A 57,013-nucleotide genomic window follows, 5' to 3' on the forward strand; every position below is an offset into this window, starting at 1 on the left:
CTCGACGCGCTGGACGAGGAGGTCGCGTGAGCTATTCCGACCGGGAACTGATGGCCGTGCTGCTGGCGCGCCAGCTACGGAACGGCGAGATCGGGATGATGGGCGCCAGCAGCGAGATCCCGGTGGCGGCGGCCCTGCTCGCGCAGTGCCTCCACGCGCCGGACCTGACGGTGATCATGCCCTCCGGTGCCGTGAACCCGCGGCCGGGCAGGCTGTACCGATCCTCGTCGGACGGCCGGTGGTTCACCGGGTGCGAGGCCATCGGCACCGCGTACGACCTGTTCGAACTGTCGGAGAACGGACGGCTCGACTTCATGTGCTACGGCGGCGTCCAGCTCGACCGCTTCGGCAACATCAACCTGACCCGGACCGGCCCGTTCGGCGAGCCACCCCGGTTCCGTGGCCCGGGGCTCGCCAACATCTCGATGGCCGTGACGGCGAAACGCACGCTGTTGTTCAGCACGGCACACTCACCGCGCACGTTCGTCGAACGGGTCGACTACGTGACGGCGCCGGGTCATCTGTCCGGCGGCACACAGCGGCGTCGTGCGGGGATCGCCACAGCGGGCCCGCAGGTGTGCATCACGCCGCTCGCGGTGTTCGGTTTCCCCGAGCCCGAGCACGCCATGACGGTGTCGTCGCTGAATCCGGGTATCGAGCCCGGTCGCGTGCTCGACGCGACCGGCTTCGCCCTGCCCCCGCCGCCGTGGCCGGCGACGGAACCGCCGACCGGGGAGGAGCTCGGCGCGTTACGGGCCGTTGTCGACCGGACCGGGGTACTTCGAAGCTGAAAGAGAGGACCAGCCATGCGATTCCAAGATCGTGTCGCGATCGTCACCGGAGGCGCCGGCGGCATCGGCCGGGCGACGTGCCTGCGACTGGCCGAGGAGGGTGCGACCGTGGTGGTGGCCGACATCGACGCCGACGCCGCACGCACCACCGCCGCCGAGCTCGCCACGCCCGGACTCGCCGTGCAGGTCGACGTCGGATCACCCGATTCGGCGCGGGAGCTCGCCGCCACGGTCACCGACGTCCTTGGCCGCGTCGACGTGCTGGTCAACAACGCCGGCTGCGACACCATCGGCCCGTTCGCCGACAGTGATCCCGCGACCTGGCAGCGGCTGCTCACGGTGAACCTCATGGGCACGATCGCCTGCACGCACGCCGTGCTGCCGAGCCTGATCGAGCAGGGTGAGGGCGCGATCGTGTGCGTGGCCTCGGACGCGGGCCGGGTCGGTAGTTCCGGCGAGGTGGTCTACTCGGCGACGAAGGGTGGTGTCATCGCGTTCGGCAAGGCGCTCGCCCGTGAGGTCGCCCGCCACCGCATCCGCGTCAACTCGGTGGCGCCCGGCCCCACGGACACGCCGTTCCTCAACGGGTTCGGCGGCGACCTGGAGAAGATCCTCAACGGCATGATCAGGGCCACCCCGTTGCGCAGCCTGGCCCAGCCGGAACAGATCGCGGCCGCGATCGCGTTCCTCGCCTCCGCTGACGCCGACTTCATCACCGGTCAGACGGTGAGCGTGTCCGGCGGGCTCACGATGGTGTAGCGCCACTCACCCTCCGCCACGCCGCCGTGAAGTCTCCGGCGCGCCCGGTCAGGTCCGCGAGTTCGCGTGCGGCGCGTTCCTGGCTCTCCCGGGTGACCGCGGAAGCCAGGCCGAGCCGATGTGCGCGTGGCAATTGCACGAGGCGGCAACCGGGCTGATCACGGCGAAGAACAGCACATCGCTGGGCGCTCGACGCGATCGCAGTGCCGTTCGCCGGCTACGCCGCGTATCACGGCGGGGCGCTGGAATCCTGGTACGGAGCGCAAAGGCTTGACCGGATGTTCGCCCACCGGTCCTTCTGGACGCCGGGATCACCGTGGCCGGTTCGTCGGACTACCCGTGTGGGCCCTACGAGCCGTTGCTCGGTCTGCAGAGCATGGTGACCCGAGGCGGCGTCGACGACGGCGCGCTCGTCGGCGTCCGGCAGGACCTCACTGCGGCCGAGGCGCTCGCGATCTACACGATCGGCTCGGCCGCGGCGTGCGGCGACGAGGGGTGGAAGGGACGGCTGGCGCCGGGGTTCCTCGCCGACTTCGTGGTGCTGGACCGGGATCCGCTCGCTGTCGAACCCGAGTCGATCGCGGACACCAGTGTGCTGCACACCTACGTCGGCGGGAGTCGCGTGTGGACTCGAGCTCAGTGAGTCCTAAGTGGTCAGATCGGGTGCGAACTGCGCGAGCGCGACCTTCCTGGCCTCGGCGACCTCCTCGGTGGTCGCGGTGCCGGAGGCCTCGGTGGCGCTGGCCCACGCACTCACCGAGTGCTGCGAGAAGCGCTGCACGTCGTCGGAGTTCTCCCACTCCGTCGGGTCGCCATCGGCCTCGCCGCGCACGTACCGGTCCAGGCCGAGCAGGCTGACGTCCCAGCCGGGGCCGACGTAGAGGGAGCCGGCGCCGCTGCCCGCGATCTCGATCGGCACGGTGTGCTCGAGTTCGATCACCGTGTCGTCGTTCTCGTCGGCGGCGAGCCGTAGCTCGACGATGCTGTTCTCGGCGCCCCAGGTCAGCTGCAGCAGCTGGGGCCGTTCGCAGCGCAGGATCTCGCCGCCGGCGTTGCCCTCCACCTGAAACTTGCCGCCGGCCTGCAGGTCACCGCTGACCGGGGCGAACCAGCGCGCGAGCCGGTCGGGCTCGGTCACCGCGTCCCAGACGTCGTCGATCGGGGAGGTGTAGCGGCGGCGCAGCAGGATGCTGACCGTCTCGCCCTCATCACCACCGGTTACCTGTCTCTTCTTGACCTCGCGGTAGACGGTCTTGAGCTGAGTGGCTATGTCGATCATGGCTCTTCCGTGCCCTTCTTCCTGCGGTCCCGTTTGCCTCGTGCGAGTTCGGTGGCCAGCGCGTCGAGATGCTGGGTCCAGAAGCCGCGGAAACGCTCCAGCCACACGTCGACCTCCCGCAGCCCGGCCGTGTCGACGGCGTAGAGCCGGCGGGCGCCTTGCGCGCGGACGGTGGCGAACCCGTTGTCGCGCAAAACCCGCAGGTGCTGGGAGACCGCGGGCTGGGAGATTCCGAACTCGTCCTGGATGATGGCCGTGACCGCGCCCGACGTCTGCTCACCGTCGGCGAGCAGTTCCAGGATCCGGCGGCGGACCGGATCCCCCAGTACGTCGAACGCGTGCACGGAAAAGATCCTTGCAGTGACGACTTATATAAGTCAAGGCTAAGATATTCAGCCGGGGGGCCAGGTCAAGCCTCGCCCGCCGAGGACGTGGCAATGCGCGTGGAAGACCGTCTGCTGGCCGTCGGAGCCGGTGTTGAAGACGAGCCGGTAGCCGGACGCGTCCACCCCGTCGAGCTTGGCCACCTCGCCCGCGACGGCCAGCACCTCGCCTGCGAGCGCGGGGTCCGCGCTCGCCATGATCGCGGCGTCGGCGTGGTGCTCCTTGGGGATCACCAGCACGTGGGTGGGGGCCTTGGGGTCGATGTCCCGGAACGCGAGGACGGTCTCGGTCTCGTGGACCACGGTCGCGGGCAGCGTCCGCTCCACGATGCGGCAGAACAGGCACTCGGTGCTCATTGTGCTCACTGTATGCCAGTGGTCTGGGTGCCGCGGGGAAATCGGCGGCAGATCGCAACTTGCGATTGTCGTGTTCGCCATACGGACCGTCACCGTCAGTCACCGCGATGGCGGCGTTGATTTTCGTCCCGGCCGGTTTTGCCGGTGCCGCCGCCGTTTCGCCAGGCCGGCGTCATTCGGCCTCGCCGGGCACGGTAATGCCCGGATATGTGACAGGACGCCGGTCGCCGCGACGCCCTGTCATTGTCTGAAACGACAGTTTCAGTTGCGTCGGTGATAGGCCTCTGTGACCTCGGACGGAATGCGCCCACGCTCGGAAATGTCGAAACCGTTCTTGCGGGCCCAGGCGCGAATCGCCTGATTCTGCTCACGGTCGGCCGACGACGAGCGGCCCTGAGCCTGTCCGTTGGCCCGCTTGCCCTGCGTGCGCTTGCGGCCGCCGGCACGGCGCGCGTGCTCGATGTACTGGGCCAGCGTGTCGCGAAGCTCCTCGGCATTCTCCGAGGAGAGGTCGATCTCGTAGTTGACGCCGTCCAGACCGAACTCGATGGTCTCGTCGGCCTCGGAACCGTCGAGATCGTCCACGAGGGAGACAAGAACCTGCTGAGCCACTGTTCCTCCTGCTTTGCCCGGACAATGCAAATGTGAATTGCCTTCTCAGCCGGAAGTGTACCGGATACCGGCGGTCCGGGAACACGTTCCCGATTATAACGGTCTGTGTTCGCACTAACCCCGGATAGGAGAAAGCAGCTCCACTAGTCGGTAGACGCGCAAATGTGGTTACCGGTTGTCCGGCAGCGCCGGGTATTCGTCAGCGGCGGCCACGTCGGGACCGATCTCGAGGCACTCACCGGCAGCCCTGGAAACGCACGGCATGACGAAACGGCGCCGCTGGTGGGCGTCCAGCACGAGATCCCGGTGCTCGGGCTCGCCGGAGAACAGCCGCACGCGGCACGTGCCGCAGGTCCCGCTCTCACACGAGCTGGGCACCTCGATTTCGGCATCGCGCAGCGCGTCGAGCAGTGTCTTGTTCGCCGGCACGTCCACCGTCCGGCCGGTGGGCCGCCACGTCGCGCGGAACGGCAGGGCCGTGCCATCGGTGCCCGCGACCCCGGCGAAGTCCTCGAAATGCACCCGGCTCGGCCGCCAGTGCATCGTCAGCGCCCGCACGTCGGCCAGTAGCCCGCCCGGGCCGCAGCAGTAGACGCGGGTGTCCTCGCGTGGTTCGGCGAGGTAGGGCCACAGGTCGAGGCGGCCCGCCCCCGCACCGCTGTGGTGCAGCACCACGGCGTCGTCGTCCACAGTGAACTCGTCGAGGAACGCGGTGTGCTCCGGCGAGCGGGTCAGGTACAGCAGCCGGACGTCGGCCCCACGGCGGCTCAGGTGCCGGAACATCGCCCTGATCGGCGTGATGCCGATGCCTCCCGCGATCAGCAGGTACCGGTCCGACGGGTGCAGCTCGAAGCTGTTCGACGGCGCCGAGACCTCCAGCTCGTCGCCGGTCCGGGTCTCGTCGACGAGGCTGACGGAACCACCCCTGCCGCCATCCTCGCGGGCGACGGCGATCACGTAGCGGTCGCGCTCGGCCGGGTCGCCGGTGAGCGAGTAGCTGCGCGCGGCCCCCGACGGGGTGTGCACCGTGAGGTGCGCGCCGGGGGTGAAGGCGGGCAACGCGGAGCCGCCGGGCGCCCGCAGCTCGAACCGGCATACCGATGGCGTGAGCAGGTCCTTGGCCGTGATCCGAACGGTGAACGCGGGCGTGCTCATGCGGCCGCCCCGTAGGACACGACGTCGCCGGGCCTGATCGTGCCGCCGCTCAGCACCTCGGCATAGCAGCCCAGCTCGGCGTGACCGTACTGCTGCACGAGGTGGCGGGGAACGGCGATGTCGCGGACGGCGTTGACCGGGTCCACCTCGGTCGCCGCGCAGCGCTTGGTGTTGAGCACGCCCCGCAACCGTACCTCGCCGATCCGGAGCTCCTTGCCCACGAGGTCGAGCTCGCTGAACGGCGGCAGCCCGTCGAAGTAGACGTTGGCCCTGAACCGCAGCGGGTCGATCGGCACGCCCACGCGGTCCTCCAGATCCCGCACCGAGTCCAGGTTGATGAGCGAGATCGCGTTCATCATCGCGTCGGAGACCACCGACACGTCGGTGAACCGCCTGCCCTCGGCGTGGGCGAGCAGTGGAGGGCGCTCGGCGGGACGGTCCAGAACCCTGGCGAAGAACGCGGTGGCCTCCTCGGCGCCCTGCTCGCTGGACAGGTCCGCCTCCAGCACCCGGTGCCCGCGCACGTCCACCGTCAGCACCGAGCTCGCCGGGTCGAAGCGGGTCGACAGCCCGGCGAGGCGCTCGTCCCTGGCCAGCATGAAGAACTGGTCCTTCGGCAGCGGGCTCGTCTGCCCGGGTACGTACCGGCCCTCCGGCCGGGCGAGGGCGAACACGCGGTCGTGCGGCACCCCGCGACCCGCCTCGAGGGTCACCGAGTCCAGCGGCTGCGCGCTCAGGCCCTTGATCGGGTAGACGTACAGGTTGCGGATGTGTCCGGTCATCGCAGTCGTCTCGCTCCCTTCGCCAGGTGCACCGTATCCCCGCTAGATCGCGTCTAGCGGCCGCCCCTCCCGATCTCGCGCCTCCAGGTCGAGAGCGAGAGGAGGCCGGATGACCGCGAGCGAGAACACGACCGCACTGCGTGTCGCGGTGATCATCGGCAGCACCCGCAAGGGGCGGGTGGGCGACAACGTCGCGCACTGGTTCGCCGGCCTGGCATGCGAACGGGAGGACCTGGACGTGGCCGTCGTCGACCTCGCCGACTTCGAGCTGCCCGCACAGTTGCCCGCCGAGACGACGGACGACATGGCCAGGCTCGCGGCGCGCATCGGGGAGTCTGACGCCTTCGTGGTCGTGACCCCCGAGTACAACCGCAGCTTCCCGGCGTCCCTCAAGCAGGCCATAGACGTCGCCTACGACGAGTGGCACGGCAAACCCGCCGGGTTTGTCTCCTACGGCTGCCGCTCCGCCGGGCTCTACGCCGTGGAACAGCTGCGGTGCGTGTTCATCGAGCTCCACGTCGTCACCATGCGCGACACCGTGAGCTTCGACCTCTTCGCCGACGACGTCGACGACTCCGGGCGGCCCGCCGACGACGGCGAGACCGCCCGCACCGTCACCGCGATGCTCGACCAGCTCGTCTGGTGGGGCCGGGCCCTGCGCGCCGCCCGCGCCGAGCGGCCGTACGTCACCTGACTTGGAGAAAGGAAAGTTGATGAGTAAGCACAGGGGAGACCTGGCGATCCAGGCGTCAGGGCTGATCAAGACCTTCGGCAAGACGAAGGCGGTGCGCGGCATCGACCTGGAGGTGCCTGCCGGCACGGTGTACGGCGTGCTCGGGCCGAACGGCGCGGGCAAGACGACCGCGGTCCGCATGCTGGCGACGCTGCTGCGACCGGACGGGGGCGAGGCCACCGTGTTCGGCCACGACATCGTGCGCGAGGCCGACGCGGTGCGCGGCAAGGTGAGTCTCACCGGGCAGTACGCCTCGATCGACGAGGACCTGACCGGCACCGAGAACCTCGTGTTGCTGGGCAGGCTGCTCGGGCACCGCAAACCGGGTGCGCGCAAGCGGGCGGCCGAGCTGCTGGAGGCGTTCGGGCTCACCGAGGCCGCGGACCGGCAGGTGAAGAACTACTCGGGCGGCATGCGCAGGCGCATCGACATCGCAGCGAGCATCATCAAGACGCCGGAGCTGCTGTTCCTCGACGAGCCCACCACGGGCCTCGATCCGCGCAGCCGCAACCAGGTGTGGGACATCGTGCGGATCATCGTCGCCCAGGGCACGACGGTGCTGCTCACCACCCAGTACCTCGACGAGGCCGACCAGCTGGCGTCCCGCATCGCGGTGATCGACCAGGGTCGCGTGATCGCCGACGGCACGCCCGGTGAGCTGAAGTCGTCGGTCGGCGCCGGTTCGGTGCACGTCCGGCTCCGCGACGCGGCGCAGCGGCCGGAGGCCGAACGGGTGCTCGTGCGCACGCTCGGCACCGACGTCACGCTCGAACCCGAGCCGGTGGCGCTCACGGCGCGCATCTCCGGCGAGGAGTCGGGCAGGGGAGCGGCCGAGCAGGCCTCCCGCGCCCTGCACGAACTGGCCGCCGCCGGCATCACCGTCGACGACTTCTCCCTGGGCCAGCCGAGCCTCGACGAGGTGTTCCTCGCCCTCACCGACCACACAGCCAACCCGACCGATGAGGAGGTGGCGGCATGACCACCGCGACCCCGGAGAAGGAGACCGCGCCGTCGGTCGCCTACGTCCCGACCGCCGAGGGCCTCGGCGCCGTGCTCGCGTCGGGCGAGCAGCCACCGAGGCCGAGCGCGTGGTCGGCGTCGGTGACGTTCGGCTGGCGGGCGATGCTGAAGATCAAGCACGTGCCCGACCAGCTGTTCGACGTCACCGCGTTCCCGATCATGATGACACTGATGTTCACCTACCTGTTCGGCGGCGCGCTCGCCGGGTCGACGGGTGAGTACCTGCAGTTCCTGCTGCCGGGCATCTTGGTGATGAGCATCGTCATGATCACGATGTACACCGGCGTCGGCGTGAACACCGACATCGAGAAGGGTGTCTTCGACCGCTTCCGCACCCTGCCGATCTGGCGACCGTCCGCTTTGGTCGGTGCGCTGCTCGGCGACGTCTGCCGGTACCTGATCGGTTCGACGGTGATCCTGACGCTGGGCCTCATCCTCGGTTTCCGTCCCGAGGGCGGGCTGACCGGTGTGCTGCTCGGTGTTGCGCTGCTCGTGGCGTTCTCGTTCGCGTTCTCGTGGATCTGGACGATGTTCGGCCTGTTCCTCAAGAGCGAGAAGTCGGTGATGGGCGTGAGCATGCTCGTGCTCTTTCCGATGACGTTCCTGTCCAATGTGTTCGTCAACCCGGAGACGATGCCGGGCTGGCTGCAGGCCTTCGTGGACGTCAACCCGATCGCCCACCTCGTGGCGGCGGTGCGCTCGCTGATGGCGGGTACGCCCGACGGCGGCGAGATCCTGTGGACGCTGATCTCCGGCGGCGTGATCCTCGCGATCTTCGGCACGCTGACGATGCGGCTGTACAACAGGAAATGACGTCGGGGGGTCTCCTGGCGGCTCCCTGGGGATCGCGTGTCTGACGATCCCTAAAGCCGCCAGGAGATCGCCTCGGCCGCCGGGTCGTAGCGGCAGCTGGCGCCGGTGGAGACGGTCGCCCGCAGATGCGCGGCGAGCTGGGGGTGGCGATCGTCGAGCTTGCGCAGGGTGTCGCGAATGCGTGCGGTCACGGCCTTGCGGGCCCGCTCCGCCTCGTCGCCGAGGCGGCGCTGGCGCCCCGCGAGTCCCGCGGCCGCACGCAGCTCGTTCAGCAGCGCCGCCCGTTCGCGGTCGAACTCCACCGCCCTGCGGTCGTCGCCGCGGGCGGCGGCGCTGTCGATCTCCTCGTCGAGCACGGCGAGCCTGCGCCGGTAGCTCGCCCTGGCCTCGTCGTCGAGAATGTCGTCGCCGCCAAGGCGTTTCGCGGCGATCACCACCTCCCCGCCGTCGGGGTTGAGCAGCTCCACTGCGGAGACGTCCGTGCCGGGCCTGCTGATCAGGTGGTGCAGGTCGCGCAAACCCTTGGCGTCGGGCAGGTGCACGGTGTGCCCGTCGAGGCCGAGCGACCACACCTCGCCGGTGAACCGGAACTCGCCAGAGGGCTTGTTCTCCCTTACCTCCAGTGTGGATACCGGGGTCACGAGCGTGATCCCGAGTTCTCCGGCCTCGCGTTCGAGCTCGCCCCGCAGCGCGGCGGCGCGGTCGGCGTCGCCTGGTGCGCCCCGGCCGAGCAGCGCCTCCACGAGCCCTGCCCTCGCCTCGATCGACCACACCCGGGTGCGCATGGCGTCGGCGGATCGCCACGCCGCGGTGAAGCCCTCGATCGCCCGGTCCCAGCGCCGCTGGGCGGCGTCGACCGCGGCGAGCCAGTAGTCCACCGGGCCGCTCAGGTCGAAGCCGTACATCGAGACGAGGTACTGGCCCGCGAACGGCGTCAGCTCGTCCCGCGACCGTTCGCACAACTCGGGGTCGCGCGTGACGGCCGCCGTCTGTGCCCGCAGGCGCAGCCAGAGCGGCCCGATGCTGCGTGCCTCCGCGTCGTCGCCGGGACCCTCGTCCAGCAGGCGCAGCGCGGGACCCGGGTCACCTTTCCGCAGCGCGGTGATGGCGGCGATGAGCGGCGCGTGCGAGTAGTCCTCTGGGCCGATCGTCTCGTGCAGCCGGTCCAGTTCCTTCAGGTCGCCCTTGAAGTAGAGCAGCTGCCAGCGCTGGTGGTGGCTCATGGGAAAGAGTTGCTCGTGCGCGGCGGACCACGATCCGTCCGCGCGGGCGGCGAGGTCCTCCGCGTCGGCGAACCGCCCGGTGAACGCGGCGATCAGGCTCTGGTCGATCAGTGCGCCGATACCCATGCGGGTGTCACCGACCCTGGCGGTCAGCGCGACGAACTTGTCGAGCTGGTCCAGGTAGGCCGGGTCGCCCGTCTCCAGCAGCGCGACCCAGCGCAACGAGGTGGCGAACTGCTCGGTCTCCAGATCGCCGGTGCGGCGCGCGACGCTCGCGAGCTCCTCGGTGAGCGCCACACGCTGCTTCGAGCTGCCGAGCCCCCAGATCGTGTCGTGCAACGACCACAGGGTGAACCCGAGCGTCTCGTCGTCCCCGTCAGCGCGGGCGAGCTTCTCGAGCCGGAAGGTGAGCTCGGCGGCCAGCTGCTGCTGGGAGCGCTGCTCGGGCCTGCCATCGCCGATCAGCGCGCGATGGGCCTCGGCGAGCAGATCGCCCGTGCGGTCCCGCCCCGACCCACGATGGGCGTGGTACGCGGTGAGCGCCACCCGCGCGAGGAGCGTGGGATCCTCCCGGCCGAGGGCGAACGTCCTGGCCTCGTCGAGCACCCTGCGTGCGCCCTCCGCGTCGTGGTCGTGGTCGAGCTGGCGGAACAGCTCGAGCGCGAGCACGGTCCGCAGCCGCGGCTCCTCCTCTCCCGCGAGTTCGAGTCCGCGCCGGTAGTGCCCGACGGCCTCCTCGGAGGCCAGCCTGCTGGAGGCGTGCCGCGCGGCGGCCAGCACCAGCCGTACCGCGTGGGCCCGCTCGATCTCCTCGCCCGCGAGGTAGGCGTGGCGGGCGAGGTCGGCGGGGAACACCCGCTCGGCGAGCGAGGGGGAGCGGTCGAGGGCGCGCACGACGGCGGCGTGCCTGCCGCGCAGTTCGGTCTCGTCGAGCGCGTCGTAGAGCGTCTCGCGCACCAGGTCGTGGGCGAACGCGAACGAGCCCCCGCCGCGCGAGAGCACCAGGCGGGCCGCCGTCGCGCGTTCCAGCAGGCGGTCGACCTGAGGGACCGGCGCGGAGACCGTCGCGGCCAGCACCTGCCGGTGGAACTCCCTGCCGAGCACGGCGGCACCGGTGAGCAGCCTGGTCACGGGCTCGGGCAGCAGCGACAGCCTGCGGCGCACGGCGTCGCGCACGCCCGGCGCGATGGCGGTGATCGTGCCGCTGCCGTGCCACAGCCGGGCGGTCTGTTCGACGAAGAACGGGTTGCCGCCGGTGCGCCGGTGCACCTCGGCGACCAGGTCGGCGTCGGGCTCGCCGCCGATGGTGCGGGCCATGAGCTCTCGGACGTCGGCGGGCTCCAGCCCGGTCAGCGTCAGCGTGGTCGCCCTGCTCAGCAGCGAGGTGATGAGCGGGGTGAGCACGTGGTCTGCGGCCTCGACCTCGACATCGCGGTAGGTGCCGACCAGCAGGACGCGTTCGAACCACGTGTGCTGGGCCGCGAACTCCAGCAGCTTGAGCGAGGCCGGGTCGGCCCAGTGCAGGTCGTCGAGCACCACGACCACGGGCCGCTCCTGCGACACCGCGACGAGCGCGCTGGTGACGGCGTCGTAGAGCTGGAAGGCGTCGGCCTGTTCGGTGGGCGAGGACTCGCCGAGCAGGATCCCGAGCCGGTCACCGGCCGCCTGCTCGACCCGTGCCCATTCCTCGGTGGTGGTCCCTCGGCGCAACCCGCGCACGACCTGCACCCACGGCCAGTAGCCGGGCGCGTTGTCGGAGTCCCAGCACGACCCGCCGAGCACGAGCGCGCCCTGCCTGCGGGCCTCGTCGGCCGCGTTGGTGACCAGCGTCGTCTTGCCGATCCCGGCCTCACCGGTCACCAGGACGAGGCCGCCGTGACTCTCGGCGGCCCTGGCGACCTCGGCGCGCAGCTGCCCGGCAGGGTGCTCACGGCCGATGAGCGCGCCCGTGGGGTTCTCGGTTCGCATGGCGCTTCCGACCCTAGCGACTGCGAGCCCGGATTGTCGGCTCTTATTCGGGTGTCAGCTGGCCCGGAAGAACCGGTCGAGCACGCGCGTGCCGAAGCGTAGCGCGTCCACCGGAACCCGCTCGTCGACGCCGTGGAAGAGGGCCGAGAAATCCAGGTCGGCCGGCAGCCGCAGGGGAGCGAACCCGAAGTTGCGGATGCCGAGCCGCTGGAACGACTTCGCGTCGGTGCCGCCGGAGAGCATGTACGGCAGGGTGCGGGCGCCAGGGTCCTCGGCCAGCACCGCGGCGGTCATGGCGTCCACCAGCGCGCCGTCGAAGGTGGTCTCGACGGGCGGCAGCTCCATCCACTCCTTCTCGATGTCGGGGCCGAGCAGCTCGTCGAGCTCGCGGTCGAAGGCCTCGAGCCTGCCGGGCAGGATCCGGCAGTCGACCGCGGCCTCGGCGGTGGAGGGGATGACGTTGGACTTGTAGCCGGCCGTGAGCATCGTGGGGTTGGCGGTGTCGCGCAGGGTCGCACCGATCATGCGCGAGATGTTGCCGAGCTTGGCGACGGCGCCCTCGAGGTCGTCCTCGGGGAAGTCCCAGCCGGTGATCTCGGTGACCCCGGCGAGGAACTCGCGGACCGAGTCGGTGAGCACGAGCGGGAAACGGTGGTTGCCGAGCCTGGCGACGGCCTCGGAGAGCTTGGTGACGGCGTTGTCGCGGTGGATCATCGAGCCGTGGCCCGCGGTGCCGCGCACCCGCAGCTTCATCCAGCGGATGCCCTTCTCCGCGGTTTCGATCAGGTAGGCGCGCACGTTGTCGCGGAGAGTGATCGAGAAGCCACCGACCTCGCTGATGGCCTCGGTGGCGCCCTCGAAGAGGTCGGGCCGGTTGTCGACCAGCCACTGCGCGCCGAACTTGCCGCCGGCCTCCTCGTCGGCGAGGAAGGCGAAGATGATGTCGCGTGGCGGGACGATGTCGTGCCGCTTGTAGTGCCTGGCCAGCGCGAGCGTCATGCCGACCATGTCCTTCATGTCGACCGCGCCGCGGCCCCACACGTAGCCGTCCTGGATGGCGCCGGAGAAGGGGTGGACGGACCACTCGGAGGGGTCTGCGGGCACGACGTCGAGGTGCCCGTGGACGAGCAGCGCGCCCCGGCTGGGATCGGCACCGGCGAGGCGGGCGATCACGTTGTGCCGGTCCTTGCCGCCGGACTCGACGTAGGTGATCTCGTACCCGACCTCGGTAAGCTTCTCGGCGACGAACTCCGCAGCGGCCCGCTCGCCGACAAGGGTGGTGGGGTCGCCGGTGTTGGTCGTGTCGATGCGGATGAGCTCGCTGGTGAGCGTCACGGCCTCATCGGCGGCGGCGTCGATCAGGTTAGGTTCGGTCACCTAACATTCCTATCATTGGTGCAGGTGAGGCAGGTGGGACGCCGTGAGGTGCCCCCCGATGCGAGGCCGGGAAGGCGTGGGCTACTCTATTCCCCAGCAAGTCCGAGTGGCGGAATGGCAGACGCGCTAGCTTGAGGTGCTAGTGCCCGTAAAGGGCGTGGGGGTTCAAGTCCCCCCTCGGACACAATTGATCATGTTTGACCTGCATGTTTGGCGTGGGGTTTTGTCCACGTGAAGTGGAAGCCCTGGTCAGTTCCGTGGGGTTCAGATGCCTGGTGTGGTGTTTCGTGCGTCTGATGCCGGAGTGACGCCAGCATCGTCGTCTGTTAGCTGTGGGGCCGTTTCGCTCTTGCGTCGTTGCCAGCCGGAGCGAGGCATTTGAGGGCGGTGCCGTGCTGTAGGCGAGTATGCCGGCCCGGGCTTGCGCAGCAACTCAAGGATCGGCCCCCTCGGCCAAGGATGCCGGGCGAGCCCTTAACACGACGGTGCTGTTGCACGTTCGCAAGGGCGCGCCGAACCTGCGGTACGCCATGTCGCGTTTCGGCCAGCTCGGGAGTCGACTTGCGGACGCATGCGCGGTGACGCCAGAACGACTGCGCTGACAAGCCCGGTGATGACTATCCTCCTCCGTAGCCTCACGTCGCATTCGGGCCCGCTACGGAACCGTAGGGATCACATGCTTCATGTACGTCCGCGGCCAAGCATGAACCACCGTCCATCGACATAAACAGCGATAGCTGAGCGGTTCTCGTCGAACCAGCCCGGCGCCGATCAACGCGTCGAGGGCGCCGGGGCGCGACGCTTCGACGATGCTGATGACCGTGGCCAGCGTCGCCGTGGGCGCGGGTGACGTGGTCGTCCTGCGGGTCGTTGGCGGTGGTGGGTACAGCGAACCGGTCGAGCGGGACCGGGACCCTGCCCGGGTGGCGGCGGACGTCCGATCTGGCCTGGTGACCGCCGAGGCGGCCCGGGTCTCCTACGGAGTCGTGCTCGACGAGGCCGGTCGCTCCGATCCCTCGGCCACCAGTGCCGAGCACGGATACGCAGCAGTCTTACGCAACACCTCGTTCTCCTGCTCCAACAGGCGGTTACGCTTACGCAGCACCCGCAGTTCGGCGGACTCCCCGTGCCACACTCGACGGCTTGCCGCCGTCGACGTCGCGGGGCAGTGCTGAATCTATCAAGGTGTCAGCCAGACCCCGGGCAGCCCAGACACACCGGCAAGGTGGATCGTCATGGCGCCAGCGAGGCTGCGAAGGACGGGCAGGACATGGGGACCCATTCATCACTGCAGGTGTCCCGTCGCGCGACCGGGCCTCCAGTTATCAAGAACCACTAAGACGCCCATGGTCGACAGCACACTCGAGACCTGACACGGCCATCTTGATGGAGGCGTTCAACTTCCTGGTGTCTCGATCAGCCAGCCAAGCCAGTATAAGCCCGTCAACCATGGCGAAGACCAGCCTGACAAGGGGCACCACCATGCCGTCATCCTCGTGCGGCAGCTTGCACGCACGGATGATCTTTACGCATTTTCGCTCACCAGCCCTATAGGCATCCTTGGCAACGTCCGACGACGCGCCGCCTTCGCCGAGCATCCATCGATACAGGTCAAATTGAGTCCGCGCGTGAGCGCTATTCGCGGTATACCAATCCGTCGCTGTGGTGAGCAGCGCCGATGCCGCACTTCCTATCCCCTTGCCGAGATCCGATCGCGATAATTCCCCAATGATGAGCTCATCGATATATTGAAAGACGGCCATGAGGAGTTCCTGCTTCGAGTGGAAGCAGTAGTGGAGGCTGGCAAGCGGAGCATCTGCGGCAGCGGCGATCCGGCGCGTCGTGGCTCCACTGACTCCGTGCTCGCCGATCACCTGCACGGCGGCCTCGACGAACGCTTGGCGACGGTCATTCGCTGTTACTCGGCCCATGATCCTAACCCTGCTGACTTGATCGGTTGACCATGAGCCTAACAGGGAAGGTCGGGCAAGTGCACTGAAAGGGCCACCAGCAACAACAGCCGCTCGAGCCGGCAACGCCTCGACGTCAGCGAGTCGGCGCTCCGTGCCTCCAACAGCAGATTCCAGGTGGTTCTCCGGTTTGGAACTCGCACCGCGCCTGCCGAAAGGGCGCGAGTTGTGCACACCACTCACTATCCAGCCTCGGTCCCCGACCAGCGCGTGGGCTGCCGGGCCTGCCGCGCCACATCGTATGACCCGACCGCGACACCTCTGAGTATTCGGCAGGCCACCGCGACATCGATCCCCGTCCCCGGTCAACTCGTGGAGCAGCCGATACTTCAGTTTGGAAGGATAGTCTGCTGAGCGAAAACGCCGCGGCACGCTTCAGGATCTCGTTCTCCCATCTCCAGCAGCCGTTTTATTTCCGCAGCTGCGCCAACTCGCGCTTCTCCGCCGAGGTCAACCGCGTCTCGCTGCCATTCTCACAGCGTCAGCCTGGGCCATCCACCGCCGCAGGTGGGTCTCGCTGATCTGCACCTGTTTCGCCAGCTCAGTGACCGGATGCTCGCCCTGACGGGCTAGCTCCACGGCACGTTGCCGAAACTCGGTCGGGTGAGGTGCAGGCATACGAACATCCTCCCTGGTAGCCGCAGACACCAAACAACAGGTGATGTGCCGACTTCTGGTCGGGCGGTGGCGAACATGCCGCGCAGCTGCGACGGCCAGCTAACATTCCCGAATACTGAACATCAACATGGGGACGAAGGCCACACCTGCCGCTGGCGAGCCGGAAGCCACTGCGGAGCGCGACTATTTGATGTCGGCTCAGCTGCCCGGTTTGCAGTTCGGTTTTGTCAGTTGGAGCGTTCGGCCCGCTTGCCGGACCAGGTTGCATTCGCTCGCTCATGGTCGCCACGACTGGCAGGCGCGCGATGAGACCGTGGCAGTTCCCTGATCGATGTGGGGAGCCAGCGGGATGACACCGAGACGAGACGTGCTCGTCTCGATGTCATCCGACCCCCTCGGGTCGAGAGAGTTCCCGATGTCAGCTGGCTTTGGATCGTGTGACAAGCTGCTGAATGTTCCGGGCTGCTTTGAGCCCGGTCTCGATCGCACCGTCGATATAGCCCACGAGCACGGTCGCGAGTGGGGGTCGTCCTGGGAGTAGAGGCCGGTCGCCACCTCAAGGACCTCGACGTGGGGAAGGAGCTCCTTGATCGCGTCCGCAATCTCCTCCGGGTCGCCCGGATCCTTCATCAGCCGGCCCGCCACAGCCACGACGGTCTGCTCGTCGGGTGCATCACGACGCTCGGTCCACATTGCATTGATCCGGTACGAGTCACCGCTGGCCACCTCGATGCTGCGAGGCTCGCCCTTGATTCGAGCCAGAACCTTGGCCGCACGTGGGCCCTGAATCCCTTCGCGCACCGCCGCTAGCCTCTCCGGCGCCAGCGTGGGCGAGAAGTCGATGTCCGGCCAGGAGCCCGTCGGCGTCGCAACTACCACCGCGGAACCCTCATAGGTCTCCCCGTCAGTCGTCGACACCTGAACCCGGTCACCTTCCGAAACGACACTCCGGACGGTCCGGCCGAGCCGGACTTCAGCGCCTCCGTCCGCGATCATCCGTTCGAGCAGGCTGCCGATACCGTTCCGCAGCCGGTACCCGAGCAGCATCTCGTACGCCGACTCATACTCGGCGCCCGACTGGGCCCACCACCAGAACCAGGTCAGGATCCCAGATTCGTCCGGGGTCCTCAGCGTTTCGTAAGTCAGCAAACCGGTCGCGAGCTCATTGTCGTCTGGAGAAAGATCGAACTGGTCGAGCCAGTCGCGAATCGTCAATTTGTCCAGCTTCTCCAGCTTGTCCCGTGCGGCCAGTGGATCCGGGAGGAACGGGAAATAGTCACGTGCACCGGCGAGAATCCGATTCATGAGCGCGGACTCGCGCTTGTGGTGTGTGGCCGCGTCAACCCAGGTCAGCTGGCCCCCGGCGGGCGCAAGCACCTGCTCCGGCGGCTCAGCCGAGGGAATGACGTCCCCTGTCAGGCCGTAACGGGTCAACTCGGCCCAGATGTGGGGCTGACGCCAGTGCACATACGTCCCGCCGATATCAACCGGCTGACCATTCGAGAATCGCGATGTCCACGTCCTGCCCCCGATCCGGTCGCGCCCCTCGAGCACCAACGTACGGAAGCCTCGTGTTGCGCACTCCCGTGCTGCGGTTGCACCGGCGAAACCCGCGCCGATGACAATTACGTCATAACGTTTCGACATCACTTCTCCCTTTGTTATAAGAGCCGTCAAAGAGCCGATAGCAACCCGCACCGTCCAATGAAGCGAGCGTGAGTCCAGTCGGATAGTTGCGGTCGCATGACTGGATCGCGTGACCATCATGCGACCGGCCATCGCCAGTGTCAACAAGGACCCCGGCCCGTGGGCACCGTGCACAGTGGGTCTTTGCGGAGTTTGTCGTGTGTGCCGAATCGTCGTTGCGTCGTCTTGGTTAGCGTGGGGTGATCTGTTCTGGAGGGATGAGAAGCGGCGGCAAACCCGGAACGGAACTCGACGGCACGAGATCACCGCCGCCCCGGGCATCAGGACATCGAGTCCTGGACATCAAAGACCTGAGGGAGACCCCATGCCCCGCGACCCCCGCCACGATGTCCTCTTCGAACCGTTGCGGATCGGCCCGAAGCTCATGCGCAACCGCTTCTATCAAGCTCCGCACTGTGTTGGGTTCGGCGCAGAGCGCCCCGGCGCCGAGGCCTACCTTCGAGCGATGAAGGCCGAGGGCGGGTGGGCGGTGGTCAACACAGAAGCCGCACTGGTCAGCCCGGAGGACGACTACGGGGGCTTCACCACCCAGACGCGAGTGTCCGACGATCGACAAATCGCGAACCTGGAACTCTATGTCGAACGGGCGCACGAGCACGGTGCCCTGGCCGGGATACAGCTACTGGCCATGGGCCGGGACGCCACCGGCATGAGCACCCGCGAACCCGGCGGTGGTGCGACACGGGCGGTCAGCGATTCACTCTGGTGGGCTGCCGCTTATGAGATGGACCGCGACGATATCCGGGAACTCGAGGACCTCTACGTGGCCGCGGCCCTACGCGCACGGCGCGCCGGCGCCGACATTGTGAATATCGCGGGAGCAGAGGGAGCGGGGCTCCCGCTCCAGTTTCTGATGGCTCGGCACAACCGCCGCACCGACGAGTACGGAGGCAGTTTCGGAAACCGCGCCCGCCTCTGGCTGGAGGTCCTGGAACGTGTCCGAGAGGCCGTCGGAGACGAATGCGCGGTGACCACCCGACTCTGCGTCGACACCCTTCATGGGACCGCCGAGGGCATCAGGGCCGAGGAGGAAGGCGCGGCGTTCATCGAACTGGCCGACCATCTGGTGGATTTCTGGGACCTTCAGGTCGGGGGCGAGACCCTGGATCGCTGGGTCCGTGACGCGGGCACCTCCCGCTTCTATCCGGAGGATTTCCAGGGCAGATGGGTCCGAGCGGTCCGGTCTTGCACCGACAAGCCGATCGTCGGGGTCGGACGTTTCACGAACCCGGATACGATGGCCGAACTGGTGCGTACCCGCAAACTCGACATGATCGGTGCGGCGAGGCCGTCGATCGCAGATCCGTTCCTGCCGAAGAAAATCGACGAGGGAAGGCTGGGCGACATCCGCGAGTGCATCGGCTGCAACGTCTGCATCTCCCGGGTCAACGCCGGCGCGCATATCATCTGCACCCAGAACCCGACGCTGGGGGAGGAGTACCGACGCGGCTGGCACCCCGAGCGGTTCTCCACGGCCCGCAATGCCGAGGCCAGCGTGCTCGTAGTCGGGGGCGGACCCGCCGGGATGGAATGCGCGATCACCCTCGGCAAGCGCGGCATGGCCGGGGTGCACCTGGTTGAGGCCGATGCCGAGCTGGGTGGGCACTTCCACTGGGTACCGCGGCTACCCGGACTGGCCGAGTGGGGCAGAGTCGTGGACTGGCGCAAGAATCAGCTCGCGGCACTCGACAACGTCTCGGTCGTCACCGGGACCCGGCTCAACGTCGCCGACGTACTCGACTACGGGGCCGACATCATCGTGTGCGCGACCGGTTCGCACTGGGCGACCGACGGGCTCAACGGGCCTTCGCAGTCCCCGGTACCCGGTGCGGACGCGGCGTTGCCCTGGATCCTCACACCCGAGCAGATCATGGTCGACGACAAGCCGGTGCCGGGGGAGCGCGTCGTCGTCTATGACTGCGAGTCCTACTTCGTCGGAGTCAGTCTCGCCGAACGCCTCGCCCGGTCCGGTCACCAGGTCACACTGATCACGCCGATGCCTGGTCCCGCAATGTATCTGGGCCTCACCGGCGAAGCTATCGAGATGATGCCGCTGCTCGCCGAGCTCGGCGTCGAGATCGTGCCCGCCCACCTGATCACCGAAGTCGGCGACCGGGTGCTATACGGGCGCCCACGACACGACCCCGGCGCCTCGCCGGCGGTGTGGGAGACGGACGCACTCGTGCTCACCACGCAACGGATCGCTGACAACGGCCTGTACCGCGCACTTAAGGCTGACCGGGGTGCGTTGCGCGCGGCCGAAATCTCCGGGCTGTACCAGGCCGGAGACGGCCGCGCGCCGCGCCAGCAGGTCGCCGACGCGATCTTCGACGCGCACCGGCTCGCCCGCGAGATCGACACCGCCGATCCCCGTCGGCCGCTGCCCTACGTGCCTGAGGAACGCCTCCTCGGCATGACGGCCAAGGACTACGACGCGATCGTGGACCCATCCCGCGACGACGTCGGGCGCAGCACCGTACTGGAACGGCCATGACCCCGCCCTGACCATGCGAGGAGGAATCACCCCATGCCCGAACTCGTCGTCGCGTTGATCACGCTGCACTCCGACGATCTGCACCAGCGATACCAGACCTGGCTCCGGGAGGTCGACCAGCCGACCGCCGAGCGCATGCCGGGCGTGGTGAGCTTCCAGGTGTATCGGCTCGGTGAACCGGCGCTCAGCGGGGTGCCCGCGCCGGACCACCAGTACCTCGAACTCATCGAGATCGACGACCTCGATGCGTACCGGCGGTCGGCGGCCGCGGTTCCTGCCGCGTTCTTCGAGCAGTTCCGCAGCTACGTCTCGTCCGCGGCCTCGGCGTGCACAGTGCGCGTGGTTTGAGCCCGTACCGCACTCAATGTGCGAGCATTTTCCGTGGATTGTCAACGAGCAGCTGGTCGAGCTCGGCCTGGGATACGCCTTCCGAGCGCAGCTCCGGGACGATGTTCTTCAGAAGGTGTCCATAGCCGAAGCCGCCGTACTTCTCATGGCTCATCTTCATGCACACATCCTGCGAAAGCAGGAGCCGATCGCCGTATCCGGCTTCGGGCGCTGCCAATACCGCGTTGATCCGCTGCTTGTCGCTGGGACACCAGAATGACTTTCCGTTCGTCAAACCGTTGGCGTAGCAGTTCTCTTCTCCGAACGTGTCGTAGGCGATGTAGGCCCCACGCTCGACGATGCGGCGGTGGTATTCGAGGAATCCGTCGTCGAGTTCGCCGTCCATGTGCCCCACGACGACCCTGGCCGGATCGGCCCCCTCGGCTTCCAGGATGTCGAGCACGTCCAAGGCCAGCCTGCCGGTCGGATCCGTGTGCAGCGTGACAGCGACACCGGTACGGGCCGACACGCGCGCGGCGGCACGCAGTACCTTTTCCTCGCGTGCGTGCACCGGATTCGACGTCCCGATCTCCCCGATGATGGCCCGCGCGTACGCCGGAGTCGCCGATGCCCTCGGACACCTCACGGAGGATGCCTTCCTCCACCCGTTCCACCGATTCGTCCTGAAAGGACGGAGGGTGCGCCACGTACACGTAGTGGCCGGAGCCGGCCACGATCTGCACGCCCGAGCGTTCGCTTATGGCCCTGAGCGCGGCAGGATCCCGTCCGATGTCGGGTAGCGTGACATCGACCAGGGTGCTGCCGCCGAGCCGCTTGTACTCGGCGAGCGCGTCGACGAGCAGGTCGACGTCGTCGACAACCAGATTGTCCGACATGAACAGCGGGCCGCGCCGTAGGAGCCCGAGCCGCTCCATCGACACCGGAGCCTCCGCGATCCGCGCGGCCTCCGGGTCCTCAGGCCGTTCCCAGTAACTACGGCGGTCGAACATCAGGTGCTCGTGTACCAAACTGATACCGATCTCTTCCGGAGCTATCGTCCCCCAGCACAGTGGTGATCTTCGTGGTGGTCATCGGCGACTCCTTTTGCGTCGTACAGCTGAGAAACTGCCGACGCCGAAGGGACCGCGAAACACCTGGACGGCGACGTCGGCGCTTGGTCTCGCATGGATAGTCATGCGACTTGATCGCTTGACCATCTTCGGACCGGTGGTGTTCAGTGTCAACCGTGCGTCGTGCACAGTCGGTTCTCGCGAGTTTTGTCGTTTGTGCCGAATCTTCGTTGCGTTGTCTTGGTTAGCGTCGGAGTGATCCAATCTGGAGGGAGGCGACAGGATGCGGCCAGTGCCCTTCGATTATGCCGATCCTGCTACAGTGGCCGAGGTCTGCGAGGTGATGCACCGATATGGCGGTGAGGCTGCGGTGCTTGCTGGTGGGCAGACGTTGGTGGCCCAGCTCAACAGTCGAGTTCGCAGACCTGCCATGGTCGTCGACCTGCGCAGGGTTGCCGGGCTGCGCGAGGTGACCGTCGACCGCGGCATCCTCATCATCGGTGCCGGCGTCACTCAGCGGGCTGTGGAGCAGCATCCCGACACGCCGGCCGTGCTGCGCGAGGCGCTCGCCCGCGTCGGCCACGTGCCCACTCGTAACCGTGGAACGCTCGGGGGCAGTCTTGCCTTCGGCGATCCCCAGGGCGAATTGCCCACCACCGTGCTGGCGCTGGACGCGCGCGTCCGCGTGGCGTCCGTCCGCGGTGAGCGGGTGCTCGCGGTGGCAGATCTGTGGAGCGGCCCGTTTCGCACCGCGCTAGCCTCGGACGAACTGATCACCGCCGTGGAGGTACCGCTGCCCGAGGATTCTCGATGGGCGTTCGAGCAGCGCGACTTCCGTCGCCACGGCAAGGCGACCGCCGTCGCCGGCTTCAGCAGCGGGCGGCTTGTGCTGGCGCTGGGCGGTGTTGGCACGCGCCCCTTGCTGGTCGACGACGAGCTGCTCGCCGGCCGCTCACCCGAGGCTGTCGGCTCCGCTGTCCGCGAGCTTGTCGTGCCGGCAGGCCCCGACCCGTACGTGTCTACCGGCCACCGTCGTCAGCTCGCCGCCACGGCAACCACGGCCGCACTGCACCGCGTCCTCACCACCACCCCTGTGGAGAACTCATGACCACGACGGAGCGGGCGACGCCCGGACAGCGAGCGCCGCGCGCGATCACGGTGCGCGTCAACGGCGAAGAGATCGAGGGCGCCGTCGAGCCGCGCACCCACCTCGCCGACTTCCTGCGCGAGAAGGCGCAACTTACCGGCACCCACACCAGCTGTCACCAGGGCCCCTGTGGCGCGTGCACGGTGCTTGTCGACGGGCAGTCCGCCCGGTCGTGCCTCACGCTGGCAGTGCAGGCCGACGGGGCCGAGATCACGACCGTCGAGGGCATCGCCGATGGAAGCAGGCTCTCGCTGCTCCAGCAGGCTTTCATCGAACACTTCGGATTCCAATGTGGATACTGCACACCCGGCATGGTGGTCATCGGCGCCGAGATCCTCGCCGAGGCGGCCGCCGGCGCGGTGTTCACCCGCGACGACCTCCGAGTAAGGCTCTCGGCCAACCTTTGCCGCTGTACCGGATACATCGGCATCGTCAATGCTGTCGAAGCGGCACTGGCCGCTCAGGCACGGGGAGAATCCGCATGACCGCTGCCGAACAGATTACCCCCGACCAGCGGCGCCTCGTTGGCAGCCGTGTTCCCAACCGCAACGGCGAGCGCTTCGTTCGCGGTGCTGGGCGCTACACCAGCGATATCCATTTGCCGCGCGAGGCGACAATGGCCTTGCTGCGCAGTCCGCACGCGCGCGCCCGGATCATCGAGATCGACACCTCCGCGGCTGCGGCGCTGGACGGTGTCTATGCCATCGCGACCGGAGCCGAGTTGTTCGATCGCATCGGCCCCCACGGCTACCTGTGGGACTTGCCCGGCCAGAAGGTCGGCTCCGGGCGTCCGCTGGCACACGGCGAGGTGCGACATGTCGGCGAGCCGCTCGTGGCCGTCGTCGCGCGCGACCAGTACGTGGCCGAGGATGCCGTCGAACTGATCCGAGTGGAGTACGAGCTGCTGTCGCCGGTGAACACGCCGGCACAGTCTCTGGCGGACAACGCGCCGGTCCTCCATCCAGACTGGGGCGACAACGTGCAGGTCGTCGCGACCTGGCCAGTCGAGATCCCCGGACTGCCGACGCCCCCCGACCCGACGCAGGCATTGGCGGGCGCACATCTGACGGTACGCGAGACCTGGACCTCCTCGCGCATCACCGCGGCATCCATGGAAGCTCGCGCGGTGGTCTGTGACTACGCACCCGGACCGGCGCTGACTTTGTACACCTCCACGCAGGCACCACACATCGTGCGCGAGGAGGTCGGCCGGATGCTCGGGGTCGCCGAGCACCGCATCCGGGTCATCGCCCCGCACGTGGGCGGCGCGTTCGGCATGAAGGGAGTCTTCTACCCGGAGGAGGCGCTGGTCCCGTACTTCGCGATGCTGCTGCGTCGCCCGGTTCGCTGGGTCGAGCAGCGCGACGAGAGCTTCGTCGCGGACACCCCGTCGCGCGCGCAGGAGATGGACTTGGAGGTCGGCTTCGACGTCGACGGGCGCATCGTCGGGCTGCGCGCCCGGTATTCCATCGATCTGGGCAGTGCGCCGTCGTCCTGCGGCGCGGGAACCGGATGGGCTACGGGTGCTCTTCTTCCCGGGCCGTACGCGGTGCCAGCCGTGGACATCGTCGCCACAGGGGTGGTGACAGACAAATCACCGCTGGGCGCCTACCGCGGCTTCGGCCAGCCCGAGGCCAATTTCCCGCTGGAGCGCACTCTCGACATCGCCGCACGGCAGCTCGGACTCGACCCGGCCGAGATCCGCCGGCGCAACTTGGTTCCAGCAGCGAGCATGCCGTTCGTGACGGCCACAGGCAGCGTACTCGACAGCGGCGACTACACTGAGATGCTCGAGCTCATGCTCGCCCGCCCCTCTTACCAGGCCGCGCTCGCCGAGCGCGACGCCGGACGCGCGGCGGGCCGCGTGCTGGGCCTGGGGCTGGCTATGTACAACGAGAACACCAATTTCGGCCCATCCGGAATCCTGCCCCTGATCGGCGTCTCGACGGGCGGCTGGGACACCGCGTCGGTGCGGATCGAGCCCGACGGCACTGTCCGCGTGGTCAGCAGCCAGACCCCGATGGGCCAGGGTATCGAGACCGCGTACGCCCAGGCCGCCGCGGACGAGTTCGGCGTGCCGCTCGACGCGGTCACCGTCGCATTCGGCGACACCGACTCGAGCCACTTCACCGGTTATGCCAGCGGTGCCAGCCGTGCCGCGGGGATCGGCGGCTCCTCAGTGCTCATGGCCGCGGGGAAGGTCCGTGAGAAGATGCGGGCGATCGCCGCGCACCTTCTGGAAGCCGCGGTTGATGATGTCGAGCTGACGGCGGGCGGACTCAGGGTCGCGGGCAGCGGCATGGATCCGATGCCGCTCGCGACTGTGGCCAAGGCCGCCTACCAGGGCGGGAACCTACCCGAGGGAATGGAGCCCGGCCTGGTCGCGGAGGCCGGGTACGACCCGCCGGGGATGGCGTTCTCGTACGGCGCGGTGGCCGCGCTCGTGGAGATCGGCCCCGAGACGGGGACGGTCCGGGTGCGTCGGCTGATCTTCGGCCACGACTGTGGCACCCAGCTCAACCCCGCGATCGTCGAGCACCAGGTGATCGGCGGTGCGGTGCAGGGCATCGGTGCGGCCCTGTCGGAGATGCTGCCATACGACGAGCACGGCCAGCCCTTCGCGCGGTCGTTCGCCGACTACCTGCTGCCGCAGGCCACCGACGTGCCGGAGATCGACCTTTTCCACACCGAGCACCCGACACCGTTCACCCTGAACGGGGCGAAGGGCGTCGGCGAGAGCGGCGTCATCGCAGCGCCGTCGGCCATCGTCAACGCCATCCAGGACGCCCTGCCTGCAGGCGCTGCCCCTATCACCTCGATCCCCGTGCTGCCCGAGCGCGTGCTCGCCGGGCTACGCGGATGTCGGGCGTGATCGGCGGAACTTGGCTTTCGGTCCGGCTCGGAAGGGCAAGTCGAGGCCGGCGAATCCGGCGCCGAAGCTGGCAGACTGATCGGGGGGATGTGCTCGAGCGCGGACAGTATCGGCGATGTCGATGTGTTGCGCAGCGGCGGGCGCCAACCGGCATCGGAACACCAAACGCGGGCGTGGACCGCGCCGAGGCTCGAGGGCAGGACGCGGTCCCGGCCCACCGAGTACAGGTACCGGGCGATGATGTTGTGGCCCGCCAGCACGGACGCGAAGAGACTGGTCACCAGGAGCACCGACATCACATCGTGTGCGGTGTTGCCCAGGTACTGCTGGAGGCTGGCGGCGAACGAGCCCGCCGGGTCGGCGGCGCTCTCGCTCACCGCGCTGGGGTCCGTAGCTCACCAGGTAGGCCCACGCGCCCGATCCGTAGAAGGCCATCAACGCGATGATCGAGGCATGGGTCGCCCTGGTGACGGTCCGGACCGGGGCGCGCTTCCTCGCGGAACACCGCGACGGCTTCGAACCCGGTGATGCACAACGCGCAGAACAGCAAGGCGAGCGCCGGGATCTCCGGAGAGGAGGACGGGGAGTATCAGTCGAAGCCGCGGCTGTCGGAACCGCCGGTCGGCAGGACCGCGAGCTCCCACAGCATCACGATGACGACCTCACGGCACATCAGGACGCCGAGGACCTTGGCCGACACTTCGATGTTCAGCGTTACAGGATCGAGGCGGCGGCCCAGAGCACGATCGCCCAGACCCACCAGGCGATGTCAGGACCGTGAAAGACCCTCGCCCGTTACCCACTGCTGGTGGTCGACGAGGTCGGCTAATCCCGTTCGAGCCCGAAGCGGCGAACCTGTTCTTCCAGCTGATGTCGTCCTGTTACGAGCGAGCCTAGTTGATCGTGACGAGCAACAAGGTCTTCGACCGGTGGTGCGAGGTGTTCGGCGATAACGTAGTCGCCGCAATGATGGACCGCGTCGTCCACCACGCCGAAGTGACCGCCCCCGCAAGGGCGACAGCTACCGGCTCAATGACCGCGACCTCGGTCGCGTCCCCGCAGCCAGCACAACAGAAGGGTAAGAGATCAACACACCGGCAGGGGGTCAGGATTCACGTGCCGAGAAGTGGTCAAGATTCGCGTGCCGTTGACAGCTCGCTCGCCGGTCTCTCCCAGACGTCGTACGTGAAGGTGGGTTGGAAGCCGCAGCGCTGGTAGACGGCGGCTGATCTGCTTTCGCTTGTCCTGTCGACCAGCAACACCGCTCTTTTGACGCCGGCCGCCGCGAACCGTGTCAGCGCGCTGCGGACCAGATACTCCGCGATCCCGGTGCGCCGGTGAGCCGGATGGGTGGCAACGACCTCGATGAAGCCGGTTGGCTGTGCGCCGTCGTCCTCGAGCTCGACGATCCGGCTCAGCAGCACCCCGGCAGGCTCCTTGTCCCGGAGTGCGAGGAGCTGCGGGCCGCCCCCGAGATCTGTTTCGAGGCGGTCTCGCCACCGTTGCGGCGTCCACGGAACGTAGCCGCCCCAGTGTTCGGCGAACGCCTCATTGATGATCGTTATCCACGTCGTTTCGCTGGTGGCCGCTGTCGGGTACGCGTGGAGAGTGAGTTCATCGCGGTGCGGTACCGGCTCATCGAGTGCGGTGCAGTCCATCCGCCAGAAGTCCCGCACCTTCGCGAAGCCGGGCGGTCTCGCGCTCGCGCTGCCACGAAGCGTACGAAGGATCTTGCCGGTCGTGCCTGGGTTCGCGGCTGTCTGCGCCCACTCGAAGAGCGCGTCCTCGGTCTCGCGGTGATCCGCGACCACCTCGATGAAACTGGTTCGCGCGAGTGGCGGGCCCACGAGCCCCAGTGGCCCCACGGACACGAACCCGGTCACCTGGCCCTCGTTCGTCCTGACCACGCGAGTCACCGAATCGGGTCCAGAAAGGAGGTTTCGCACGCGTTGCGGGGGCGGGGTGGCATCGAACTGACCGCGGTCGCGCGCCCGGGTGAGAAGACCGCGAAGAGAGTACGCCTCCTCCTGGCCAACGGGAGACAAGTTCACGGACGGCCCGGCGGTCTCAGGGCTCATGTCGGCTCTCCGCAAAAGAAGTCCGTCTTTTCCGTCATGCGAGCGTGTGGATCGGGCCGCCGCGCAGTGCCGTCATGTCCGCGAACATTCGCGCGTAATCGAGTGGCTCCGCCGGTGCGGCGCCATTGATTTCGGCCAGGCCGCGCGCGATGTTCACCACCAGGCGTTCCGAATCCAGCCACTCGGAAAACGGTCCGGGATCCGCGGCCCTCGCCGCCTCGAGTGGAGATTGGCCGCGCTCATGGGCTTCTTCGACAAGTCGGCGCAGCCATCGCAGGTAATCCCATGTCTCGTCGAGAAGGTCTGTCCCAGCGGGATCGCCATGTCCAGGGACGATCAGGCGCGGATCGAGGTCGCGTATCTTGTCGAGAACACGGTCGTAGGTGCTGAGACTCCCATCGATCAAGAATGGGGTCCCGCCGTTGAACAATATGTCCCCCGCGTACAGAACGCGCGACTCAGGCAACCAGACAACGAGGTCACCAGCCGTGTGCGCCACTCCGAGATGAAGGAGATGCACCTCGATGGCACCGACGTAAAGATGCGCATGTGACTCGACCGTGATCGTCGGCGCGGCCAGAACGAGGTCACCGAACTGGACTGTCGGTGTCAGGCTCATCGGTGCCAGTCCTGTCGCAAGTATGCGTCGGCGCGCGTACTCATGACTGATGATCGGTGCTGGATTCGTCACACAGTTGCCGAAGGTGTGGTCACCATGATGGTGGGTGTTGACCACGAGGGTGGGACGTAGGCCGGTTTTTGCTTGTGCCGCCGCGAGGAGCGCCTTCGTCCTCGCTTCGGTGGCGCACGTATCGATCAGGAGCAGATCCGAACCGGATGCTATGAAGCCGGCGTTGTTCAGCATGACGCCCCCATCCGGCTGGATGTAGGCGAATATCCCTGGTGCGAGCTCGACCACCTGCGGCGACGGTGAAATGCTCATTGGGTACCTCCAGCGAACTGCCGGCGCGGGACAGGCCGCCAGCCGGACGTCTCGGGTTGGCCGATCTGGTTTGTCAATGTTCCGATACCACCTATCTCGAGCTCGACGACATCGCCGGGTGCAAGCTCTTTCCCAAGCTCCAGCCCACATCCATTGCCGACCGTGCCCGAGGCGATCACGTCTCCCGGCAGCAGTTCCTCGCCGTAGGCCAGATAGGCGACCAGTTCCTCCGGAAGCCAGGTCATCGTTGAGGAGGACCCCCGGCTCCATTCGACGCCGTTCACGCGGGCGATCATCGGCAGGTCGTGGATGTCGAGCTCGTCGAGAGTGGTGATCCAGGGGCCGAGGGCGGTCGCGAAGTCCTTGGCTTTGCAGGGGCCCAGCCCTTGCCCGGCCTCCAGCGACTGCGTATCCCGCGCACTGAAGTCGTTCATGACGGTCACACCGAAGATATGGGAAGCGGCGTCTTCAGGGTGAAGGTTGGTGCTCCTCGAGCCCATGACCAGAGCGAACTCGAGCTCGTAGTCCATCGACTGTGTGTAGCCCGGCCAACGCACGGGCGCGCGGTGGCCGATCAGGCTTGCCGGACTTCCCTTGTAGTAGGGCGGAAACTCGTAGAAGGTGGCGGGTACGGATTGCCCGAGCCTGCTGAAGCCGTTACGGGCGTGTTCTTCGAACGCCGAGCAGCAGCGCAGCACCCGGGGATCGGCCGGTGGCAGAAGTACCGCCTCCTCAAGGGGAATCAGGGCGCGCTCGTCGAAGGAGGCGAGCGCGGCCGAGGCCTCCTCGAGGAGAACGCCTGCTCCTCGGTCCAGTGCGGTGGTGAGGCTGCCGGGAAACTTGGCCTCCGCGACGCGGGTTGCGGCCTCGTGGGTGGCTCCTCGCCGCGTCGAGAGGGCGACGTCGGCCGTTACCAGATCGACGAGCCCTTCCCCCTCTGGTGCAACCGCGACGAGGCGAGGTGTGGCGTCCGCGCTGCGTGCTGCTCGCCCGATCCTCATTGGACCGTGGTGGCCGTCGCCGGCCGGATCGTCACCGCGTTCCAACTTGCCGCGAGAAGCCTCGCGGACTCCTTCGCGGCGCTGCGCTGTTCCTCGCTGAGCACCACGTCACCCGCGAGCCTCGCGTCGTCGACGGCCGACGCGATGTGGTCGACCAGCACGTCTATCGCGCCGGAGTGGTCCCCCTCCAGCGCCGCCGCCAACAGGGGCTCGTGGGCTCGTGCGAAGTCCGGTCCTGGTCCGTGCGGCGCACGAGACACCGCGCGGTACATCAGCGATTGCGCGCGCAGGCGGTCGATCTCCCGCAGGAGCGCCTCGGAATCGCAGGCGCTGATGAGCTGGAAATGGAAATCGGCGTGCTTCTGCTCAAACTCCTCATTCCAGGTATCCCCGGGATGACTCGAGCTTGTGAGCGCGTCCCACGAGCGCCTGACACCTATGGACCATTCCGGTGTGCCACGCCGGATCGACAAGGAAAAGGCGACGGGCTCCAGGACCATCCGCAATTGGTAGATCGCGAGCATGTCCGCAAGCGATTGGGTGACCACTTGCGCGCCCTTCTGCGGCACGAACTGCACGAGCCCTTCTGCGGCCAGCCGCTGGATCGCTTCCCGGACCGGCGTGGGACTCATCGAAAGCGCGGAGGCCAGCGCGTCGGGTTGAAGGCGCGCGCCCGGCTCGAACTTCCCGGACAGGATCAGAGCTCGCAGCTCCCGGTACGCAGCCTCGCCGCGGCTCGTGGAACGCGATGGCGCGGCGGCCCCAGCCTTCGTTGACAGATTCATGAAGATAACTATAGCGTACAAGTCAAATCTATAGAATCAACGTTGATGCTATGTACCTGGAGGCCACCATGGCACGCACTCTGCTCAGGGGCGGGCATGTCCTGACGATGGATCCCGCACTCGGCGACTTCCCGCGCGGCGACATCCTGATCGAGGACGGCGTCATCGCCGCCGTCGCGCCGTCCCTCGACGGTGTCGATGCCGAGGTGATCGACGCGACGGGGCATCTGGTCCTGCCAGGGCTCATCGACACCCACCGCCACACCTGGCAGTCCCTGACCCGCGGGCTCTGCGGAGACTGGTCGCTCGCCGACTACTTCTTCGGCATCCGGCTGACGATCTCGCCTGCCTACACCGCTGAGGACGTCCGGCTCGGCAACCGGCTCGGTGCCTTTGACGCGCTCAACGCCGGGGTGACCACTCTGCTCGACTTCTCCCACTGCAACAACACCCCGGACCACGCCGACGGTGCCGTGCTCGGGCTGCAGGACGCCGGGGTCCGTGCCGCCTTCTGCTACGGCTTCTTCGAGAGCTCGCCCGAGAACTCGAAGTTCGGCGAGCACTCCGCACGGATCGCGGACTTCCACCGGATCGCCGACCGTTACTTCGCCTCGGACGGGCTACTGACCCTGGGGGTGTCGCTCTCCGAGGTGTTCGCCCTGCCGTGGGAACAGACGGTCGCCGAACTGGCCGCCGCCCGCGAACGCAGCGCGCTGATCGTCAACCACGCCGGGGACGTCTGGGGCAGCGTGGTTTGCGACGGGATCGTCGAGCTCGACGCCCTCGGCCTGCTCGGCCCGGACATGGTGCACGTCCACTGCAACAAGTTCGGCGACGCCGAATGGGACGCGATCACTCGCAGCGGGGGGAAAGTCTCGATCTCGGTCGAGACCGAGCTCAACATGTCGATGGGGCGGCCGGTCTTCGAGCGTTGCCGCCGCCACGGGGTCGCGCCCACACTGTCCGCGGACGTCATCTCGCTGAATTCCGGTGATCTCTGGCACCAGATGCGGTTCGGACTCGGCTTCACGCGCTGGGAGGCGACGGAGGCGATCAATCTGTCGGGTGCGATGCCCGAGTCCGTGACCACCAGCGCGAAGGAGGCGCTCGAATGGACCACGGTCAACGCCGCCCACGCGATGGGGCTCGGTGACCGGATCGGCTCGCTGACCCCTGGCAAGCGGGCGGACGTGCAGCTCGTGGGCGGGGGAGCGGTGGAACAGCACCCGAGGATCGACCCCTACGCCACGCTCGTCTTCCAGACCACGGCCGCCGATGTGCGGACGGTTCTCGTCGACGGCCGGATCGTCAAGCGCGACGGCGTGCTCACCGGCGTCGACCTGTCACGGCTGACCGCGGAGGCCGACACCGCGGCCGAGGCGATTCTCGGCCGGATTCGCGACGCGGGTCATGAACTCCCCGGCACCCCTCCCGGCGCCTTCGAGTCCATGGAGCTGGTCGCCCGCGAAAGGCACGCGGAGGCGGTGCGAGCCGCCAAGGCCGTCCGCTGACCCTCTCCATCCCGAACCGGCTATCGCTCTGGTGAGGAGCACTCTCATGAGTAAAAGGGAAACCGGAAGGGTGTCTTCCCCCGGCGAAACCGGCGGCGGACTGCGCCGCGGCACCACGGGGTTTCCGGAATGGTCGTCGCTGTGATCGCCTTCGCGGCACCGCTCGCCGCGACCACGATGGCCTGAATCCCGGGCCGACGCCGCAACAGGCCGGCTAGGTCCACTCGCGCCGAGTTCGCGTGGTTGGGGCGGCGATGACCCCGGCCACGCAACCCATTCGGCCCTGGACCGCGCGAGCTGAGAATCCAATCGAAGGGAGCCATCGTGATCGACCTGATCGACCTCCGTCGCAGACTTCATCAGACGCCGGAACTCGCACTGCACCTGCCGAAGACCCGGCAGCTCCTGTTGGACACACTCGAACCCCTTGGTCTACAGATCCACACCAGTGAGAGGTGCTCGTCGCTCGCGGTGGTGATCCCCGGGGCCGGCCCTGGCCCGACAGTGCTCCTCCGCGCGGACATGGATGGGCTTCCGGTAGCGGAGGAATCGGGTGAGGAGTTCGCCTCGACCAATGGAAACATGCACGCATGCGGCCATGACTTGCACATGGCCGGCCTAGTCGGTGCCGTACACGAGCTGCACCGGAGGCGGGATGAGTTCCGCGGCAACGTCCTGGCGCTGTTCCAGCCAGGGGAGGAGGGCGCCGGGGGAGCAGAGTTGGTGATCAGCGAGAAGGCGCACCTGGTGACCGGACAGACGCCGATCGCCTCGTACGGCGTACACGTGCTCTCATACGTTGAGGCGGGGATGTTCTACTGCCGCGAGGGCGCGGTGATGGGCGCCGCGCTCGTGTTCGACCTCGAACTGCTGGGTCGCGGGGGACATGCGGCGCGACCACACATGGCGCTCGACCCGGTCTCGACGGCGGCATTGGTGGTGCAAGCCATCCAGACGTTCGTCGCCCAGAACAACTCGCCGGCGGATCCGCTCGTCGTCACCGTCGGCTCTCTCACAACCGGGACCGCGGCCAACGTGATTCCGAGCCGGGCCCTGCTCAAGATTTGCCTGCGCGCGACGAGTCGCGCGCAGGCGCACCGCTTCTACGCCAAGATCCGAGGCATCGCGGCGGCAATTGCCGAAAGCTACGGACTCCGGCTCCGGGCGAAGGTCGGGCCGGACCTCGGTCCCACCGTCAGTGACGCCAACGGGGCAGCGCTCGCGCGTAGCACCGCGAGGGAGCTGTTCAGCGTCGAACGCTACCGCGACCTGGTCGTGCCGGAGATGCTTTCGGAAGATTTTTCGCTCCTTCTCGAGGAGACGGGCGGCGCGTTCGTGTTGGTCGGCGCCGCGATGGGAAGCGACCCCGACACTTTGCCCACCAACCACTCACCCGACGTGCGATTCGACGACTCGGTTGTGCCTGATGTCGCCAGTCTGCTGACAGAGCTGGCGATCAGGCAGCTGAACACGACAACGAATGCCGGCGACGAAAGGATTTGATCACGATGACGACCCGAGCGCTCCTGCGGAACGCACATATCGTCTCCATGGACCCGGCAGTCGGGGTGGTGCCACGCGGGGACATCCTCATCGAGGACGACACCATCGCCGCCGTCGGTGCGCACGTGGAGGCAGCGGCCGATGAGATCCTCGACCTCAGCGGCTACATCGTCGCGCCCGGCATGGTCGACACCCACAGACACACGTGGCAGACGCTGGCGCGCGCCATCTGTGCCGACTGGTCGATGGCCGAATACTTCCACGGCATCCGGCTGGCGGTGTCTCCCGCCTACACCGCCGCCGACGTCTACCTCGGCAACAAGCTGGGCGCGCTGGAGGCGTTGAACGCCGGCGTGACCACCCTCTTGGACTTCTCGCACTGCAACAACACGCCGGACCACTCCGACGCCGCGGTGACCGGCCTTCGTGATTCCGGAATCCGGGCCAAATTCTGCTACGGCTTCTTCGAGAGCAGTCCCTCGGCGCCACCGTATTTCCCGGACCACAGCAGCCGCATCGCGGACTTCGAGCGAATCGCCGGCACCTATTTCAGCAGCGGCGACGGCCTGGTGACCTTGGGCGTGTCGCTGAACGAGCTCGGGCTGGTGCCGTTCTCGAGTACCAAGGCCGAGATTCGGACGGCGCGCGAGCACGGCGCGCTGATCGCCACACACATGGATGGTCTCTGGGGGGACCCTCGGTCTTCGAACCGCTGGCGCGGGCAGGACTGCTCGGGCCCGATCAGGTCCACATCCACTGCAACACGCTGACCGACGAGCGGTGGCGCATCCTTGCCGACTCCGGAGTGAAGGTGTCGATCTCCGTTGAGACCGAACTCAACATGGGAATGGGTCGTCCCGTCTTCGCCAAGTGCGAAGAGTTCGGCGTCAAACCCACCCTGTCCTGCGACGTCGTCTCCCTGAACTCAGGTGATCTCATCACACAGGCGCGGATGGGTCTCGCGTTCAAGCGCTGGGCGGACACAGAGCATCTCAACCTCAGCGGCAAGGACGTCGAACAGGTGTCCACCACGGCATTGCAGGCACTGGAATGGGCAACGATCAATGGCGCCGAGGCTTGCGGGCTCGACGACATCGTCGGCAGCATCACGGTCGGGAAGAAGGCCGACCTGATCATGGCCGGCGGCCAGGACATGGCGCTGCATCCCGTCATCGACGCTCCGGGAACGCTGATCTACCAGACGAAGCCCTCCGATATTCGGCACGTAATGGTCGCGGGCAGATTCGTGAAGCGTGACGGTGTGCTTGTCGACCACGACCTGCCGACGCTGCTGGTGGAGGCGGACCGGTCCGCTCAGCAGATCCTCGCCCGCATTCGCGCCGCCTCCCGGGATCTGCCGGGCAAACCGCGTGACGGATTCGATGACCTGGCAGAGGCCATGCGCGCGAACCTCTGGGCTTGAGCGTTGTGGCGATGGGCGTCGCGGTCGTTGCGGGTGTCGCGGAGGCCGCAGCGCGTGTTCTCTCATATGTTGCCGCGCCGTGTGCGCTGTCGTATCAGGTCTGGTCGGCGGATATCCGGAGGTGGTGCGGCCTGCCGGTCGTTGTAGATCGGGTGTGTCACCGCGTCCGAGATTCGAATCCACGCCAGTGCGGCAGCCCGGCATCCGGGTCGGTAGCAGGGTGCACCGCTAGCGGATGAACTGCGCGACAAACAGCACCGACCGCGGAGAGTGATCGAGCGATGATGGCCGTCACACGGCTTTCGCTGGAGCAACCCTGGACACTCCACTCCTGCGCGCATAACGGCATTCACCGGTACCGAACCGCACTTAGCGGCAGCGTCTCTCCTGCGGCTTCTCCGTTTGTGCAGGTAGAGAGGTCCAGTCCCCTTCACTTACAGTGAGGGGGTCAGGGGTGCTGCTCTCGGCTGCAGCCCTCGTGCGGATTGACCAGTATGCGGTTGGGCCCGCTAGACTCACCGAGCAGCATTGGAGGCTCCGGGCCTCGTCGTCTGCTGCGCGTGTCGATCGATCCGGCCCCTCGGCTGCCCTCGGGGCGGGCCCGCCGCGAGAATCCATCGTGGTTTCGACCGGTGCACGTGCACCGAGATGATCGGTTCATGGTAGTTGCAGGCCAGCGCGATACCTGGGCGTGGCGGTTGTGGGGTGGCTCGGTCCTCGGACACAGCGCGGATGCCCCGGTTACGCAGCTCGGCGCAGACCCCGGCCCAGAGTTTCGCGCCCTCGGCTGCTTGCACCCAGATCCCGAGCACGTGCTTGACGCCATCAAGATCGACACCGACGGCCAGGTGCGCGGAGCGGTTACGCACCTGATGGCCGTCGCGAGTTTTCACCACCAGCGCGTCCAGATAGACGATCGGACAGATCTCCTCCAGCGGCCGCGATTGCCAGGCCTTGACCTCCTCGAGCACGGCGTCGGTGACGTTGGCGATGGTCTCGTGCGAGAGCTCGGTGCCCAGCGTGCGCGAGATGATGCTGGATATCGCGCACCGTCATCCCGCCCGCGTACAGCGAGATGATCATCTCGTCCAGACCGCCGGCCCGGCGAGAACCCTTCGCAACCAGCCGCGGCTCGAACGTCCCCGCCCGATCCCGGGGCACCGCCAACGGCACCTGCCCCACCTCGGTGGCCAGCGTCTTCGGGCTCGCCCCGTTGCGCGAGGTCGGGTAACCCAGCGAAGCACATAGGTGCGCTGCACGCGCCGGCGGTCGCGCGTGGTGCGTCCTTTGCCGTGTCACCCGTACTCCTCGCATCAAGCTCAACGCCTTTGGTGCGTGCAGCTTAGGTTTCACCACAGCGTCACGGTCGTGGACATGCGCGACGAACCTTCGCCGGCCGCTGCGCCAGATGGCGCATGCACCAACTGTCGGACCGCGGCACCGATCTGCTCGACGTTTGTCCCGTTCCCATCCACGACGCCGCACCTCAAGCTGCTAACCAGCTTCGACGTCGCCGGCACTGGCGCCCCGGGCTTCGCCGCTAACAGGAGGTACTTATGTCCGCACGCATAGCACCCGCCACCGCCGCTCCTGCGCGCATCGTCGACCTCGAGCTCAGGCGGCTGCTCGAGACGGAGGTGCCCGTCCGATGAGCAACGAGGCTGTGGTGAGCGGTCTGCCGGTGGCGCAGGGCCGCGCACGATCGGTAAGCGTGTTGCTGATCGGCTGTGTGCTCGTCTACGGCCTGCTCGAGGCGATGATCCTGCCCGCATTGTCGCTCATTCAGCAGGGGATTGGCGCGACGCCGGCGCAAGCCGGGTGGATCATCTCGGCGATGGCGCTCGCCGGCGGGGTCGCTACCCCGGTCGTCGGCAGGCTTGCCGACGTCCGCGACCGGCGGGTCGTCTTCCTCGGCGTCCTCGCGATCGTCTGTGTGGGGATCGCGCTTGCAGGGCTGGCCTCCTCGGTCGCGGTGTTCGCGGTCGGCCAGGGCCTGCAAGGCGTCGGGATCGGCCTCGTGCCTCTGGCCATCGGCATCGTCCGCGACACCGAGCCACCCGAGAAGCTGCGGAGGACCAACGGCCTGCTCGTCGGTGGAATGGCCGTCGCCAATGCGGGTGGTGTGCTGATGGCGGGGCCGATCCTCTCCGTGCTCTCGTACCCGTGGCTGTACTGGATCGCCCTGATCGTGCTTGTACCACTGATGGTGCTCGCTGTCCTCGTGATGCCGTCCTATCCGCCTGCAGTGCGGGGCAGGGTCGACTGGACGGGTGCCGTCCTGCTCGGCATCGGCCTGGTGGCGCTCCTGCTGGGCGTCACGTTCGTCGCGTCGACCGGGTGGACGTCGGCTCCCGTGCTCGGCCTGGGAGCGGTGGCCGTCGTCGCGCTGGCCGTGTTCGTCGCCGTCGAGCGGCGGGTCGTGGAACCCCTTGTCGACCTGCGGCTGGGCGGCCGGACGGTGACGATCGTCCACCTGACCGCGTTCGCCTCGGGTGTGGCCTCCGTGGGGCTGATGATCGCTGTCCCGACGATCGTGGCGGCACCGGCAGCGACCGGGTACGGGCTGGGCTCGACCCCGGTCGTCACCGGGCTCATCATGTTCCCGCTAGGCGTGCTCGGTGCGATCGTCTCCCCGCTGGCCGGCCGATTGGAGAGGCTGGTGGGGTCGCGCATGGTCATGGTGCTCGCCGGGGTGCTGTTTCTCGTCGCGGGGCTGGTCATGTTGGCCGGCCGGTCCGATGCTGTCGTGCTGGCCGTCGGCGCTGGCCTGGTCGGCGTGGCGGTGGGCCTCGGCCTCACCCAGGGCGTCAACATCATCGCGCTCACGCTTCCCGCGGACCGCGTCGCGAGCGTCTCCGGGGTCGCCTACGTGCTGCGTGCGGTGGGCCAGGCGGTCGGTGCTCAGCTGGCCGCCACCGTCATGGCCCTCGAGTTGACGCCGGGTATGCAGCTGCCGAGCTGGAACGCCATCACCTGGGCGTTCCTCGGAGCGAGCGCCGTGGGTGCCCTCGTGGCGGCGGTGTCGTTCGGGCTTCCCGCCCGACTGACCAGTTCACGCTGACCCGTGTGCAGTTGACCGACAAAGGAGCCGATCATGGCGTTGACCATCCGAAGCCTCGCCGACCGCGTGTGGGACCACGTCCTGCGTACCGAGCCGCACTATGCACTGCGCAACGGGCAACCCGTCGAGCGACTGCCGTGCGGGTCGCACGAGGAGGCGGAAGAAAGAGTCGTGGTGGGCCGGTCCGTGCGCGAGGCGCTCATCGGGATCGACGTTGCCGCGCTCGAGCAGGACGAGCGGAATACAGCCGCTCTGCTCCGCTTCGTCGCCGACGACTGGACGCGCGCGGACGAGTCATGGTGGTGGCACTTCCCGGTGGCGCCCTACCAGATGTTCGAGTTCAGCCACACGGCGCCGCAGGTGTTCGACGTGATCACCTTCGCCGACTCGACGGCCGACGTCGAGCGTTTCCATGCCCTTGCCGCAGACCTCGCGCGACGGGTACGTGTGGCGGAAGCGAAGCTTCGCGCGCAGGCCGAGCGTGGCTGGGGGATACCGCGCGCGGCGTTGCCGGGGTTCGTGTCCACGGTCGAGGGTATGCGCGTCGCGATGCGACGGTGGCTCACCCTCGACGACTCCCGCCTCGAACCCCTGTCACCGGCCCTGCGGGGCAGGCTGCAGGACGGGCTGCGGCGGGTTGAGGAGAACGACATACTGCCGGCGGTCGACTCGCTCCTGCGCTACCTCGACGGCACGGGGCGTGACACCGCGGCCGGCGGGGTCGGGCTCGGCCAGTACCCCGGAGGCGAGCGGGCGTACCGGGAACTGGTGCGTCAGTACGCCTCGTTCGACATCTCGCCGGAGGAGGTGCACGAGCTCGGGCTCGCCCAGGTCGCCGAGCTGACCGAGCAGATGGCGAAGCTCCGCGCGGAGGTGGGTTTCGACGGCGACGAAGCCGCGTACCGGAGAGTGCTCGAAGCGGACGAGCGGTTCCACGCACGCGGCGCCGACGACGTCGCCGCGACCTACCGGCGGCACATCGCAGCCATCGAACCACTGGTCGGGCAGTGGTTCTCGGTACTACCCGAGGCAGGCTACGAGGTCGAACGCCTCGATCCCGAGCTCGAAGCCGGGCTGTCCTACGGCTACTACGAGCAGCCAGGCCCGACAAACCCCGCCGGCCGCTACCGCTACAACGGGTCCGGCCTCGACACCAGGTCCCAGATCGACGCGGCGACCCTGATCTATCACGAACTCGTCCCCGGCCACCATTTCCACCTCGCCCGCCAGGAGGAAGACGCCGGGCTGCACCCGGTCCGCGGCGTGTTCGCCCCTGAGCTGCTCGGTGCCTACACGGAGGGCTGGGCCGAGTACGCCGCGTCGCTCGGGACGGAGATGGGCCTCTACACCGACCCATGGGATCGCTACGGCCACTACGTCCACCAGCGTTTCACCGCGCAACGGCTCGTCGTCGACACCGGGCTCAACGCGCTCGGCTGGTCCCTCGAGGAGGCGGCCAGGTACATGGCGTCGACGACCATGGAGTCGCCGGGGCAGATCCGTACCGAAACGCTGCGCTACTCGACCGACATGCCCGGTCAGGCGCTCGGCTACCGCCTCGGCTTCCTCAAGTTCTGGGAGCTGCGCAGCCGCGCGGCGGAGGCGCTCGGGCCCGCGTTCGACGTCCGCGACTTCCACGAGATCGTTCTCGGCGCCGGCGCCCTCCCGCTCACCGCCGTCGCCGAGAACGTGGCGAGCTTCGTGGCGGAGCGGACCACCTGAGAATGCTTGTCCGACCCGCGGCACGCCAGCTTGCGGGCCGAAGGGCCCTTCGAGTGCGGTCGCGCGGGCTATTACATCAATGAGTTCCTCGCAAGGACGACGCGCGACTCGCAGGCACTGTTGAAGAGCTTTTCCGAATGGACGCATGGCGGCGAGGCACGTGGCCGAACTTGCTGACACCTACAACGACCAATGGAGGTACAAGCGGCGGCGAATGAATCTCGCTACGTCTGGCACTCGACATGTGAGGCACCGAGGCGTGCACGCCCGGTTCGCCGGGGATTCCCGTGACCGGCAGGGTGGTGAGTTCTTGCGTCGGCTGCTCGAGCACGTCCGGCAGGTAGCCGCCGGGCAGGCCGGATGAGTGGTTTCAGCGGCAGCCGAACGGTCACTGCCGCAGACCGGTCGGGATTCGCGAGCTTGAAATCGGTCAGGTATGTCTGCACCGGCGCGTCGATCGGGCCGCCGGAGCGACTACCACGGTGGCGGGCTGGATAGCTCTGTGTGCCGGGCGGGTCCGTTGCGCGTCCACTGATGGGCTGGCGCTGGCTGGGGGCCACGCCCTGATCGGATGCGCCGGCGGCACACGCCAGGATGATCCAAGTCCTTGCCGAACTCCCGATACCCGGCCATCGCACCTCGAAGTGTGGCGATGTCTTCGGGCCGCCGTGCGCATCATCTGTCGCACGGCAGGAGGGAGGACGCGACATCTGTCGCTCGCAATTCGGGGGGGTGCTGATGCATAGTTGATCCACGCCCCTACCACGGGAGGTGTGTGCGATGGCAGATGACCTGCAGGACATCGTCGACAACCTGGCCGAGCGGCTGCAGCGGTCCGTGGCGATCGATGACCCGAACATCCGGTTGCTGGCCGCGAGTCGCCATTTCGGTGACGAGGACGCATCGCGAGTGTCGTCGGTGCTCAACCGCTCGGTCGCCCCGCAGCTGTGCGAGCAGATCCTCGCGCAAGGCATTGCGCAGTGGACAACGCCGGGCCGGGTGATCGTGCCCCTGGAGGGCACCTTGCCGCGGCTGTGCATCCCGATCCGCTGCGCCGGGTTGCTACTGGGCTACCTGTGGCTCATCGACCCCGACTCCACACTCGGCGATCGGGACCAAGACATTGCCCGGGAAGCGGCCGAACGCGCCGGTGTGGTTCTGTATCGACAGCTCATCGTGCACGAACGCAGCAGGGCACGGCATGAGGCGATCCTGCGGGAACTCGTGGCCACCGATCGTGCCATCCGCTCCCAGGCCGTGGACGACCTTCGGGCCGAGCAACTGTTCCCGACCACCGGCATGTACTTCCAGGTTCTCGGCATGCAGCACCAGGGGCCAGATGGCATTGCTGCCCCGCAGACCGTAGCCATGGAAGCCGCCGTCGAAGATGCTCAGAGCTGGATGTCGCAGCGCTCGGCAGCCCCCGCCTGCGCCCTGATGGCCACCAACAAGTCCCGAGCATGGTTGATGCTCGCCCAGCCCCAGCCGCCGTCTCGCCGGGAGCTGGACACGATCTGCAGCAGACTCACCGCGCGGTTCGACCGGCTCACCCAGGACGGCGTCCAGCTCGTGCTGGGCATCGGAGGCCTCGCCCACCGCGTCGAGGACATTGTCGAGTCCTACCGCCAGGCCTTTCTTGCGGTGCGTGCGGCACAGCTCGTGCCCTCGATCGGACCGGTCGCCCGGTGGGGCGCACTCGGCCCCTACCAGCTGTTGCTGAGGATGCCTACCGAGGACCTTCTCGCGGCCGCGCAGGTGCCCGCGCTGGTCACCCTGGACAAAGAAGACGGCCATCGTGGGCTCGTTGCCACTCTGGAGGCATTCCTCGACAACGCCGGCGATGTCGCCCGTACTGCACGGAACCTGAATGTCCACCGCGCGACGCTGTACCACCGGCTCAAACGAATCGAACAGCTCACCGGCTGTGAGCTGAGCCGGGGAGACGACCGGCTGACCCTGCACCTGGGACTGAAGCTGCGCGCCCTCGCCGCTGCCCACCGCAACGAGACAACACTGACCTTGACCGAAGACAAGCCGGCAAGAATGCGCTCGGTGTCCTGATACCGGGTGTCAACCTCCGGCAGGAGTTGGAGCGTTTCTCGTGCACGAAAACACCGCCGGGCGCGACACATTCCGCGACGGTTCTCGGAATGCCCGAGGTCCAGTCATCGATAATCGTTCTCAGCCGAGGACCGTGCCTGAGTTCTCCGCGTTGTAGGGGCGTTTGCGGGAGAACGCGGACAGGTCGATCTCCAGTCCGGTGTGCTCGCCGACGAACCGCGCCGGTCGTTCATCATGGTCTACACCGTTCTCGGTCTGCTCGATGATCGTCGTGAGGAACTTGCCGACGACTGGCGCGTTCTTGAACTGGTTGCCGCTGGTGCCCATGGCAACGTAGAACCCTCCTAGTTCCGTACGGTCGTAAATGGGGGTCCAGTCGTCGGCGACGTCATAGACGCCCACGACCCCGCGGGCACGGTTGGGTATCTCCAACTCCGGCAGTCGTCGCGCGGCGCGTGTGACCTGTGCCTGGAACACTGGCATCGTCGGATGCATGGTGACCGCATCCGGGTCATCCACCCACTGCAGGGGATCACACTCCGGTTCCGTACCGCCGACCAGCAGGCCCCCGCCGACCTCGCCGCGCAGGTACGTCCCCAGGTCCATGTCCGCGATAGAAATCCCGACCCCATCACCGGTGCGGTAACCCGCAGGAGCCGCCACATGCGCGACTTCCTGACGCAATGGCCGGCAAGCCACCGTGAAATCCGCGCCCACGCCGGCGAGCTTGTTGATCCGCGACGACCACGGCCCCGCGGCGTTGACAACGACGCCACACGGGATCCTGCTGCCGTCGGCACACATCACCGCCGTTACCCGGCCGTTGGCCCGCTTGACCCTGTGCACGGTGGCGCGGAATCGGAACTCGGCACCATACGCTTTCGCGGCAACGGCCAGATTCTGCGCTGCCAGCGCGGGATCGCTCACGAAACCCGCGTCGGGCGTGTACACCGCGCCCAACGTGGCCTCGGCCGCGGTCCAAAACCGATCGTCGTCAATGCGCTTTGGTGGCCAGTAACGGCCGACATCGATACCAGGTATCCGTTCCCCCAGATCCGCACTCGACCACTCCTCGAACGGAACGCCGACCTCCTTGAACAGTGGCAGGTACATCGACCGCGGTGCGGCCGGGACATCCAGCATCGCCAACCCGCACCGCTCGAACCGGGCAAGGTCCCCGACATCGCTGCCAAGGTGCTCCGCCCATGACCGCCAAGCGAAGTGCGCCTCCCACGCCGCGGAGACGCTGGCCAAGGTGGAAAAGTTGAACCGCACCACCGCGCTCGACGCGCCCGTGGAGCCATGTCCCGCTCCTCCGGCCTTGTCGACGACCGTCACCCGCCAACCGCGCCGAGCAAGTTCCAGCGCGATCGAGGCACCCACGACCCCCGACCCGATCACGACGACATCCGTGGCCATAGACCCACTCCCTCGCGTTACAGAATGCGCGACGCGGACGACGCACGATGACACCCATTGTCGAGACGCATGGAGCCGCGCAGCATCAAGCGTTTGTCGGACCTCTCTTGGCCAAACGACGTCATCCGTCGAAGACGTGGACCGATCCTGCGGTAGCGCTGTATCTGATCTGCAGCGACTGCGGTCAGACAGCCGGACGGAGCGTGGCCCATGGGCCCTGCCGTGTCGGTGCCGGATGGGCGAGTGCTGCGAAGTCGCCCTCGGAGATCGCCGGCTGCGACGAACGGCGCGCCCGCGCGGAAAAGATCTTCGACACCTGCCAGCGCATCCTCGCCATGGCGACCGACCGCGAGATCCCACCGGCTCGGACGGCCGACCACCTCGCCGAACAGCGCATCGCCGAGATCAGCCGTCCGCGCGGCAGCTGGAGGCCGAACCAGGCCACCGCGCCGAGCCGCGTGACGTCGCGCCGTGAAGGGAGCCGACTCCGAGCCCAGCACGACGATGGGGGAGAAGTTCGTTCGTCAACGCCTCGCCATGCACGTCGCCGGATTCGACGGGGTCCCGCGCGTCATCAGCCTGCTGCACCAACGGCGAAGACTCAACGGGCTACCAAGCACGCTCAAAGTCCGCCGCAAGACATCCAAAGCGATCAGCCGATCTGGGACTAGCCGTACTGCCCTGAGGGGTTGCGAACGCGAGAGACTCGTGAAGGGACGATCGTGGCGTGACGGAGGCCTCCGGGTTCGGCGTGGACCACCACTCCGCAACCGACGCCCGGGAGGCCCTCTTGTCCCGCCGTAACGCCCTGCTGAACCCGACCGCCAGACTGCGTCCGGCCCGGTGTGCGGTAGGGAAGGCTGGCCACTGCGCTGAGCACCGAGCGCTTCCAGTCCCGGTCTCCACCGCGCAGCGCCGGCCCGCACCAAAGTCCGGGTATCGCGCCGGTGGGGCCCGGCGCGGACGGCGTTCTTCCTGGGGTTGAACCCATCCACGGTGCACCGGGTGCAGGTCCGCTCCGGGCTCGCCTGCTGTGCGGGCCGCGACGGTTATGGGCGGACGGTGGTAAGTCACGGATATGCCAATCCTGGGCCCCATCAGCATCGGTCTGCGCTGGGGCTCAGCTTCGTGCCATGTCGAGCTCGTACATGACAAACGCCGGCCATTCGTTGTCACCCGCGAGCGAGGACTCCTGCTGTTCGCAGCGTCGTGGCGTGCTCCCAGACGCTGGGTTGCGCGGGCGTGTTCCGGCCTGCGTCCGCGTGAAGGCGGGCGGCAAACTTGCGTGCGTGCCAAGGTGGGCAGCATGGGTCGGCAGAAGACGCTCGACCAGGGACGAGGACGTTTCAGACCTCGGGGATGCGGCTGTCCACAGTGGCGATCGTTCGTGCGATTTCGACCACCTCCTGCAGCCTGGCCATCATCGCGGCGTCCCCCGACACCTGTGCGTCGGGCGCGGGCACCTCGCGACCCTCCCGCTCGGCTCGGGCCGGCTGCATCATCGTGGTCCAGTCGACGCTCACCGTGGCATCCGGAGTGGTCGCCGGGGGTCCCAGCAGGAACCGTGCTCCCGTTGGGGAGATCTCGAAGGTCCAGTACTCCACGCCGCTCGGCGCCCCGTCGAGGCGGTACGTCAGCGAGTGCGTACCGCCGAAGGCCGCGGCTGCCTCCTTCACTGCTACCGAGTCGGCGAGAAGTCGGTTCATCTGCGCGACGTGGTCGGGGGACATGAATTCTGGGATCTGCATGCTCGCTAGTCCTCCTCAGGGGTGGGCGTCGATTATCGCCGCCGCCTCACGCTGAGGCGCCGCCCGTCGTTGAACCTCGCCCGTTCGCGGGCGTGGCGGGCGCACATGTCAGTGCGTTCCGTGCATGGAGGACGGGCAACCCGGCAAGCGCGGACCATGATGGAGAAATCGTTGGTAGTGAACCTCTTCCTCAAGCGGAGCTGGAAGCTCCGCAGTCAACAGCGGCTGCTCCGGGAGCGCGTCGAGATCTACCAGTGCACCGTCCTTTATGACGGCGTGGATGCTTTGGTAGCTCTTCGCGCCTTGTAGCGGGTCCTCGTCGAGGACCACCATGTCAGCGGTCTTGCCCGCTTCGAGTGTTCCGAGATCGTGGTCGACCTTATACGCCTGGGCGACGTTGCGAGTCGCCGCATGCAGCAACTCCATCGGTGACATGCCTTTTTCTTCCATGGCTCTCAGCCAGACGAAATGACCTGTTGCCAGTCGTCCCAGGGCTTCTTCTTCGGGCAAGCCGTTCCAGGTGTCTTTGATCATCGGCTCCTGTAGGATTTCCGGAGCGAAAATGCCACCGTCGTTGGCGAGAAGGATCTTCGCGCCCGAGTTGATGAGATTACGAGTATTCGTATCCGCGGCCTTCCACATCGTCCATTCCATGTCCGAAATCGATGCCTTCAGGGTTTCCAGGCCATTATTTGTCAATGGGAAGACGACGGCGCCGCAGTTTTCTCGTGCAAATAGTTCAAGGGTCTCGTCCGGGATCTCGGTAGGCCCCGTCATGTTGCAATGCTGTACGAGATCGCAGCCTGCCTCGATCGACAGTCTCAAACCCTCAACCGATGAAACGTGCGATTGTGCGGTCAACCCGGCGCGATGGGCTTCTTCGACGATGACGCGTTGTGTGCGCTCCGAAAATTGGATGAAGGCGCCGGCCGCGGTCGCACCATGTTCGTTCGCCGCGTACTTGACGAAATCTATACCGCGCTCAATGTACCGGCGCACCTCTTTGCCAACCCCTTCGGGGGTCATCCACATCAAATGCCGACCAGTATTTTCGACCCATGTCGCGTTCACTCGGTCGACGAAATGAGAGCTCCCAATCCCGGGTATTCTCCTATCGAAATCCCCGGAGAACGGACCGTCGAGTCCGACTATGTTGCCAGCGCAGCGAATACGGCTGCCAGCGATCTCACCTCGGTCGATCTTTTCGCGAACTGTCGTGAGCGCACGCCGCGGGCCCCAAGTGTCGAAAACTGTCGTCATTCCGCCTTTCAGAGCAACCTGGGCGGCCTCGACAATCAGATCCTCGTAACGCCCTTCATAGCGAACGAGCGTTTCGAGGAAGATGTTGATGAGGAGATGCACATTGGCGTTCATCAGCCCGGGAATGATGAACTTCCCGCTGAAATCGACGGTTTCGGCGTCTGCCGGTACCGGAAGCTCGTCAGGTTGGCCGACCGCCACGATACGGCCATTATTCGTCAGGATAGCCCGACCGTCGATTCCTTTGTCGGAAACACCGTCGATGATGGTAGCACCGGTAATCAGGAGTGACATTGTCTTCCCTCATGGGTCGGCTGCGTCCCCTGCCGGGCGCAGCACGTCGAGTTCAACGTTCGACGCGGCGGGGGTGATGGCCGCGCGTTCCAGATCTCGTGGAGCGGATCGCCTCTAGCGATGAAGGTTCATGGTATGACCGCAAGTCCAGATCGGCTACGTACAGACGTAGCCGGAACGTGGTGGGATGCTCGAAAATTGTCGATGTGGCCGTCAGCGACCGCTGCTCGGCTCGAAATCGAGAGTGTCCGGGAGGGTCGAATCGATTCGAGGAAATCGGGCTGCCCGAAATGGCGACGGGGTCGAGCTGACGCGAGATCAGCGAGATCCTCGGTCACCGACGGTTGTTGGCTGCCGGATCCTTGCGACATCGCTGACTCCTTCATGGTCGATTTCGGATGGGCGCCCCCTATGGGCGGCAGGGAACGGAGCCCCACGGCGCCCGCTCCGACCACCACGACCCGTTGCGGCGGGGAGAACCTCATGTCAACTCCTCTTCCTCATGATCCAGCCAGCACGATCGGGCTTGCCGCTCGAGTCTGCCGGCCTCCGCCACGTCAGACCTGTAGACCGCGCTGCACCGGCACGGCGCTCACGACGACATTTCGTCCGGGAGAACCCGAGTCCGATGCCGAGTCCGAGCAGCGCTGCGGCGATCACCAGCCTGGGTCGAGCGGAAGGCAACAATGCTGCTCCCACACCAGCGCCTGGGCGTGCTGGGCAGCAAGGTCGAGCTTGGCGTCGTGTGCTCCTGCCTCATCGATCTCCCGGAGGTGAGAGGTGGTTTCGGCCGAATCTATGCCTTGCGCGTGCCGACGGGCGAGCGACAGCTGTCGCGTTGTGAAGGACGTCCAGTTGACAGCTGTCGCTGGCATGTAGCCGAGCATCGTCGATGCAAGGTAGGTCCAGCCGTCCGCACCGGACGCCGGTCTTCGGCAGGGTCTTCTCGTCGGCGGCCTCCACCGGAACTCGTCCAGGGCCGCCCACACCACCTACCCACGACTGAGGCCGCGAACAGGCCCGCGACGACGCGGCGCCCTGCCCTGTCCAGAAGCCATGTCCAACTCCATCGTCGACGGCGGAACTCGAACAACCTACGGGGTAGCCTATTTCTCGATCAAGGCCGTCGCGGCCACCAAAGCATGTACCTCCCGAAGGCCTCGGTCGCGATCGCGTCTGACGGATCCTTCTCGGGCGCCTCGGATCCCGTCCTCGCACTCCTCTCGACACCATCCGGTCACCGCTCGACCTGAGACCGCCGGCCTCGTCGAGCGGAGCTCGCCGATGACGACGCGTTGGCCACCGCACGGCTCGTCGGCGGGTGGTGCTGTCCTCTGTGTCCAGACAGGAATAGGCGGCGTCGACGTATGGGTCCCGACCGCCAGTGCAAGGCACGATCGACTCGTCGGCCGACCAAGCGACCGCGCCGCCCTGCCGGGTTGATCGGGTCCTGGCGTGGCGGCATAGGGTGTCACCATGGGATTCCTTGGCTGGATCGTGCTCGGCCTGCTGGCGGGTGGCATCGCGAAACTGCTCATGCCGGGCCGTGATCCGGGCGGCTGCATCCTGACGATCCTGCTGGGCGTGGGCGGCGCGCTGCTCGGCGGCTGGATCGGCAAGACCCTGTTCGAGGTGGAGCTGGGCCGCTTCTTCGAGGCACGCACGTGGGGCCTCGCCATTCTCGGCTCCATGATCATCCTGGCGATCTACCGGCTGATCATCGGGTCACCGAGCCGCCGGGACCGCTGAGCACGACTCCGCTGCCGCGCCGGGCTCGGCCGGTCGCGGGAGACCGGTCCCGGCGTGCTGGGACCCGTTGCCCTGGCGGGGGCTGGTACCCGCGACGTGCCGCCGCGGGTACCAGCCGGAGCTTCGCCGACGTCGAGTGGCGGTCAGGACGTGCGCCGTGGAAAGGGGTTCTCCAGTGGCACACCGGTATCCGACAGCTTGGGTGGCGGTAGGTCGGCACTGGAGGCGAGTGGTGCGGCGCCTGCCAGGGGGGCGCCTGCCGGTTCCCGGAGGAAGAGCGTGCTGATCAGGCCGATCACGCCGGCGCCGATGAGGTAGTAGCCTGGCCAGTCGAGGTTGCCCGTGGCCGTCACGCCGACACCGATGACGGTGGGCGCAGTGCCGGCGACGGCCGAGACGAACACGTTGAAGATGATCGCCAGGCTCCCGTAGCGGATAAACGTGGGAAAGAGCGAGGGCAGCGTCGACGGGGTGACGGCCGCGAAGCACACCAGGGCGAAGCCCATGATCAGCAGACCCGCGATCTGGCCCGCCAGCCCGCTCTGGAGCAGCCACACCGACGGCAGGCCGAGCAGGACGAGCGCGACGCTGCCGGTGACGAGGATGGGTTTGCGGCCGATGCGGTCGCTGAGCCGACCGAGTAGCACCACCACGCTGAGCATCACCAGCATGACCGCGACCTGCAGAGTGGTCGACACGGCCTCACTGGTGCCGTGGTGGCCGTGGTCCGGCAGGGTGCCAGTGAGGTAGGTGGGCACATAGTTGGTCAGCACGTAGTTGGTGACGTTCCAGGCGACGACCAGTCCGGCCGCGATCAGCGAGGCCGACCGGTAGTGGGTCAGCAGGATCTGGAACACGCGGCGCAGCGACATCGTGGCCATCGCCGGGGAGCGGTCCATCAGCTGCCGGAACGCCGGAGTCTCCTCCAGCCGGATGCGCAGGTAGATCCCGACAACACCGACCGGAAGCGCGAGCATGAACGGGATCCGCCAGCCCCACGTCAGCAGGTCGTCCTCGGGCAGCACGGCGATCAGGATCGCGCAGACACCGGCGCCGAGGGTGTAACCAACGAGCGTGCCGAATTCGAGCCAGCTACCGAAGAACCCCCGCCTGCGGTCCGGGGCGTATTCGGCGACGAGGGTGAGGGCGCCGGTGTACTCGCCTCCGGCGGAGAAGCCCTGCAGCATTCTGATGAACAGGACGATGAGCGGCGCCGCGATTCCGATGGTGCCGTAACTGGGGACCAGGCCCAGCAGCACGGTGGCGACCGCCATCAGCAGGACGGTGGCGGCCAGCACTTTCGTGCGGCCGATTCGGTCGCCGAGTGGGCCCAGGATGAAGCCTCCGAATGGGCGGGCCAGGAATGCGGCCGCGAATGTGCCGAGCGTGAAAACCGTCGACCAATCACCGGCGTCCGGAAAGAAAACCCGGTCCAGCGCTACTGCGGCAAGGTAGGAATAAATACCGAAGTCGTACCATTCGGCCACATTTCCCAGCGTGGCCGCCGTGGTCGCTCGGCGGATCGTTCGCTCGTCTTCGATGACTGCCTGGCCGGGCGCTGGCTGATCGGCCACCCCGCTCACCCCGCCGACTCAGCTCGTGTGACCTGCGGAAACAACCTCGAGTGTCGTGGATACATGATCACCCTTGATTCATGAGACGACTGATATATCTGTCGAACGTAATAGATGTGTCATGTGAGCGTCAAGTTAACAGGGGTCTTTACGGGTTCGCCAGCAGTTCGAGCCTGGCGAGGATTTCTTCGGACGCCTGCTTGAGTATGCGGGCGAGGTCCTTGAAATCATCGGGCTGCAGGTGCTCGTCGTAGGCGGACACGCTGAGGGCGCCCGCGATGCGGCCACCAGGCCCTCGGACCGGCACGGCGACGGAGTTGAGCCCGGTCTCCAGCTCGCCGATCGTCGCGGCCCAACCACGATCGCGGACCCTGTTCAGATCCGCCAGCAGTGCGCCGCTGGCCGTGATGGTGTCGGCGGTGAACCGCTGCCGGGGCCGCTCGAGGGCGCCACTGAGCTCCTCGAAGCCGAGGCTCGCCAGTAGCACCTTCCCGGTCGCCGTCGCGTGCAGCGGCATCCGGAGGCCGATCCAGTTCCGCTCCGTGCTCGGTTCCTGGGCCACGGCGGTGGCGCCGCCGCCCTCGAGGACGCTCAGGCTGACCGTCCCCCGCAGCTCGGCGGCGAGCCGGGCGCAGACCGGCCGTCCCTCCTTGGCGATGTCGAGCTGGGCGGCGGTAGCTCCGGCGAGCCGGACGATGCCGAAGCCGAGGCGGTACTTGCCGCGGTTGCCGTCCTGCTCGACGAACCGGAACCTCTCCAGCGTCGCCAGCAGGCGGGCGGTGGTCGACTTGTGGACGCCGAGTGCGTTCGCCACCTCGGTGACGCCCGACGGTCCCCGCTGGGCCAGCAGGGTGAGGATCGACAGTGCCCGGTCGACGGTCTGGCTCGGGGGCTTCGGCTCTGGGATGGCGGTGGTGGGGGCGACGCCGTTGTTGTACATGTTGCAACTCCGAGGCGGCGAGGGCGGCTTCTGTGTTCGGGCGATTGACGGGCCACGGAAACCTAGCTGATGCTCTGTTGCGTATTGCACGGCGTGTTCCGCGATAAGCAACAGGAGCAACGATGATCTTAGTTGGCGCGGTGTCCGAGATTCCCGCTGGAGAGTCTGTACGTGTGCAGGGCCAGGTCGCAATCGCGGTCTTCAACGTGGACGGCGAGTTCTACGCGATCGACGACACCTGCACCCACCAGGACGCATCGCTGTCCGACGGCTGGCTCGAAGGCTGTGCGGTCGAGTGCCCGTTGCACGCCGCGTGCTTCGACCTCCGCACCGGACGCCCGAGCGGACCGCCTGCCCGCAAGCCCGTGCGCACGCACGAGGTGGTCGTCGTGGACGGCCAGGTCTACGTGCACGAGACCATCGGTACCGAGGTCGAGGTGGTCGGCGCGGTCGCGGAAGAGGTCGCCTGATGCGGGCGGTCACCGTCGTCGGCGCGTCGCTCGCCGGGCTCACCGCGGTCCGCGCCTTGCGTGACCAGGGCTACGACGGGCGGATCACCGTCGTGGGTGAAGAGGCGCACGCCCCGTACGACCGGCCCCCGCTGTCGAAGGAGTACCTGGCGGGCACGGTGTCCGAGGCGGATCTCAAGCTGGAGACGCCCGAGGACGCCTCTCTGGGCGCCGACTGGCGGCTCGGCCGGACCGCCACGGCGCTCGACACCGCGGAGCGGACCGTGGTGCTCGACGACGGCGAGCGGATCGTCTCCGACGGCGTCGTGCTCGCCACCGGCGCCCGGGCTCGGTGCCTGCCGGGGCAGGCCCTCGACGGGGTGCACACGCTGCGCACTCTCGACGACGCGATCGCCCTGCGCAAGGTGCTCGTTCCCGGTTCGCGCCTCGTGGTGATCGGCGCGGGGTTCATCGGCTCCGAGATCGCGTCGACGGCCGCGGGTATGGGCATCGAGACCGACGTGGTCGAAGCCGAGCCGGTGCCGCTGCGGAAACCGCTGGGCCTGGAGATGGGCCGGCTGTGCGCGCGGCTGCACGCCACGAGGAAGGTCCGGTTGCACACAGGGGCCGGACTGGCCGGGCTGGTCGGGAGCGATCGCGTGACCGCGGTCAGGCTGACCGACGGCCGCGAGCTGCCGGCGGACGTGGTGGTGCTGGGCATCGGTGCCTCGCCGTGCGTGGACTGGCTGATCGGCTCCGGCGTGGAGCTCGCCAACGGGGTGCGCACCGACGCGCGCGGTGTCACGAACATCCCGGAGGTGGTCGCGGTCGGTGACTGCGCCAACTCCGACCGGGCACACGCCGCCGAGCCGATGCGGCTGGAGCACTGGACCAACGCCGTGCAGCAGCCGATCGTCGCGGCGTCCGCCCTGCTGGGCCGGGACTACACCCCGCCCGCGCACCACGGTCTGCCCTACTTCTGGTCGGACCAGTACGGCCACCGGATCCAGTTCGCCGGGCACCGCGCCGAGGACTCCACGGTGGAGGTGCTCGAGGGCGACGTGACGGCGTTCGACTTCCTCGCGGTCTACCGCGACCCGGCCGGCACCCCGGTGGCAGTGCTCGCGATCGACCGCGCCCGCTCGTTCGGCCGCTGGCGCCGCCAGCTCGCCGGACGTCCGTCCACTTCGAACTGACTGACCCGCAGAAAGGATCACCGTGAGTTCCGTCGAAGTCCAGCACCAGCAGCCGGAGCCCGCCACCAGCCTCATCCCGACCCTGCCCGGCGCGCACTACACCGACCCGGCGATCTTCGAGCGCGAGCAGAGCCGGATCTTTCAGCGCCACTGGTTCGCCGCCGCCCGCAGCAGCGACCTGTCCGAGCCGGGCAACTTCCGCACGGTCGACGTCGGAGGGGAGAGCGTGGTGATCGTCCGCGGCCGCGACCGCTCGCTGCGGGCCTTCCTCAATGTGTGCCGTCACCGCGGCGCCCGACTGTGCATGGAGGACTCCGGCACCGTGCGCCGGTCCCTGCAGTGCCCCTACCACGCGTGGACCTACGGCCTCGACGGCTCGCTCGTCGCCGCGCCGAACCTGAACTCGATGCACGACGTCAACCGTGACGAGTACGGCCTCGTCAAGGTCGCGCTGCGCGAGTGGCTCGGCACGGTGTGGGTGTGCCTCGCCGACGAGCCGCCGTCCTTCGCCGACACGGTGCAGGCCGCGGTCTCCGGCAGGCTCGGCGACCACGAGACCATCGAGGAGTGGGGCATCGACGAGCTGGTGGTGGGCCGCCGGATCACCTACGACGTGAAGGCCAACTGGAAGCTGATCGTCGAGAACTTCATGGAGTGCTATCACTGCGCGACGATCCACCCCGAGCTGACCGAGGTGCTGCCCGAGTTCGCCGACGGCTACGCCGCCCAGTACTTCGTCGGGCACGGCGCCGAGTTCGGTGAGGAGATCAGCGGCTTCACCGTCGACGGCCAGGGCGGCTTCGGCAAGCTCGCCGGGGTCGGGGAGAGCCACGACCGCCGCTACTACGCGATCACCGTCAACCCGCAGGTCTTCATCAACCTGGTGCCCGACCACGTCATCTTCCACCGGATGTACCCGATGGCCGTGGACCGGACGGTCGTCGAATGCGACTGGCTCTACACGCAGGACGTCATCGACAGCGGTGCCGACCTGAGCAAGTCGGTGGAGCTGTTCCACCGGGTCAACCAGCAGGACTTCGACGCCTGCGAGCGGTGCCAGCCCGCGATGTCGTCGAAGGCCTACGCCGCGGGCGGAGTGCTGGTGCCCAGCGAGCACCACATCGGCGAGTTCCGCGACTGGGTCGCGGACGCGATCTCGGACTGAATCCGGCGAACGAGGACGACGTTGTCTGACGAAGAGGCCGGCCTGAGGGTCGGCAAGGCCGCCACCCGCGCCGCCGGACTGAAGGCGGTGCGGGTGTCGGTGGCGAGGGCGCTGCGGCAGATGGGCGCGGTGAAGTCGGCGAAGAACCTGCTGACGCTCAACCAGGAGAACGGGTTCGACTGCATGTCGTGCGCGTGGCCCGATCCGCTGGATCACCGGCACACCGCCGAGTTCTGCGAGAACGGCGCCAAGGCGGTGTCCTGGGAGGGGCAGCGGGAGGTCGTCGGCCCCGAGTTCTTCGCCCGGCACCCGATCGCCGACCTCGAACAGCGGAGCGGCTACTGGCTGGAGCGCCAGGGGCGGCTGGTGCACCCCATGGTGCGCCGCGACGGCGGCGACCGGTACGAGCCCATCACCTGGGACGCGGCCTTCGCGCTGGTCGCCGAGCACCTGTCCGGCTTGGCCGATCCGGACGAGGCGCTGTTCTACACCTCGGGCCGCGCGTCCAACGAGGCCGCGTTCCTCTACCAGCTGTTCGCCCGCGTGTTCGGCACCAACAACCTGCCCGACTGCAGCAACATGTGCCACGAGTCCACGTCCGTTGGCCTCGCGAGGACGATCGGCGTGGGCAAGGGCACGGTGTCGCTGGAGGACCTGCACGAAGCCGAGCTGATCGTCATCTCCGGGCAGAACCCCGGCACGAACCATCCGCGGATGCTGTCCGCGCTGGAGAAGGCCAAACGCCGGGGCGCGCGGATACTGGCGATCAACCCCCTGCGCGAGGCGGGCCTGCTCAGGTTCAACAACCCGCAGACCGCCCGTGGCCTCACCGTCGGCACCGAACTGGCCGACCGGTACCTCCGGATCCGGTCCAACGGTGATCTCGCGCTGTGGCAGGCGTTCGGGCACCTGCTGTTGCGTGCGGGCGCCGTGGACTGGGACTTCGTCGAGCGGCACACCACGGGGTTCGCCGCGTGGCGCGAGCACATCGGGCGACTCGACTGGGCGCGGGTTCTCGAGGCGACGGGCCTGTCCCGCGCGGAGATCGAGTCCGCGGCCGAGCTGCTGATGGGCTCGAGGCGGACCGTGCACTGCTGGGCGATGGGCATCACCCAGCACCGCAACTCGGTCGCCACCATCCAGGAGTTCGTCAACGTGGCCCTGCTGCAGGGCATGATCGGTAAGCCCGGCGCGGGGCTCTGCCCGGTGCGCGGGCACTCCAACGTCCAGGGCGACCGCACCATGGGCATCTGGGAGAAGGTGCCGGACTCCTTCCTCGACGCGCTGGGGGCCGAGTTCGGCTTCGCGCCGCCGCGTGCGCACGGGCGGGACGCGGCGGGCGCCGTCCGCGCGCTCCGCGACGGGCGGGCGAAGGTGTTCGTCGGGCTGGGTGGCAATTTCGCCTCGGCGATGTCGGACACCGAGGTCACCGAGGCGGCGCTGCGCTCGGCCGCCCTCACCGTCCAGATCTCCACCAAACTCAACCGCAGCCACGTCGCGGCCGGACGGGACGCGCTCATCCTGCCCGCGCTGGGGCGCACCGAGCGCGACCACACCGGTGGCCGGGTACAGCGGATCACGGTGGAGGACTCGATGTCGGTCGTGCACGCCTCCCGGGGGCGCGCGAAGCCGGCGGGCGCGCTGCTGCGGTCCGAGGTGGACATCATCTGCGGGATCGCGCACGCCACGCTCGGCGCCCGGCACGGTATCGACTGGCCGTCGTTCGCCGGCGACTACGCGCTGATCCGCGAGCGCATCGGCCGGGTCGTGCCCGGCTGTGAGGACTACGAGGAGAAGCTCCGCCACGGCACCGCGTTCACTCTGCCGCATCCGCCACGCGACAGCCGCACGTTCCCGACGCCCGAGGGAAGGGCGGTGTTCACGGTCAACCCGCTGGACGTGCTGTCGGTGCCCGAGGGGCGGCTCGTGCTGCAGACGTTGCGCAGTCACGACCAGTTCAACACCACTGTCTACGGGCTCGACGACCGCTATCGCGGCATCTCCTCGGGCCGTCGCGTGGTGTTCGTCAGCCAGGCCGATCTCGACGAGCTCGGCCTGGCGGCGGGGGAGCGGGTCGACCTCGTCTCGGAGTGGGACGACGGCCGAGAGCGGCGGGTCCGCGGCTTCCGGACCGTCTCCTACGACACGCCGAAGGGCTGCGCGGCCGCGTACTACCCGGAGACCAACCCGCTGGTCCCGCTCGACTCGCAAGCCCTCGAATCCGGCGCACCGACCTCGAAAGCCGTCGTCGTGCGCCTCGAACCCGCCTGACGCGCGACAGAAAGAGGAGAGACCACATGGCGCGGAACCCCCGAGTCGGCTCGCCCGAGAGGGGCTGGCCCTTCTCCGTCGCGCCCGTCGTCGTCCCCGCCCTCCTGCCCGGTGAGGCCGTGGTGCGGGTGCAGGCGTGCGGGGTGCTCGGGCCTCGACACGATCGCGCGTTGCCGAGCCTGCCGGACGACGCCGTCGTCCGCACCGGGCACGGCGATCAGACCTCGATCGGAGAGGAGGTGCCGGAACTGTCCGAGTGGATTAGCCGGGGATACTGAGCCGCTTCCCGCACGGTATTGACCGGCGCCACAGTGGGCCTTAACGTGGCCCGTAATTGATATATCAGTCCGCCGAAAAAGATATGACGGGAGTTGGGCCGCATGTCCGTAACCGTTGATCGCGAGGAGACGCGGAGTCCCGAGCGGGTGCTCGGCCTGCCCCTGGCGGAGGCCGACCCTGAGGTCCACCGGCTGGTCAACCTGGAGGTGGCCCGCCAGCGCGGCACCCTGGAGATGATCGCGAGCGAGAACTTCGCTCCGCTGAGCGTCCTGGAGGCCCAGGGCTCGGTGCTGACCAACAAGTACGCCGAGGGCTACCCAGGGCGTCGCTACTACGGCGGCTGCGAGCACGTGGACGAGGTGGAGCAGCTGGCGATCGATCGCGTGCGGGCACTGTTCGGAGCCGAGTTCGCGAACGTCCAGCCGCATTCGGGCGCGCAGGCCAACGCGGCGGTGCTGGCGGCCCTGCTCTCGCCGGGGGACACCTTCCTCGGCCTGGACCTCGCGCACGGCGGGCACCTGACCCACGGAATGCGCCTGACCTTCTCCGGCAGGTACTTCGACGCCGTGCCCTACCACGTGCGCGAGGACGATCACCTGGTCGATCTGGCCGAGGTCGAGCGGCTGGCGCACGAGCACCGGCCGAAGCTGATCATCGCGGGCTGGTCGGCCTACCCCCGGCATCTCGACTTCGCGGAGTTCCGGCGGATCGCCGACGAGGTCGGCGCCTACCTGATGGTGGACATGGCGCACTTCGCCGGTCTGGTCGCCGCCGGACTGCACCCGTCCCCGGTGCCGTACGCGGACGTGGTCACCTCCACCACGCACAAGACGCTCGGCGGCCCCCGCGGCGGCGTGATCCTGGCGCGGCGGGAACTGGCCAAGAAGCTCAACTCCAGCGTGTTCCCCGGACTGCAGGGCGGGCCGCTGGAGCACGTGATCGCGGCCAAGGCGGTGGCGTTCAAGCTCGCCGGGGAACCGGCCTTCCGCCTCCGCCAGGAGCGCACGCTGGCCGGGGCGCGGATCCTCGCCGAGCGGCTGCTTCGAGAGCCCGGCGTCGGCGTGGTGTCCGGCGGCACCGACGTCCACCTGGTGCTGGTCGACCTCCGGCATTCCGAACTGGAC

The 57,013-nt window shown here is 67.7% G+C and carries 50 protein-coding genes, 1 tRNA gene and 3 pseudogenes (2 of these 54 only partly in view); 30 read left to right on the forward strand and 24 right to left on the reverse strand.

Annotated elements, in window-relative coordinates; all coding sequences use genetic code 11:
* From FCN18_RS16720 to FCN18_RS16735, 4 genes are all read left to right on the forward strand, one after another.
* On the forward strand, positions 1-30 hold the 3' end of the coding sequence (locus tag FCN18_RS16720; RefSeq protein WP_199542985.1) for a CoA transferase subunit A. 828 nt of this gene lie to the left of the window's left edge; the window shows 30 of its 858 coding nt (coding positions 829-858); its start codon lies beyond the left edge, outside the window; the stop codon is at positions 28-30.
* Complete coding sequence (locus FCN18_RS16725; RefSeq protein WP_199542982.1) at positions 27-791, forward strand: CoA-transferase; 765 nt, start codon at positions 27-29, stop codon at positions 789-791. The genes FCN18_RS16720 and FCN18_RS16725 overlap by 4 nt, the downstream gene beginning before the upstream one ends.
* 15 nt (positions 792-806) lie before the next feature.
* A complete protein-coding gene (locus tag FCN18_RS16730) occupies positions 807-1,550 on the forward strand; it encodes an SDR family NAD(P)-dependent oxidoreductase (protein ID WP_112274214.1) in 744 nt (247 codons plus the stop codon).
* Positions 1,551-1,866: 316 nt separating this feature from the next.
* A complete protein-coding gene (locus tag FCN18_RS16735) occupies positions 1,867-2,193 on the forward strand; it encodes an amidohydrolase family protein (RefSeq protein WP_206077919.1) in 327 nt (108 codons plus the stop codon).
* A 3-nt stretch (positions 2,194-2,196) separates the two neighbouring features.
* Here FCN18_RS16735 and FCN18_RS16740 read toward each other — a convergent pair whose 3' ends face one another.
* The 6 genes from FCN18_RS16740 to FCN18_RS16765 all read right to left on the reverse strand — a co-directional run bounded on the left by FCN18_RS16740 (position 2,197) and on the right by FCN18_RS16765 (position 6,118).
* The gene (locus FCN18_RS16740) at positions 2,197-2,829 is read right to left on the reverse strand and encodes an SRPBCC family protein (RefSeq protein WP_112274210.1); all 633 of its coding nucleotides are present in this window, start codon (positions 2,827-2,829) and stop codon (positions 2,197-2,199) included.
* On the reverse strand, positions 2,826-3,173 hold the full coding sequence (locus tag FCN18_RS16745; protein ID WP_199542975.1) for an ArsR/SmtB family transcription factor: 348 nt from the start codon (positions 3,171-3,173) through the stop codon (positions 2,826-2,828). Before FCN18_RS16745 ends, FCN18_RS16740 begins: the two co-directional genes overlap by 4 nt.
* Before the next feature lie 48 nt (positions 3,174-3,221).
* Entirely contained in the window at positions 3,222-3,569 is a 348-nt protein-coding gene (locus FCN18_RS16750; RefSeq protein WP_137095550.1) for a histidine triad nucleotide-binding protein, read from the reverse strand.
* A gap of 261 nt (positions 3,570-3,830) precedes the next feature.
* A complete protein-coding gene (locus FCN18_RS16755) occupies positions 3,831-4,181 on the reverse strand; it encodes a histone-like nucleoid-structuring protein Lsr2 (RefSeq protein WP_112274204.1) in 351 nt (116 codons plus the stop codon).
* A 168-nt stretch (positions 4,182-4,349) separates the two neighbouring features.
* Complete coding sequence (locus tag FCN18_RS16760) at positions 4,350-5,336, reverse strand: PDR/VanB family oxidoreductase (protein WP_112274202.1); 987 nt, start codon at positions 5,334-5,336, stop codon at positions 4,350-4,352.
* Positions 5,333-6,118 carry an MOSC domain-containing protein gene (locus tag FCN18_RS16765; protein WP_112274200.1) on the reverse strand — a complete coding sequence of 262 codons (786 nt, stop codon included), beginning with the start codon at positions 6,116-6,118 and terminating at the stop codon, positions 5,333-5,335. Before FCN18_RS16765 ends, FCN18_RS16760 begins: the two co-directional genes overlap by 4 nt.
* A gap of 109 nt (positions 6,119-6,227) precedes the next feature.
* Here FCN18_RS16765 and FCN18_RS16770 point away from each other — a divergent pair, with 109 nt between their 5' ends.
* From FCN18_RS16770 to FCN18_RS16780, 3 genes are read left to right on the forward strand one after another with little or no spacing between them, the layout of a single operon-like run.
* Positions 6,228-6,812 carry an NADPH-dependent FMN reductase gene (locus FCN18_RS16770; RefSeq protein WP_112274198.1) on the forward strand — a complete coding sequence of 195 codons (585 nt, stop codon included), beginning with the start codon at positions 6,228-6,230 and terminating at the stop codon, positions 6,810-6,812.
* 19 nt (positions 6,813-6,831) lie between these two features.
* Positions 6,832-7,830 (forward strand): ATP-binding cassette domain-containing protein, encoded by a 999-nt coding sequence (locus tag FCN18_RS16775; RefSeq protein WP_112274196.1) that lies wholly within the window; start codon positions 6,832-6,834, stop codon positions 7,828-7,830.
* A complete protein-coding gene (locus FCN18_RS16780) occupies positions 7,827-8,684 on the forward strand; it encodes an ABC transporter permease (protein WP_112274194.1) in 858 nt (285 codons plus the stop codon). The genes FCN18_RS16775 and FCN18_RS16780 overlap by 4 nt, the downstream gene beginning before the upstream one ends.
* Before the next feature lie 50 nt (positions 8,685-8,734).
* Here FCN18_RS16780 and FCN18_RS16785 read toward each other — a convergent pair whose 3' ends face one another.
* Both FCN18_RS16785 and FCN18_RS16790 read right to left on the reverse strand, forming a co-directional pair.
* A complete protein-coding gene (locus FCN18_RS16785) occupies positions 8,735-11,875 on the reverse strand; it encodes an ATP-binding protein (protein ID WP_137095551.1) in 3,141 nt (1,046 codons plus the stop codon).
* Positions 11,876-11,929: 54 nt separating this feature from the next.
* On the reverse strand, positions 11,930-13,252 hold the full coding sequence (locus FCN18_RS16790; RefSeq protein WP_137095552.1) for a M20/M25/M40 family metallo-hydrolase: 1,323 nt from the start codon (positions 13,250-13,252) through the stop codon (positions 11,930-11,932).
* 100 nt (positions 13,253-13,352) lie between these two features.
* Here FCN18_RS16790 and FCN18_RS16795 point away from each other — a divergent pair.
* Positions 13,353-13,436: transfer RNA gene (locus FCN18_RS16795), tRNA-Leu, on the forward strand.
* A 625-nt stretch (positions 13,437-14,061) separates the two neighbouring features.
* Complete coding sequence (locus FCN18_RS39755; RefSeq protein WP_206077929.1) at positions 14,062-14,427, forward strand: hypothetical protein; 366 nt, start codon at positions 14,062-14,064, stop codon at positions 14,425-14,427.
* Between the two features lie 150 nt (positions 14,428-14,577).
* Here FCN18_RS39755 and FCN18_RS16805 read toward each other — a convergent pair whose 3' ends face one another.
* The 3 genes from FCN18_RS16805 to FCN18_RS16815 form a co-directional block, all read right to left on the reverse strand.
* Entirely contained in the window at positions 14,578-15,183 is a 606-nt protein-coding gene (locus FCN18_RS16805) for a TetR family transcriptional regulator (RefSeq protein ID WP_137095553.1), read from the reverse strand.
* Positions 15,184-15,672: 489 nt separating this feature from the next.
* Entirely contained in the window at positions 15,673-15,840 is a 168-nt protein-coding gene (locus FCN18_RS40860; protein WP_137095554.1) for a helix-turn-helix domain-containing protein, read from the reverse strand.
* 276 nt (positions 15,841-16,116) lie between these two features.
* Positions 16,117-17,487, reverse strand: a complete 1,371-nt coding sequence (locus FCN18_RS16815) for a flavin monoamine oxidase family protein (protein ID WP_158303124.1) — start codon at positions 17,485-17,487, stop codon at positions 16,117-16,119.
* 364 nt (positions 17,488-17,851) lie between these two features.
* Between FCN18_RS16815 and FCN18_RS16820 the strand changes: the two genes are divergently transcribed.
* Both FCN18_RS16820 and FCN18_RS16825 read left to right on the forward strand, forming a co-directional pair.
* Entirely contained in the window at positions 17,852-20,041 is a 2,190-nt protein-coding gene (locus tag FCN18_RS16820) for an oxidoreductase (protein WP_137095614.1), read from the forward strand.
* Positions 20,042-20,074: 33 nt separating this feature from the next.
* Entirely contained in the window at positions 20,075-20,389 is a 315-nt protein-coding gene (locus tag FCN18_RS16825) for a hypothetical protein (protein WP_137095556.1), read from the forward strand.
* A gap of 13 nt (positions 20,390-20,402) precedes the next feature.
* On the opposite strand, the gene FCN18_RS40550 is transcribed toward FCN18_RS16825, so the two are convergent.
* Both FCN18_RS40550 and FCN18_RS40865 read right to left on the reverse strand, forming a co-directional pair.
* On the reverse strand, positions 20,403-21,014 hold the full coding sequence (locus FCN18_RS40550) for a phosphotriesterase family protein (RefSeq protein ID WP_137095557.1): 612 nt from the start codon (positions 21,012-21,014) through the stop codon (positions 20,403-20,405).
* Positions 20,983-21,438 (reverse strand): annotated as a pseudogene (locus tag FCN18_RS40865) (phosphotriesterase family protein); the annotation flags it as partial. The gene FCN18_RS40550 and the pseudogene FCN18_RS40865, both read right to left, overlap by 32 nt.
* A 283-nt stretch (positions 21,439-21,721) precedes the next feature.
* Here FCN18_RS40865 and FCN18_RS16840 point away from each other — a divergent pair.
* From FCN18_RS16840 to FCN18_RS16850, 3 genes are read left to right on the forward strand one after another with little or no spacing between them, the layout of a single operon-like run.
* A complete protein-coding gene (locus FCN18_RS16840) occupies positions 21,722-22,546 on the forward strand; it encodes an FAD binding domain-containing protein (protein ID WP_137095558.1) in 825 nt (274 codons plus the stop codon).
* Positions 22,543-23,070 (forward strand): (2Fe-2S)-binding protein, encoded by a 528-nt coding sequence (locus tag FCN18_RS16845; protein WP_137095559.1) that lies wholly within the window; start codon positions 22,543-22,545, stop codon positions 23,068-23,070. Before FCN18_RS16840 ends, FCN18_RS16845 begins: the two co-directional genes overlap by 4 nt.
* Entirely contained in the window at positions 23,067-25,457 is a 2,391-nt protein-coding gene (locus FCN18_RS16850; RefSeq protein ID WP_137095560.1) for a xanthine dehydrogenase family protein molybdopterin-binding subunit, read from the forward strand. Before FCN18_RS16845 ends, FCN18_RS16850 begins: the two co-directional genes overlap by 4 nt.
* A gap of 589 nt (positions 25,458-26,046) precedes the next feature.
* Here the strand turns inward: FCN18_RS16850 and FCN18_RS39105 are convergent.
* Positions 26,047-26,217, reverse strand: coding sequence for a hypothetical protein (locus tag FCN18_RS39105; RefSeq protein ID WP_158303127.1), 171 nt, complete (start codon positions 26,215-26,217; stop codon positions 26,047-26,049).
* Positions 26,218-26,396: 179 nt separating this feature from the next.
* Here FCN18_RS39105 and FCN18_RS40705 point away from each other — a divergent pair, with 179 nt between their 5' ends.
* The gene (locus tag FCN18_RS40705; RefSeq protein WP_323808360.1) at positions 26,397-26,675 is read left to right on the forward strand and encodes a hypothetical protein; all 279 of its coding nucleotides are present in this window, start codon (positions 26,397-26,399) and stop codon (positions 26,673-26,675) included.
* Here FCN18_RS40705 and FCN18_RS16860 read toward each other — a convergent pair.
* The 4 genes from FCN18_RS16860 to FCN18_RS16875 form a co-directional block, all read right to left on the reverse strand.
* Positions 26,588-27,340, reverse strand: a complete 753-nt coding sequence (locus FCN18_RS16860; protein WP_158303128.1) for a GNAT family N-acetyltransferase — start codon at positions 27,338-27,340, stop codon at positions 26,588-26,590. The two genes, FCN18_RS40705 and FCN18_RS16860, sit on opposite strands and share 88 nt — an antisense overlap.
* Positions 27,341-27,569: 229 nt before the next feature.
* Positions 27,570-28,478 (reverse strand): MBL fold metallo-hydrolase, encoded by a 909-nt coding sequence (locus FCN18_RS16865; RefSeq protein ID WP_158303129.1) that lies wholly within the window; start codon positions 28,476-28,478, stop codon positions 27,570-27,572.
* Positions 28,475-29,479, reverse strand: a complete 1,005-nt coding sequence (locus FCN18_RS16870) for a fumarylacetoacetate hydrolase family protein (RefSeq protein ID WP_137095563.1) — start codon at positions 29,477-29,479, stop codon at positions 28,475-28,477. Before FCN18_RS16870 ends, FCN18_RS16865 begins: the two co-directional genes overlap by 4 nt.
* On the reverse strand, positions 29,476-30,264 hold the full coding sequence (locus FCN18_RS16875; protein WP_137095564.1) for a GntR family transcriptional regulator: 789 nt from the start codon (positions 30,262-30,264) through the stop codon (positions 29,476-29,478). The genes FCN18_RS16870 and FCN18_RS16875 overlap by 4 nt, the downstream gene beginning before the upstream one ends.
* A 68-nt stretch (positions 30,265-30,332) precedes the next feature.
* Here FCN18_RS16875 and FCN18_RS16880 point away from each other — a divergent pair, with 68 nt between their 5' ends.
* The 4 genes from FCN18_RS16880 to FCN18_RS40560 all read left to right on the forward strand — a co-directional run bounded on the left by FCN18_RS16880 (position 30,333) and on the right by FCN18_RS40560 (position 34,701).
* The gene (locus FCN18_RS16880) at positions 30,333-31,775 is read left to right on the forward strand and encodes an amidohydrolase family protein (RefSeq protein ID WP_137095565.1); all 1,443 of its coding nucleotides are present in this window, start codon (positions 30,333-30,335) and stop codon (positions 31,773-31,775) included.
* Positions 31,776-32,099: 324 nt separating this feature from the next.
* On the forward strand, positions 32,100-33,278 hold the full coding sequence (locus tag FCN18_RS16885) for a M20 metallopeptidase family protein (RefSeq protein ID WP_158303130.1): 1,179 nt from the start codon (positions 32,100-32,102) through the stop codon (positions 33,276-33,278).
* A gap of 5 nt (positions 33,279-33,283) precedes the next feature.
* Positions 33,284-34,048, forward strand: coding sequence for an amidohydrolase family protein (locus FCN18_RS40555; RefSeq protein ID WP_137095567.1), 765 nt, complete (start codon positions 33,284-33,286; stop codon positions 34,046-34,048).
* Positions 34,045-34,701, forward strand: a complete 657-nt coding sequence (locus FCN18_RS40560; RefSeq protein ID WP_323808361.1) for an amidohydrolase family protein — start codon at positions 34,045-34,047, stop codon at positions 34,699-34,701. The genes FCN18_RS40555 and FCN18_RS40560 overlap by 4 nt, the downstream gene beginning before the upstream one ends.
* Before the next feature lie 722 nt (positions 34,702-35,423).
* Here the strand turns inward: FCN18_RS40560 and FCN18_RS16900 are convergent.
* A pseudogene (locus FCN18_RS16900) lies at positions 35,424-35,931 on the reverse strand (IS256 family transposase); the annotation flags it as partial.
* A gap of 418 nt (positions 35,932-36,349) precedes the next feature.
* Here FCN18_RS16900 and FCN18_RS16905 point away from each other — a divergent pair.
* From FCN18_RS16905 to FCN18_RS16915, 3 genes are all read left to right on the forward strand, one after another.
* The gene (locus FCN18_RS16905) at positions 36,350-37,762 is read left to right on the forward strand and encodes an MFS transporter (RefSeq protein ID WP_137095569.1); all 1,413 of its coding nucleotides are present in this window, start codon (positions 36,350-36,352) and stop codon (positions 37,760-37,762) included.
* A gap of 33 nt (positions 37,763-37,795) precedes the next feature.
* Entirely contained in the window at positions 37,796-39,484 is a 1,689-nt protein-coding gene (locus FCN18_RS16910; protein WP_137095570.1) for a DUF885 domain-containing protein, read from the forward strand.
* A 780-nt stretch (positions 39,485-40,264) separates the two neighbouring features.
* Positions 40,265-41,545 (forward strand): PucR family transcriptional regulator, encoded by a 1,281-nt coding sequence (locus FCN18_RS16915; RefSeq protein WP_112273940.1) that lies wholly within the window; start codon positions 40,265-40,267, stop codon positions 41,543-41,545.
* Between the two features lie 120 nt (positions 41,546-41,665).
* Here the strand turns inward: FCN18_RS16915 and FCN18_RS16920 are convergent, their stop codons facing one another.
* Positions 41,666-42,964 (reverse strand): NAD(P)/FAD-dependent oxidoreductase, encoded by a 1,299-nt coding sequence (locus FCN18_RS16920; protein WP_137095571.1) that lies wholly within the window; start codon positions 42,962-42,964, stop codon positions 41,666-41,668.
* Positions 42,965-43,754: 790 nt separating this feature from the next.
* Here FCN18_RS16920 and FCN18_RS40160 point away from each other — a divergent pair.
* A pseudogene (locus FCN18_RS40160) lies at positions 43,755-43,993 on the forward strand (IS481 family transposase); the annotation flags it as partial.
* Positions 43,994-44,310: 317 nt separating this feature from the next.
* Here FCN18_RS40160 and FCN18_RS16930 read toward each other — a convergent pair.
* Together FCN18_RS16930 and FCN18_RS16935 are read right to left on the reverse strand one after the other, a co-directional pair.
* The gene (locus FCN18_RS16930) at positions 44,311-44,712 is read right to left on the reverse strand and encodes a hypothetical protein (RefSeq protein WP_137095572.1); all 402 of its coding nucleotides are present in this window, start codon (positions 44,710-44,712) and stop codon (positions 44,311-44,313) included.
* Positions 44,713-44,820: 108 nt separating this feature from the next.
* A complete protein-coding gene (locus FCN18_RS16935) occupies positions 44,821-46,266 on the reverse strand; it encodes an amidohydrolase family protein (protein ID WP_137095573.1) in 1,446 nt (481 codons plus the stop codon).
* A 1,476-nt stretch (positions 46,267-47,742) separates the two neighbouring features.
* On the opposite strand from FCN18_RS16935, the gene FCN18_RS16940 reads away from it, so the two are divergent.
* A complete protein-coding gene (locus tag FCN18_RS16940) occupies positions 47,743-48,015 on the forward strand; it encodes a GlsB/YeaQ/YmgE family stress response membrane protein (protein WP_112273930.1) in 273 nt (90 codons plus the stop codon).
* 143 nt (positions 48,016-48,158) lie between these two features.
* Here the strand turns inward: FCN18_RS16940 and FCN18_RS16945 are convergent, their stop codons facing one another.
* Both FCN18_RS16945 and FCN18_RS16950 read right to left on the reverse strand, forming a co-directional pair.
* Positions 48,159-49,589 (reverse strand): MFS transporter, encoded by a 1,431-nt coding sequence (locus FCN18_RS16945; protein WP_228714003.1) that lies wholly within the window; start codon positions 49,587-49,589, stop codon positions 48,159-48,161.
* Positions 49,590-49,737: 148 nt separating this feature from the next.
* Positions 49,738-50,529: an IclR family transcriptional regulator gene (locus FCN18_RS16950; RefSeq protein WP_112273926.1), complete on the reverse strand. Its 792-nt coding sequence runs from the start codon at positions 50,527-50,529 to the stop codon at positions 49,738-49,740.
* A 122-nt stretch (positions 50,530-50,651) separates the two neighbouring features.
* On the opposite strand from FCN18_RS16950, the gene FCN18_RS16955 reads away from it, so the two are divergent.
* From FCN18_RS16955 to FCN18_RS16980, 6 genes are all read left to right on the forward strand, one after another.
* The gene (locus tag FCN18_RS16955) at positions 50,652-50,999 is read left to right on the forward strand and encodes a bifunctional 3-phenylpropionate/cinnamic acid dioxygenase ferredoxin subunit (RefSeq protein WP_112273924.1); all 348 of its coding nucleotides are present in this window, start codon (positions 50,652-50,654) and stop codon (positions 50,997-50,999) included.
* Entirely contained in the window at positions 50,999-52,174 is a 1,176-nt protein-coding gene (locus FCN18_RS16960; RefSeq protein ID WP_113642991.1) for an NAD(P)/FAD-dependent oxidoreductase, read from the forward strand. The genes FCN18_RS16955 and FCN18_RS16960 overlap by 1 nt, the downstream gene beginning before the upstream one ends.
* A gap of 22 nt (positions 52,175-52,196) precedes the next feature.
* Positions 52,197-53,339, forward strand: coding sequence for an aromatic ring-hydroxylating oxygenase subunit alpha (locus FCN18_RS16965; RefSeq protein ID WP_112273920.1), 1,143 nt, complete (start codon positions 52,197-52,199; stop codon positions 53,337-53,339).
* Positions 53,340-53,360: 21 nt separating this feature from the next.
* Positions 53,361-55,610 (forward strand): FdhF/YdeP family oxidoreductase, encoded by a 2,250-nt coding sequence (locus FCN18_RS16970; RefSeq protein ID WP_113642990.1) that lies wholly within the window; start codon positions 53,361-53,363, stop codon positions 55,608-55,610.
* A gap of 26 nt (positions 55,611-55,636) precedes the next feature.
* Complete coding sequence (locus FCN18_RS40710; RefSeq protein ID WP_137095575.1) at positions 55,637-55,888, forward strand: hypothetical protein; 252 nt, start codon at positions 55,637-55,639, stop codon at positions 55,886-55,888.
* A gap of 102 nt (positions 55,889-55,990) precedes the next feature.
* Positions 55,991-57,013: the 5' portion of a serine hydroxymethyltransferase gene (locus FCN18_RS16980; RefSeq protein ID WP_137095576.1), read on the forward strand. It continues 279 nt past the right edge of the window; the window shows 1,023 of its 1,302 coding nt (coding positions 1-1,023); the start codon lies at positions 55,991-55,993; the stop codon falls past the right edge of the window.

The organism is Prauserella endophytica (assembly GCF_005146945.1).
Lineage (GTDB): Bacteria > Actinomycetota > Actinomycetes > Mycobacteriales > Pseudonocardiaceae > Prauserella_A > Prauserella_A endophytica.

Excerpts from the sequence above, each read along its gene's own strand:
- FCN18_RS16950 (WP_112273926.1), bottom strand. The coding sequence starts at position 50,529 with ATGTACAACAACGGCGTCGCCCCCACCACCGCCATCCCAGAGCCGAAG.
- FCN18_RS16870 (WP_137095563.1), bottom strand. The coding sequence starts at position 29,479 with ATGAGGATCGGGCGAGCAGCACGCAGCGCGGACGCCACACCTCGCCTC.
- FCN18_RS16845 (WP_137095559.1), top strand. The coding sequence starts at position 22,543 with ATGACCACGACGGAGCGGGCGACGCCCGGACAGCGAGCGCCGCGCGCG.
- FCN18_RS16840 (WP_137095558.1), top strand. The coding sequence starts at position 21,722 with ATGCGGCCAGTGCCCTTCGATTATGCCGATCCTGCTACAGTGGCCGAG.
- FCN18_RS16740 (WP_112274210.1), bottom strand. The coding sequence starts at position 2,829 with ATGATCGACATAGCCACTCAGCTCAAGACCGTCTACCGCGAGGTCAAG.
- FCN18_RS16760 (WP_112274202.1), bottom strand. The coding sequence starts at position 5,336 with ATGAGCACGCCCGCGTTCACCGTTCGGATCACGGCCAAGGACCTGCTC.
- FCN18_RS16850 (WP_137095560.1), top strand. The coding sequence starts at position 23,067 with ATGACCGCTGCCGAACAGATTACCCCCGACCAGCGGCGCCTCGTTGGC.
- FCN18_RS16880 (WP_137095565.1), top strand. The coding sequence starts at position 30,333 with ATGGCACGCACTCTGCTCAGGGGCGGGCATGTCCTGACGATGGATCCC.
- FCN18_RS16730 (WP_112274214.1), top strand. The coding sequence starts at position 807 with ATGCGATTCCAAGATCGTGTCGCGATCGTCACCGGAGGCGCCGGCGGC.
- FCN18_RS16780 (WP_112274194.1), top strand. The coding sequence starts at position 7,827 with ATGACCACCGCGACCCCGGAGAAGGAGACCGCGCCGTCGGTCGCCTAC.
- FCN18_RS16775 (WP_112274196.1), top strand. The coding sequence starts at position 6,832 with ATGAGTAAGCACAGGGGAGACCTGGCGATCCAGGCGTCAGGGCTGATC.
- FCN18_RS16865 (WP_158303129.1), bottom strand. The coding sequence starts at position 28,478 with ATGAGCATTTCACCGTCGCCGCAGGTGGTCGAGCTCGCACCAGGGATA.
- FCN18_RS16960 (WP_113642991.1), top strand. The coding sequence starts at position 50,999 with ATGCGGGCGGTCACCGTCGTCGGCGCGTCGCTCGCCGGGCTCACCGCG.
- FCN18_RS16915 (WP_112273940.1), top strand. The coding sequence starts at position 40,265 with ATGGCAGATGACCTGCAGGACATCGTCGACAACCTGGCCGAGCGGCTG.
- FCN18_RS40710 (WP_137095575.1), top strand. The coding sequence starts at position 55,637 with ATGGCGCGGAACCCCCGAGTCGGCTCGCCCGAGAGGGGCTGGCCCTTC.
- FCN18_RS16910 (WP_137095570.1), top strand. The coding sequence starts at position 37,796 with ATGGCGTTGACCATCCGAAGCCTCGCCGACCGCGTGTGGGACCACGTC.
- FCN18_RS16905 (WP_137095569.1), top strand. The coding sequence starts at position 36,350 with ATGAGCAACGAGGCTGTGGTGAGCGGTCTGCCGGTGGCGCAGGGCCGC.
- FCN18_RS16940 (WP_112273930.1), top strand. The coding sequence starts at position 47,743 with ATGGGATTCCTTGGCTGGATCGTGCTCGGCCTGCTGGCGGGTGGCATC.
- FCN18_RS16770 (WP_112274198.1), top strand. The coding sequence starts at position 6,228 with ATGACCGCGAGCGAGAACACGACCGCACTGCGTGTCGCGGTGATCATC.
- FCN18_RS16920 (WP_137095571.1), bottom strand. The coding sequence starts at position 42,964 with ATGGCCACGGATGTCGTCGTGATCGGGTCGGGGGTCGTGGGTGCCTCG.
- FCN18_RS16875 (WP_137095564.1), bottom strand. The coding sequence starts at position 30,264 with ATGAATCTGTCAACGAAGGCTGGGGCCGCCGCGCCATCGCGTTCCACG.
- FCN18_RS16805 (WP_137095553.1), bottom strand. The coding sequence starts at position 15,183 with ATGGGCCGAGTAACAGCGAATGACCGTCGCCAAGCGTTCGTCGAGGCC.
- FCN18_RS16825 (WP_137095556.1), top strand. The coding sequence starts at position 20,075 with ATGCCCGAACTCGTCGTCGCGTTGATCACGCTGCACTCCGACGATCTG.
- FCN18_RS16955 (WP_112273924.1), top strand. The coding sequence starts at position 50,652 with ATGATCTTAGTTGGCGCGGTGTCCGAGATTCCCGCTGGAGAGTCTGTA.
- FCN18_RS40860 (WP_137095554.1), bottom strand. The coding sequence starts at position 15,840 with ATGCCTGCACCTCACCCGACCGAGTTTCGGCAACGTGCCGTGGAGCTA.
- FCN18_RS16750 (WP_137095550.1), bottom strand. The coding sequence starts at position 3,569 with ATGAGCACCGAGTGCCTGTTCTGCCGCATCGTGGAGCGGACGCTGCCC.
- FCN18_RS16820 (WP_137095614.1), top strand. The coding sequence starts at position 17,852 with ATGCCCCGCGACCCCCGCCACGATGTCCTCTTCGAACCGTTGCGGATC.
- FCN18_RS16815 (WP_158303124.1), bottom strand. The coding sequence starts at position 17,487 with ATGTCGAAACGTTATGACGTAATTGTCATCGGCGCGGGTTTCGCCGGT.
- FCN18_RS39755 (WP_206077929.1), top strand. The coding sequence starts at position 14,062 with ATGCTGATGACCGTGGCCAGCGTCGCCGTGGGCGCGGGTGACGTGGTC.
- FCN18_RS16935 (WP_137095573.1), bottom strand. The coding sequence starts at position 46,266 with ATGTCACTCCTGATTACCGGTGCTACCATCATCGACGGTGTTTCCGAC.
- FCN18_RS16765 (WP_112274200.1), bottom strand. The coding sequence starts at position 6,118 with ATGACCGGACACATCCGCAACCTGTACGTCTACCCGATCAAGGGCCTG.
- FCN18_RS40555 (WP_137095567.1), top strand. The coding sequence starts at position 33,284 with ATGACGACCCGAGCGCTCCTGCGGAACGCACATATCGTCTCCATGGAC.
- FCN18_RS16930 (WP_137095572.1), bottom strand. The coding sequence starts at position 44,712 with ATGCAGATCCCAGAATTCATGTCCCCCGACCACGTCGCGCAGATGAAC.
- FCN18_RS16785 (WP_137095551.1), bottom strand. The coding sequence starts at position 11,875 with ATGCGAACCGAGAACCCCACGGGCGCGCTCATCGGCCGTGAGCACCCT.